The sequence below is a fragment of the Nocardia iowensis genome, from assembly GCF_019222765.1.
GTDB lineage: Bacteria > Actinomycetota > Actinomycetes > Mycobacteriales > Mycobacteriaceae > Nocardia > Nocardia iowensis.
The window spans coordinates 6477591-6535261 of the sequence record NZ_CP078145.1 but is presented as its reverse complement, the minus strand read 5'-3'; the positions used below and the strand labels follow the sequence as shown (position 1 = coordinate 6535261).

The window sequence follows — 57671 nt, the reverse complement described above, 5'->3', positions numbered from 1 at the left end:
CCGTGGCGCCGCGCGGTGACGACGGCTTCGTATCGGGAGTGGGCGTCGAGTTTGGTCATGGCGTTGCGAAGATAGCTTTTGACCGTCTCGGGTCGTAGCGAGAGGCGTTGGGCGGCTTCCTGATTCGTGCAACCCAGGGCGATTTGGGACAGCACGTCCAGTTCGCGGCGGGACAGTCGGGGTGCGTCGGGAGGTGAGTCGCCGACCATGACCCGAGTGAGGCGTTCGCATACGGTGTGCAGGCGACCGCGAAGCTCCTCGTCGTCGGCGGAGCGCGCCATGCCGCGCAGTTCGGCGTGGATGTCGCGGAGTTCCTCGGCGACGGCCGGCGCGGTGTCGGGGGAGGGGGTGGTCGTCTCGAGCAGGCGCAGGCGGCGGTCCACCTCGTCGCGGAGGGTGATTTCGGTGGCGAGGCGGCGACCGGCCCGGACGACCAGGTCGACCGTGCGATCACCGAGCGGGCTGGCGCCGCGGGTGGCGGCGTAGAGGACGGCGCGGGAGCGTTTGTCGACAATCACCGGCACGGCCGCGATCGAGCGGAGCCCTTCGCCGGATACCGGCCCGTCATAGTGGTGGGTGATGGTGGAGGTGTTGACGTAGTCGGCCACCGAGGCGGGACGGCCGGAGTCCATGACGCGGCCGCCGAGCCCCGAAGTACGCACTACGGACAGCCCACGCAGCCCGTTGGTGAGGGTGCCGACGAATTCCGACAGCAGCAGCGCGTCGCCGTGCACCTCGCCGCCGAACGCCACCGGCACCTCGGCCGCGCTTGCCACCCAACGGATTTCGGCGCGCAACGCATCGGCGTCCCGCGGGCGCAGCAGGGCGGTGTTTGACATGGAACTCACCCCTTTTCGGGGGTAGTAGCGGACTCGGTGTGACCCACATCCTATTGAACTAGAGCCCGGAGGGAGGCCTTCTTCACTCGTGCGCGACCGGAGCGAGTGCGGTACCTCTATTGGGTGTGCTGGATCACGATGAGGAGTGGCGAGATGGGCATCGATCTGACTTCGCGGGTGCACGAACTGCTGGACATGTACGACCGGACCGACGCCTCAGCCGCGGACTTGCTGTGCGATCGGCATCCGGCGGACGGAATCGCGTTCACCATCGTCGAGAGTGATCTGTCCTCGACCGATCTCACCTATGGTGAACTGCGGGAGCGCTCGACGCGATTCGCCGCTGGGCTGGCGGAACTCGGCATCCGGCAAGGTGATCGGGTCGCGACGTTGATGACGAAGTCGACGGACTTGGTGGTGGCGTTGCTGGGGATCTGGCGTTGCGGGGCGGTGCATGTTCCGTTGTTCACCGCATTCGCGCCGCCCGCCATCGCGTTCCGGCTGAAGGCGAGCGGCACCTCGATCGTCATCGCCGATGCCGACCAGGCGGCGAAGCTGGCGCCGGGGCCCGACATACCGGCCGACGCACCGTGGCAGATCATCGTCAGCGGTGACGCGCCCGCGGGCAGCCTCGGCATGGCGGACCTGCTCGGCGACAGCTCGAGCCAGCTGCCGGAACCCGTGGCGGTCGGCGGCGACGGACTGCTGGTGCAGCTGTTCACCAGTGGCACCACCGGAACTCCGAAGGGCGTGCCGATTCCGTTGCGCGCGCTGGCCTCCTTCCACGCGTATCAGGAATTCGCGCTGGATGTCCGCGAGGACGATGTCTTTTGGAATGTCGCGGACCCCGGCTGGGCGTACGGCCTGTATTACGCGATCCTCGCCCCGCTGGCCGCCGGTGTGCGCAGCATTCTGGCGAATGCCGGGTTCTCGCCCGCCCTCATCTGGCACGTGCTGGACCGCTTCAGTGTCACCAACTTGGCCGCCGCCCCGACCGTGTACCGCGCGCTGCGCACCGACACCATCGCGCCGCCGGTGCATGCCACGCTGCGGCGCGCCTCGTCGGCCGGGGAGCCGTTGACCCCCGAGGTCGTCGCGTGGTCGCTGGAGCATCTCGGTGTCGCGGTCCGCGACCACTATGGTCAGACCGAACACGGCATGGTCATCTGCCATTCCTGGCACGAGGCGCTGGACACCGAGGTGCCCGCGGGCTCGATGGGGCGGTCGCTGCCCGGCTGGTCGTGCGCGGTGTTGTCCGACGACGCCGACATCGTCGCCCCCGCCGGTGAGCTCGGTCGCGTCGCCATCGATACCGAGAACAGCCCGCTGCTGTGGTTCCTCGGCTACCTCGACGCCCCCGAACGCACTGCCCAGCGCTACACCCCGGACGGGCGTTGGTATATCACCGGCGATGCGGGCTCGCAGGACGAGGACGGCTTCTTCCACTTCTCCTCCCGCGACGACGACGTGATCATCATGGCCGGCTACCGCATCGGCCCGTTCGAGGTGGAAAGCGTGCTCGTGCTGCACGAGCAGGTCGCCGACGCGGCTGTGGTCGGCATGCCCGACGCACTGCGCGGCGAGGTCTTGGAGGCATTCGTGGTGTTGCGCAACGGTTATGTCGGCAGTGACGAACTCGCCGCCGAGCTGCAGGACCTGGTGAAGAAGAAGTTCGCCGCGCACGCCTACCCGCGCACCGTGCATTTCGTACCACGGCTGCCGAAGACGCCGAGCGGGAAAGTGCAGCGCTACCTGCTGCGCCAGCGGGGGACAGGTGATGCCGAGCCCGAGTTACGCGTCCGGCACCTCGGACACGCCCTTGCTCGGCGACACCATCGGCGGCAACCTCGACCGTACCGTCGCCACCTTCCCGGACCGGGAAGCGTTGGTGGACAAGCCCTCCGGGCGACGCTGGACCTATCGCGAGCTCGGCGCCGCGATCGATGCGCTGGCTACCGGCCTGGCCGCCCGCGGCATCGGAAAGGGCGACCGGGTCGGCGTCTGGGCGCCGAACTGCGCCGAATGGTTCTTCGTGCAGTACGCGACGGCCAAGATCGGCGCGATCCTGGTCAATATCAACCCGGCATACCGCACCAGCGAGCTGGAATACGTACTGCGCCAGGCGGGGGTGCGGATGCTGGTCTCGGCGCCGGAGTTCAAGACCTCGAACTACGTCGCGATGATCGAACAGGTTCGGGGGAACTGTCCGTCCCTCGAACAGGTGCTGGTGCTCGGCACGCCGGAATGGGATGAGCTGGCGCGCACGGCGATCGATGCGGATCGGTTGGCCGCGCTCGCGGCGGAACTGTCCATCGACGACCCGATCAACATCCAGTACACCTCGGGCACAACGGGTTTCCCCAAGGGAGCCACGCTGAGCCATCACAACATCTTGAACAACGGCTTCTTCGTCGGCGAGCTGTGCGGCTACACCGAACAGGACCGGATCTGCGTGCCGGTGCCGTTCTACCACTGCTTCGGGATGGTCATGGGCAACCTGGCCAGCACGAGTCACGGTGCGGCGGTGGTGATTCCGGCACCATCGTTCGATCCCTCGGCGACGCTGGCGGCCGTCGCGAGTGAACGCTGCACCTCGCTCTACGGTGTGCCGACCATGTTCATCGCGCTGCTGACCGAATTGGATTCCGCCACACCGGATCTGTCCAGCTTGCGCACCGGCATCATGGCGGGCTCGCCGTGCCCCGTCGAGGTCATGAAGCGGGTGATCGACCGGATGGGGATGCACGAGGTGTGCATCTGCTACGGCATGACCGAGACCTCGCCGGTGTCCACCCAGACCCGCCGCGACGACGGCATCGATCGGCGCACCGGCACGGTCGGCCGGGTAGGTCCGCATCTGGAAGTCAAAATCGTCGACCCCGCAACGGGTCTCACGGTACCGCGCGGCGAGCCGGGCGAACTGTGCACCCGCGGCTACTCGGTGATGCTCGGCTACTGGAATGACGTCGCCAAGTCCACCGAGGCCATCGACACCGCCCGCTGGATGCACACCGGCGACATCGGCGTGATGGACGACGACGGCTACCTGGCGATCACCGGTCGCATCAAGGACATGGTCATCCGTGGCGGCGAGAACATCTACCCGCGCGAGATCGAGGAGTTCCTGTACACCCACCCCGACATCCTGGATGCCCAGGTGATCGGCGTGCCCGACCCGAAATACGGCGAGGAGCTGATGGCGTGGGTCCGGATGCGGGACGGCGCAACACCTTTGGACGCCGCCGCCGTCCGCGAGTTCTGTACCGGCAAGCTGGCGCACTTCAAGATCCCGCGCTACGTGCACGTGGTGGAGGAGTTCCCGATGACGGTCACCGGCAAGATCCGCAAGGCGGAGATGCGCGAATTGTCGCGTGCGCTACTGGGTTCGGTGGACGAAACCTGACATCGCGCTGCTGGTGGAGATGTTAACGCCAGCGGTTGCCCCGACTACTGTGGTCATGTGACCTGTCGGCGAGCCACATATGGTGGAACAAGGTCATTTTCGGGGATTGACAAATCTGATATCGAGAGGTCTTACATGTCCATCGGTTCGTTATCACGTGTCCTATCTTGCGTTTTCGTCAGCGCCGCACCGCTGCTCTTGGTGGCACCGGCCGCCGACGCCGCGCCGGATAGCCCGTATAGCTGCTCGGGTGTTTATCTGACGAGCGATGGCTCCGCGGAAGTGGAGTCCTGCATTTACGCCGAAAACGGGGTGCCGAGAGCATTCGGCGGGATCACGTTCAAAAACGATTCCATCAATGAAAAGAACTGCACCATGGTCGTGACGGTCGTGGATAAAGACGCGTATGCCGACGGCGGAACCGATGAACACGTCGCGACCAGCGGTCCCTTCTCTTGCACGAACGGGAGATACCCCTCCCCGCCGTTGACCGTGGACCAGGCACTGGCCAAGCCCGGGCACCGGTATGTCAGTTTCACCGAGGTCACCAAGGACGGCAACGGGATCATCCGGATGTACAGCCCGGAACTGGTCTTGCAGTAGGTAACTGGGTATATGCGTCGAACCACCGGACCAGGCCGAGCACGCTCGGCCTGGTCCGGTGGTTCGTGCCGCAGGCCGGACCAGCGGTGATGCGGCACGCGCGACCCGGTTCGACTGGGTGCGAGCCCCTTGTCGGGCGGTCCCGGTAGTGTCTGCGGACGTGACGACAGCGCCCGAGACCGTAAGTGCAGAGTCCGACCCCGCCGTGCTCCCACCCACGACATCCCCCGGCGTCGCGAGCCAGGCCAGCGTGAACCGCCGCATCGCCGACGAGCTCGGGGTGCGGGAGAGCCAGGTACGCTCCACCGTCGAGCTGCTCGACGCGGGCTCGACCGTGCCGTTCATCGCGCGCTACCGCAAGGAGGTCACCGGCGGTCTCGACGACGCGCAGCTGCGCCTGCTCGACGAGCGTCTGCACTACATCCGCGAACTCGACGAGCGCCGTGGCGCGATCCTCGAATCAATCCGTGGCCAGGGCAAACTCGACGACGCACTGCACCAGCAGATCATGCTCGCCGAGACCAAGGCCCGGCTCGAGGACATCTACCTGCCGTACAAACCGAAGCGGCGCACCAAGGCGCAGATCGCGCGCGAGGCAGGCCACGAGCCGGTCGCCGACGCGCTCATCAACGACCCGACCACCGATCCCGCGCAGTACAACGCCGAGCAGCTCGACGGCGCGCGGTCGATCCTGGTCGAGCGGTTCGCCGAGGACGCCGACCTGGTCGGTGAGCTGCGCGAACTGATGTGGAACCGCGGGCAGATCAAGTCGACCGTGCGCGCGGGCAAGGAGGAGGCCGGCGCCAAGTTCGCCGACTACTTCGAGTTCAGCGAGCCGTTCACCAAACTGCCCTCGCACCGCATCCTCGCGTTGCTGCGCGGTGAGAAGGAAGAGGTGCTGTCGCTGCACCTCGAGCCGGACACTCAAGCTGAGTCTTCTGGTCGCTCCGCAGGCTCCGCTCCTGGCGAACCGGGCGAACGGACTATTTACGAAGGCCGCATCGCGATCAAGTTCGGCATCGCCGACAAGGGCCGCGCCGCCGACTCCTGGCTGCTGGACACCGTGCGCTGGGCCTGGCGGACCAAACTGCAAGTGAGCCTCGGCATCGACACCAGGATGCGGTTGCGGCAAGCGGCCGAGAAGGACGCCGTCGACGTGTTCGCGGCGAACCTGCGCGACCTGTTGCTCGCCGCGCCCGCGGGCACCCGCACCACGATGGGCCTCGACCCCGGCTACCGGACCGGCGTGAAGGTGGCTGTCGTCGACGCCACCGGCAAGGCGGTCGCCACCGAGGTGATCTATCCGCACAAGCCGCAGGGGCAGACCGAGAAGTCACTGGCCGTGCTCGGCGCGCTGGTCGCCCGGTTCGGCGTTGAGCTCATCGCCATCGGCAACGGTACCGCCTCGCGCGAGACCGATGCCCTTGCCGCCGAGCTGATCTCGCGGATTCCGGAGAACAAGCCGACCAAGATCGTGGTGTCCGAGGCGGGCGCCTCGGTGTACTCCGCCTCGGCCTACGCCACCCAGGAACTGCCCGATATGGACGTGTCGCTGCGCGGCGCGGTGTCGATCGCGCGACGGTTGCAGGATCCGCTCGCCGAGTTGGTGAAGATCGATCCGAAGTCGATCGGTGTCGGTCAGTACCAGCACGACGTATCCGAGACGCTGCTGGCGCGCTCGCTGGGCGCGGTGGTCGAGGACGCGGTGAATGCCGTCGGCGTCGACGTCAACACCGCCTCCGTGCCGCTGCTGTCGCGGGTGTCCGGTATCGCTGGTTCGGTAGCGGAAAGCATTGTGGCGCACCGGGATCAGAATGGGCCGTTCCGCAGTCGGACCGCGTTGCTCGAGGTGCCGCGGCTCGGCCCGAAGGCGTTCGAGCAGTGCGCGGGCTTCTTGCGGATCCGCGGCGGCGACGATCCGCTGGACACCTCCGCGGTGCACCCCGAGGCGTACCCGGTGGTCCGGCGGATCATGGAAAAGACCGGCCGCGACATCACCGAGGTCATCGGCAACACAACCGTGCTGCGCTCGCTGCGCGCCGACGAGTTCACCGACGAACGCTTCGGTCTACCGACCGTCACCGACATCATCAGCGAGCTCGAAAAGCCGGGCCGCGACCCGCGACCCGAGTTCAAGACCGCGGAATTCGCCGCGGGCGTGGAGAAGGTCGCCGATCTCGAGCCCGGCATGGTGCTCGAAGGGGTCGTCACGAATGTCGCGGCGTTCGGCGCGTTCGTCGACGTCGGCGTGCACCAGGATGGGCTCGTGCATGTGTCGGCGATGTCGCACAACTTCGTCAAGGATCCGCGCGAGGTGGTGAACACCGGTGACGTGGTCAAGGTGAAGGTGCTCGAGGTCGATGTCGCCCGGCAGCGCATCGGGTTGTCGCTGCGGCTGGACGACGAGCCGGGAGTCGCGGCCAAAGGTGAACGAGGCGAGAACCGGCAGCGTGGCCAAGGGGACCGCAAGGGTGGTGCGCCCGAGCGGCAGAATGGACAGGGCAAGAACCAACAGGGCCGCAATCAAGGACAGCGGAATCAGGGCCAGGCCCGTGGCGGTGGCAATCAGCGCCGCAACGCGCCCGCGCCGAGCGGTTCGATGGCGGATGCGCTGCGCCGGGCAGGTTTCGGACAGTAGGTCGGACGGAGGTTTCAGGCGGCCATGCGACGATGGCTCAGTGAGGATGTGATCGCGCAGGGCAGGCTCCCGCTGCTGTGCTTCCTTCTCGGGTTCATCGTCGGCTTCCTGTTGATCCGGCTCAGCGTCCGGCTGATCCGGAAACAGGTGCGCTGGTGGCCGGGCAACGTGCGGTCCGGCGGGGTGCACATCCACCACATGGTGTTCGGGGTGATCCTGCTACTGGCGTCCGGCGTCGGCATGGTCACCCTGTACCAAACCGCCGACACGACAACGGCCGCCGTGCTCGCCGCCGCCTTCGGTGTCGGCGCCGCGCTCACCCTCGACGAATTCGCGCTGATCTTCTATCTGCGCGACGTGTACTGGGAGGAGCAGGGGCGCACCTCGGTGGACGCGGTGTTCGTCGCCCTCGCGGTCACCGGGTTGCTGCTGCTGGGATTCCATCCGCTGTGGTTGTTGGACATCAATGACTTCCGTAGCGATCCGAGCGTCGAAGTCCGGGTCTTCGTGGTCGCCTTCGCGGTGGTGAACCTCGGGCTCGCGGCAATGGTCATCGCCAAGGGAAAGATCTGGACCGGCCTGTTCGGCATGTTCTTTCTGCCGCTGCTGGTGGTCGGTGCGCTGCGGTTGAGCAGGCCGGGCGCGCCGTGGGCCCGCTGGCGCTACGCCGACCGCCGCCGCCTCATGTACCGCGCCATCGTCCGCGAACGGCGCTACCGGCGGCCGGTCATCCGCGCCAAAATCTTCGTGCAGGACCTGGTCGCCGGCAAACCCGACGTCGAACACGTCCGGACCGCGGCCGAAGCCGAGCTCACCCGCACCGTCGTGCCCGCCCCACCGGCGCCCCACCGCCACCACCTCTCCCTGTTCTCCTCGGACCACGAGGCGGAGCCGGTGGAGCGTGCGCCGGACGTCGAGCCGGTGGTGCACGCGCCCGACCGCGACTGACCGAACCTGTCGGGGTTTTCGTCCTGATCGAGTCGAGCGGGCGAGTCGACCGCGGCGCGCGAGGGTCGGTTTGGCGGGCGTGAGTTGAGTCGCTGTGCGTGAGTTGGCCTGCCGCGCACGAGGGGTGGCTACCGGATTCGTGCGCGCGGGACACCGAGTACGCGCGGGCTAGCGACTCGGGTGTGTGGTCGGCAGAGGGAGGGCGGCTAGGCGGGTGGAGTCGGCGAGTAGATCGATGCCGGTGATCCTGTCGTCGGCGACGGTGAAGGCGATGACCGACATCGGGCTGCCGTCGGCTGTACTCAGCAGGCCCGCAACGCCATTGACCAAGGCGGGCACGACGTCGTACCGGTTGGCGAACTGGTGGAAGGTATCCAGCAGTCCGGCCACGACGGGTGCGCCCCGCATGATCTGGATGCCGCCGACGCCGCTGTCGGCGCGCAGCACCACGTCGGGGTCCAGGAGGGACAGCAGGGCATCGAAACTGCCGTCGCGGGCGGCGGCGAGGAAGGCGGCAACGGCTCGGCGCTGGCGGGGGAGGTCCGCGTCGAGGCGCGGCGTACCGCCCTGGACGCGGCGGCGCGCGCGGCTGGCGATCATCTTGGTCGCGGCGGACGACTTGCCGAGGATCGGCGCGATCTGGTCGAACGGCATGGCGAACATATCGTGCAGCACGAAGGCCAACCGCTCGGCCGGATTCAGCGAGTCGAGTACCACCAGCAGCGCCATGCCGATCGAATCTGCCAGCACCACTTGCTGTTCCGGCTCGGTGCCGTCATCCATAACCACCATCGGATCGGGCAGCTGCTCTTCGAACGAGTCCTCGCGTCGCGATCGGCGTGAGCGCAACAGATCCAGGCACACTCGGCTCACGGCGGTGGTCAGCCAGCCGCCGAGATTATCGATGCTGTCGTGATCGACGCGCGCCAGCCGCAGCCAGGCCTCCTGCACGGCGTCCTCGGCTTCGGCCAACGACCCGAGCATCCGGTAGGCCACCGCGATGAGATGCGCGCGATGCGCCTCGAACCGGTCGGCCAGGTATTCGTCCATGTGGGCTCCTTCGCATCGTCGTCCACAGTGATGACGACGCGCGGGCCCGGATCGTGACAACTCGCCGCTTGTTACCTTCGCCCGCCGCCATCCGTCAGACAGACAGCAACACCGACGGAAGGACGAAATCATGAACACCAGCACCAAGGACCTAGCGCTGCGCGCCGCCTATTTGGGCGCCACCGGGCTCGTGCTCACCGAATCGGTGGTGGGCTCCTACTGGGATGTCGCCCGGATCCCTTATGTCCGTGAGGTTTTCGATCGACTCGAATATCCGATGTATTTCGCGACGATGCTCGGCGTCGCCAAGGCAGCGGCGGTGGCCGCGATCGTCGTGCCCGGCCATCCGCGTGCCGAGGAATGGGCCTATGCCGGACTGACTTTCGTCTACGGCGGCGCGGCGGTGTCGCACATGGCGGTCGGTGACGAGCCGAAAACCTGGATCTCACCGCTGGTCTTCGCCGGTCTCAGCCTGGCGTCCTGGCGGCTGCGCCCACCCGCCGGTCGGCGCAATCCACTGACCTTGCTGCGTCGTTCAGCGCACGCCTGACATCCCGCAAAGGAGAACAACCATGAGCATCATCGAAGTACAGGGCACTGTCGCACCGGGATTCGAGGCGGTGCGTGCCGAATTCGCCGAGGTCGTAGCCGCGGAGAACGGCGAATCCGGGTCTCAGCTCGCCGCTTTCGTACACGGCAGACCGGTGGTCGACCTCTGGGCCGGCGCGCAGGTGACCGGCGATACGCTGACTGGTCTGCTCTCGTCGACCAAGGGCGCCGCGACGCTGGTCGTGGCCCTGCTGGTGCAGGACGGGATGCTCGACCTGGACCGCCCCGTTGCCGCCTACTGGCCGGAGTTCGCCGACGCGGGCAAGGTCACGATCACCCTGCGCCAGGTACTCACCAACGAATCCGGCGTGATCGGGGTCGACGGCGGCTTCACCCGCGCCGAACTCGCCGACGACCAGTTGATCGCGCAACGCGTCGCCGGTCAACGCCCCTTCTTCCGGCCGGGCGTGCTGCAGGGTTACGGCGGATTCGTCACCTTCGCCATCCTCGGCGAGGTGGTCCGCCGCCTCCTGGGCAGTTCGATCCAGGAGCTGTTCGAGCAACACGTAAGGGCCCCATACGATTTGGATCTCTATCTCGGATTGCCCGCAGCACTGGAGGATCGGTACCTGAAGGTGCTGCCGTGGTCGGCGACACCGGATATGCAGGCTGCGTTCGAGGCGAATTCACCTGGTCAGCAAAGCATTCCGGGCATTGCGTACAACCTCAACGCCACCGGATTCACGCCGGACGACGTGCTCGCCTTACCCAACAACGCGCAGTTGCGCGCCAACGGTCCCGCGTCGATGGGCGGGGTGGGCAGTGCGCGTGCCCTGGCGGCGATGTACGCGGCCGCCATTTCCGAAATCGACGGCAGGTCGCCACTGCTGAAACCCGACACCCTCGCCGCCTTCACCACCATCCAGACCGCCGGTCACGACCTGGTCCGCGGCGATCAGACGCCCTACCTGGTCGGCTTCGAAGCCAAGGGCCAGCAGTACCCGTTCCTCGGTGCCAATGCGTTCGGTCACACCGGGGCCGCCGGTTCCGACGGATTCGCCGACCCGCACAGCGGTCTGGCCTACGGCTACACCCGCCGCCGCGCCGCCTTCGCATTCAACGGCCCGGAAAACGAACGACTGGCCCGCGTCCTACACCACGCGACTCGAGCCATCCAGGGCGATGCGGCACATGCTTGACCAAACGGCCAGGTCGGGGAGTTCATGACGGAGTATCCGGCGCTGCTCGAGCGGTACAGTATGGACGGGAGAGCGCGCCGGAAGAGGCGAGTCGATCAGCATCCACCTGTTCGCGGTACCGGCGGCTCCGGCCTGATCCAGGGGGCCGATTTTTCCCGCGACCCGCTGATCTGGCACAATACTCAGGTTGCCCTGGGTGCTCGTGGACCAGGCGCATCCCCTTGAATCGGAGCATGAACCGGCCGAGCACGTGACGTGCCGCCAGGGTCCTCTGTTCGCGCGAACCCATAAGGATGGAAATGAACACCCTTGACTTCGTCGACGAGAAGTCGCTGCGCAGCGACGTCCCCGACTTCCGGCCGGGCGACACCCTCAATGTGCACGTAAAGGTCATCGAAGGCTCGAAGGAGCGCATCCAGGTCTTCAAGGGCGTCGTCATCCGACGCCAGGGCGGCGGCATCCGCGAGACCTTCACGGTCCGCAAGGTGTCGTTCGGTGTCGGCGTGGAGCGCACCTTCCCGGTGCACACCCCGAACATCGACCACATCGAGGTCGTCACCCGTGGTGACGTCCGCCGCGCCAAGCTGTACTACCTCCGCGATCTGCGTGGCAAGGCCGCCAAGATCAAGGAAAAGCGCTGAAGTAGCTTTTCGGCGCGATAGCGCGCCCGGTAGCCCGGTATCGGAACTCAGTTCCGGTGCCGGGCTACTGTTTTCGGTGTGACAGAACAGAGTGCGTCGCCGACCATGTCGGATGACGAGGGGGCAGGGCGTCGCCCGAAGAAGCAGCGGCCGTTCTGGCAGGAGCTGCCCGTCCTCATCGTGATCGCGGCGGTGATCGCCGCGCTGATGGTCAATTTCATCGGCCGCCCATATGTGATTCCGTCGCAGTCGATGGAGCCGACCCTGCACGGTTGTACTGGTTGCACAGGGGACCGCATCTATGTGCAGAAGCTGAGCTACTACTGGAGCGATCCGAAGCCGGGCGACGTGGTGGTATTCGTCGGCCCGCCCTCCTGGAACGACACCTACCGATCGAATCGGTCGAGCAATACCCTCGTGCGTGGGGTGCAGAACTTCTTCTCCTACTTCGGCCTGGTCCCGCCGGACGAGAACGATCTGGTGAAGCGAGTGATCGCGGTCGGCGGTCAGACCGTGGAGTGCTGTGATGCGCAGGGGCGGATCCTGGTGGACGGTAAACCCCTGGACGAGCCGTATGTGCAGAAGGACTACCCATGGGTGGCGGGGCAGAACGCCGCGTACCCCCGCGGCAGGGTCTTCGCTCCGATCAAGGTGCCTGCGGGCCATCTCTGGGTGATGGGGGACAACCGCAACGAGTCGCGGGATTCGCGCGCGCATACCAGCGACGAACTCCACGGAACCGTTCCTGTCGACAACGTTCGTGGCAAAGCGGTGTTCAAGATCTGGCCGCCGGGGCGGATGGGGCCGGTGCGCTCGCATGATCCGCAGTCGAATTAGTGTGACGCGGAACGCCCGGCATCGGACGAGACTCAGGCTGCCGGGCTAATCTGTTCGGCGTGGCAGACGAAAGTGGGTCGGTGTCGGTGTCCGATTCGGACGACGAGGGGTTCAAGCGACGTCGGGGACGCCGACGGAGCGAGAAGAAACAGCGCCCGTTCTGGCAGGAACTGCCGATCCTCATCGTGATCGCGGCGGTGATCGCCGCGCTGATGGTCACTTTCGTCGGGCGGCCGTACGTGATTCCCTCGCAGTCGATGGAAACCACGCTGCACGGCTGTGCCGGCTGCACCGGCGACCGCATCTACGTGCAGAAACTGAGCTACTACTGGGGCGATCCCGAGCCCGGCGACGTGGTGGTGTTCGTCGGCCCGCCGTCCTGGAACACGCACTACCAGTCGATTCGTTCGGACAACGCCGTCGTGCGCGGCGTGCAGAACTTCTTCTCCTTCTTCGGTCTGGTGCCGCCGGACGAGAACGATCTGGTGAAGCGGGTGATCGCGGTCGGCGGTCAGACCGTGGAATGCTGTGACACCCAAGGCCGGGTTCTGGTCGACGGCAAACCGCTGGACGAGCCGTACGCGCGCTACATCTTCCCGTACGTCCCCGGTCAGCCCTACGGTCCCAGCGGCGGACGCGAGTTCAAGCCGGTGAAGGTGCCCGAAGGGCATCTGTGGGTGATGGGCGACAACCGCAACGAGTCCGCCGATTCGCGCGCGCACATCAGCGACGAACTCCAGGGCACCGTCCCGGTGGACAACGTCCGCGGCAAGGCGGTGTTCAAGATCTGGCCGCCCAGTCGGATCGGTCCGGTGCGTTCGCAGAACGCCCAAGAGAACTGATCGTCAGCGGCCGCAGCATAATTGGACGGTGGGGCAAGGTCGAGTGGTACAGAGCAATGGGTGGCCGCCGCGCGTGGTGATGCGCAAGGCGGGTGGGTTGCGCACGCTCGAAGCGGCGTTGATCCGCAGCGGTCTAGGCCCCGTCGCCGGTGTCGATGAGGCCGGTCGCGGGCCGTGCGCGGGACCGCTGGTGGTGGCGGCCTGTCTGCTGGCGCCGAAGGCCTACGACAAGCTGGCCGGCCTCGACGACTCCAAGAAGCTCACCGAAGCCGTCCGTGAAGAGCTGTATCCGATCATCACGCGGCTGTCGCTGGCCTGGAAAGTAGTGGTCATCCCGGCCTGGGAGATCGATTCGATCGGCATCCATGTCGCCAATATCGAGGGCATGCGCCGCGCCGTCGCCGGGCTCGGACAGCCGCCCGGGTACGTGCTGACCGACGGATTCCGGGTGCCGGGCATCCCGGTGCCGTCGCTGCCGGTGATCGGCGGTGACGCGGCCGCGGCCTGCATCGCCGCCGCCAGCATCCTGGCGAAGGTCACCAGGGACCGGATGATGGTCGAGCTGGACCAGCGGTTCCCCGGCTACGGATTCGCGTCCCACAAGGGCTACAACACGCCCGACCATATCGCCGCCTTGCGTCGCCTCGGCCCCAGCGACGAGCACCGGCGCTCCTGGCGCCCGGTGCGCGAGCTGGCGGGCCTGCGGCCGGTCGCCACGGCGGCCGAGGAGGCCGACGCCATGCTCGCGGGCGAGGTCGACGCGATGCTGTCCGATGAGTTCGAAGTCGTGCGTCCGGATAGCCGAGTGGCTACCGGCGCTACCCATGCGCGATGATGTCAGCACACGACGCAGCGCGGCGAGAAGGAGGACGTCCCACCCGATGAGTGCCGAGGACCTCGAGAAGTACGAAACCGAGATGGAGCTCTCGCTGTACCGAGAGTACAAAGACATCGTCGGTCAGTTCTCGTACGTGGTGGAGACCGAGCGCCGCTTCTACCTGGCCAACTCCGTGGAACTGCGCCCGCAGAACGCCGACGGTGAGGTGTACTTCGAGGTTCGGATGAGCGATGCCTGGGTGTGGGACATGTACCGCCCGGCCCGCTTCGTCAAGCACGTCCGGGTGATCACCTTCAAGGACGTCAACATCGAAGAGCTGGAGAAGCCGGACCTGCGGCTGCCGGAGTAGTAGCACGGCATACCGACAATCCGGTGCCCTCCGGTAGCTGAGCACCGTGAGTTGTCCACAGGGTGCCGGTTATCAACAGGTTTTGTGTTTGCCCAGGTCAGCGCCCGAAGTCGCCGTGCGGTGCCGGGCACGCTGGCCGAGTGACAGACAAACAGGCGCTCGGCGCGCAAGGGGAAGAGCTGGCGGCACAGTTCCTGCAGGCCGCCGGGATGGAAATCGTCAGCAGAAACTGGCGATGCAGATACGGTGAACTGGACCTGATCGCCCGGGACGCCGAAGTCACCGCGTTCGTCGAGGTGAAGACCCGGTCGGGGCTCGGATTCGGCATACCGGCCGAAGCGGTCACCTTCACCAAACGCCAGCGCATACGGCGGCTCGCCCTGCTATGGCTGGCCGAGCAGGAGGGGCCGTGGCGGCACATCCGGTTCGATGTCGTCTCCGTGCTGCTGACCCGCGGACACAAGCCGGTCATCGACCATTTGAAGGCGGTGTTCTGATGGCGCTGGGCCGGGCCCATTCGGTCGCGGTCACCGGCGTCGACGGCCTGCTGGTCGAGATCGAGGCCGATATCGGGCAGGGCCTGCCCTCGGTGCACCTGGTCGGGTTGCCGGATACGGCGTTGCAGGAGTCGCGGGACCGGGTGCGGTCGGCGGTGGCGAACTCGGGGGAGAAGTGGCCCGACGGGCGGGTCATCCTGGCTCTCTCGCCTGCGACGTTGCCGAAGATCGGCAGTGTTTACGATCTGGCACTGGCCATCGCCGTGCTCGATGCGTCGGGGGCCGTGCCGTCGGAGCGTCTCGCGAAGACGGTGTTGCTCGGTGAACTCGCACTGGACGGACGGGTGCGGCGGGTGCGTGGCATCCTGCCCGCGGTGATCGCGGCGCGGAATGCCGGGTGGCCTGCGGTGGTGGTGCCCGAGGCGGCCATGGCCGAAGCCGGATTGGTCGACGGGGTAGAGGTTTTCGGGGCGGCGAGCCTGCGCATGGTGGTGGCCTGGTTGCGCGGTGAAGGCACGCTGCCGGAACCCAGCGGGCAGCTGCCCGATCCGGTGCGTTCGGGCGGTGACCTGAGCGAAGTGGTCGGGCAGGACGAAGCGCGCTGGGCGTTGGAGGTGGCTGCGGCCGGTGGGCACCATTTGTTACTGACCGGGCCGCCCGGCATCGGGAAAACTATGCTGGCGCAACGTCTTCCGGGTCTGCTGCCACCGCTTTCGGAGGCCGAATCGCTCGAGGTGACCGCCATCCACTCGATGGCCGGTGCGTTGTCCGGCGATCATCCGCTGATCACGATGCCGCCGTTCGTCGCGCCCCATCATTCGACATCGGTGACCGCGATGGTCGGCGGCGGTTCGGGCACCGCCCGGCCGGGCGCGGTGAGCCGGGCCCACCGTGGCGTGCTCTTCCTCGACGAATGTGCCGAGATCGGTAATAAGGTTTTGGAGGCGATGCGAACTCCGTTGGAAGAGGGCGAAGTTCGCATCGCCCGTCGTGACGGGGTAGCGAGGTATCCGGCGCGATTTCAACTCGTGCTCGCCGCCAATCCCTGTCCGTGCGCACCGGCTCGCGACGTCGACTGCATCTGCGCGCCGCTCGCACGTCGCCGCTATCTCGGGAAGTTGTCCGGGCCGCTGATGGATCGCATCGATATCTGGGTGCAGATGCGCGGCCAGTCGGGTGCCGCGTTCAGCACCGATGAGGCCGAAAGTAGTGCGGTGGTGCGGGAACGGGTCGCGGTGGCCAGGCAGGCGGCGGTGCGACGGTGGCAGGAGTTCGGGTGGCTGACGAATGCCGAAGTGCCCGGGCACGTTCTGCGCCAGCAATTCCGCCTACCGCACGAGGCGATCGCGCCGGTTGAGACCGCCCTCCGCCTCGGTCGCCTGTCCGCCCGCGGCGCCGACCGTGCCATCCGGGTCGCGTGGACTATTTCCGACCTTCGTGGTGCGGAACTGCCGACTGCTCAGGATGTGCTGGCGGCGTTGAACTTTCGACAGCGCGGTGCGCAATGAGAACGGGTGGGATCGTTGGGGTGGAGGAGGCAGCGAGCGGATCGGCATCGATCCCGCTGGGTGACGGCGAGGCCGTGGACTCCAGGGTGCTCGATGGCGGCGAGCTCGCGGTGGTGAACGCCGCGCCGTTCGATATCGACGCCTATGCGCGGCGGCTGGCGTGGGTGTACCTGTCCCGGGTGGTGGCGGGGCCGTGCGCGGCCTTGTCGGCGCTGATCGAGTCCGTCGGGGTGGTCGAGGCCGCGCGGGCCGTACGCGAGTGCGAGCTGCCGGAGTCGCTGCGCGGTCCGACCGAGCAGCGGCGCGAAACGGATTCGGCCGCACGGGATCTGGAGTTGATGGAGCGAATCGGCGGTCGCGTTGTGACACCCGACGATCCGGAGTGGCCCGCTTGGCGCCTCCTCGGCCTCACCCAACTCGATCCCAGTCGGGACCGCGACGGTGCCGTGCCGCTCGTGCTGTGGGTGCGCGGCCCGCGTTCGTTGCTGGAGTCGAGCGAACGCGCACTCGCGGTCGTCGGCGCGCGCTGCAGCAGCGGGTACGGAAACCAGGTCACCGGCGAGATCGTGGGCGATCTTGCCGCCAAAGGCTGGACCATCGTGTCCGGTGCCGCCTTCGGGATCGACGGGATGGCGCATCGCGCGGCACTGGCCGTCGGCGGGCCCACTATCGCGGTCCTCGCCTGCGGTGTCGACCGTCCGTATCCCGCGCAACACGATCGGCTTCTGGCCGAGATCGCCGAGACGGGTTTGGTGGTCAGCGAATATCCGCCGGGAACCACGGCGCACAAACACCAATTCCTCGCCCGAAACCGGCTCGTCGCCGCACTGGCCGACGGTGTCTTGGTCGTCGAGGCGGGCTTGCGGAGCGGTGCCCGCAACACGGTGAAATGGGCTCGCCGCCTCGGCCGTCCCGCCTTGGCTGTCCCCGGCCCGGTCACCTCGGCCGCCTCCGTCGGCTGCCACCGCATGATCCGCGAAGGCGAAGCACTCCTGGTCACCCGCGCCGAAGAGATCATCGACGAAGCGGGCCCACTCCGGTTGTCACTACCCGGCTCCACTACCGCGCCGACCGACCCCAACGAATCCCTCTCCGACGACGAATCTCTCGTCTACGCCACCCTCCCCGCGATCGGCTCCCGCTCCCCCCGCGAACTGGCCGAGCAATCCGGCCTGCCCCTCCCCGCAGTTCGGGCGGCATTGCCCGCCCTCGAGCTCGCGGAACTCGTCGGCGTGGGAGAAGGTGGTTGGTACCGAAAAGCGACCGCCCGCCGCCATCTGGAGGGCAAATGACCGGGCGCAAACCCCGCGACGGTCATAGACACGACACGACTGCGCCCAAGGTGTCGCCACTGTCGGATGCCGGGACCGTGTGCCGGAGCGATGCGGGTGTCGGAGACCGGGTGCTGTGTGCGTGCGCCGAGGTGGTGCGGATATCGGGTGTTGGCGACCGAATACCGCACTGTGCGTGCGCCGGTGTGATGTGGGTGCCGATGTTGGCAATCGGATACCGCACTGTGCGCGCCAGCGTGACGCCAGTATCGGGTGCCGGAGACCTGGATGTCGCCCTGTGCATGCGCGGGTGCCGCCACTATCGGGTTCGCCGACCGGATGGCGGGCGATGCTGTCCGGTGAGTTCGGCCCAGTCTGTGCCTCCGCGGGTTCGGCGCGGTGGCTTGCCAAGCGGGGCAACTGTCGGGACGGTGGTGTGATGGATGAGTTGCCCGAGGACTTGGAAGCGCTGCTGGCGGAGTACGGCAGGCATCTGCGGCTCGGGCGTAACCGGTCGGCGCACACGGTGCGCGCGTACCTGGGGGACGCGCGTTCGCTGCTTGCGCACCTGTACGCCCGGTCGGCGGATTCGGCGGTGCGCGAACTGGATCTGCTGCTGCTGCGATCTTGGCTCGCGCAGCAAGCGTCGGCGGGGGCGGCGCGCACCACCATGGCTCGGCGGGCCTCATCCGCACGGACTTTCACCGCGTGGCTCACCAAGACCGGACGGCTGGCTGTCGATCCCGGATTGCGGCTCGGCGCACCCAAGGCGCATCGCGTGCTGCCCGCCGTACTCGGCCGCCAGCAGGCACTCGGCGCCATGGACGCCGCGGAATCCGGTGCCGCACAGCATGACCCGATGGCCTTGCGCGACCGGCTGATCGTGGAGCTGTTGTACTCCACCGGAATTCGAGTCAGTGAGCTATGCGGTCTAGACATTGATGACGTCGACCGCGAACGCCGAGTGGTCCGGGTACTCGGTAAGGGAAACAAGGAACGTTCCGCACCCTTCGGCACCCCCGCCGACGAGGCGATCGGCAATTGGCTCCAGTACGGCCGCGCCGCCTTCGCAACAGTCGACTCCGGCCGAGCACTACTACTGGGCCGCCGCGGCAAACGCCTCGATCAACGCCAAGCCAGAACCGTTGTCCACGAAGTAGTCTCGTCCATCCCCGGCGCCCCCGACATGGGCCCGCACGGCCTACGCCACACCGCCGCCACCCACCTTCTGGAAGGCGGCGCCGACCTCCGCGTAGTCCAAGAACTCCTAGGCCACGCCAGCATGGCCACCACCCAGCTCTACACCCACGTCTCCATCGAACGCCTCAAAAAAGTCCACGACCAAGCCCACCCCCGCGCCTGACACTTGGCGTCGAAGGGCAGCGGTTTCGCCTGCCGCAACGCCCTGTGCTGCTGCAAGCTGGCTTACCGCCGCATGGCGCGTCCGTCGGCTCGATGGCGCACCTCTTTCGCCTGCCGCAATCGCGTCTGCTGTTGCGAGCTGACGCGCCCCGGTGGCTGACCATCGGCGGGCGATGGACCAGCAATTTCACCCAAATCAACCGCCGTCTGCTGGCTCCGAAGAGTCTCATCCCCGGGCCGGACGTGCCGCAATCTGTCGATGGTGCAGCGAGTTTGGACCGAGTCGGCCGCCCCTGAGCAGGCGAGGCGGGGCGGCCGACAGGTTTATTTATCGGACTACCCGATCTCCACCGGGGCTGCCTGTGGTTGGGCGGCGGCCAGTGTGCTGCGGCGGCGGAGAAGGGTCAGGCCGAGTACCGCGGCCGCGACACAGAAGCCCGCGCTGATCCATGAGCCGGTTGACATGGCGGCGGTGAAGGCTTCCTTGGCGGGCTCGGCGAAGCCGAGTTGGAAGGCGGCGCCGATAGATTCGCGGGCCGCCTCGGGGGTGTCGGCGGGCATGTGTTCGGTGAATACACCGGCGAGCACGCTGCCGAGGATGGCGATGCTGATGGCCATGCCGACCTGCTGCAGGGTGTCGTTCATGGCCGAGCCGACGCCTGCGTGCTCGAGCGGAATGGCGCTCATGATGGCGGCGTAGGCGGCGGGACCGGCCAAACCGCCGCCGATCCCCATCACCAGCATGCTGACCAGGACCCACAGGTACCCCGTGCCGACGGCGCCGACGGCGAGAATCGCGAACGCGGCCCCCATGACCAGCAGCCCCGAAACGATGAGCGTCTTGTTGCTGAGCTTCTTGCCCAATGTCGCGCCGAGCCCATTGCACACGGCGGCGGCCACGGCATAGGGCAGCAGCGCCAAACCGGCTTTCATCGGTCCGTATCCGAGCACGAACTGCAGATACTGGGTGAGCATCAGCATCACCGCGCCCATACCGAACACCATCAGCAACAGCGTCAACGCGGTGCCGGTGAAGTCGCGGTTGCGGAATACCGCGAGCGGCAGCATCGGGTGCTCCGACCGGCTCTCCCACACGACGAAGCCGATCGCCGTCACCACGGCAAGCACGATCATGCCGATATTCCACTCGCGCTCGATGATCACGTAGACCGTCGAGACGAGCGCCACGATGGACAGCAGCACTCCGATCAGGTCGACCGGGCGCTGCTGACCGGTGGACTCCGGCATCAACACGAGCGCCGCGACGATCGCGAGTACCGCAACCGGAATGTTGAGCAGGAATACCGAGCCCCACCAATAGTGCTGCAGCAGAAAGCCGCCCAGCGTCGGCCCAGCGACGATGCCGACCATCGAGACGGTGGACCAGGCGGCCATCGCCTTGCGTCTTTCGTCCTCGGCGAAGGTGGTCATCAGAATCGACAGGGTCGACGGCATCAGCAACGATCCGCCGACACCCATGGCCACCCGCGCGGCAACGACCTGCCACGGTTCGGTGGCGAGCACCGCGGCCAGCGAGGCCACGCCGAAGACGGCAAGGCCGATGATGAGCATCCGCCGCCTGCCGAACCGGTCGGACAGGCTGCCAGCGGTGAGCAGCAGTCCGGCGAAGACCAGGACGTATCCGTCCAAGATCCATTGCACATCCGACGGTGTGGCGTTCAGTTCCCGAATCAGCGACGGGATAGCGAGATTGAGCACAGTGCCGTCGATCATCAGCACCAGCAAGGACAGACAGAGGACCCCCAGAATCCACCAACGACGGGGGTCTCGTACAACGTTCGATTCCACTCGCACAGCGTACGATGCACTCGAACAGTGTGCTAGTGAATATAGGATTAGCGGGTGACGAAGCAGTTCACCTCGGTATGGACCCGCGAACCCCGTCAGCCGAAGACGGCGGGGTTACGCCTCGATCAGATCGTCGGCGCCGCCGTCGAGCTCCTCGACGCCGAGGGTCTCGAGTCGTTGAGCATGCGCAAGCTCGGCGCGAAACTCGGCGCGGGCGCCACCAGCCTCTACTGGTATGTCGCCAACAAGGACGAATTGCTGGAATGTGTCCTCGACGAGTTCTGGGGCATGGTGGAGGTCCCCGAACCCGAGCAGTCGCCGTGGCGCGAAGTGCTGTCGACCTTCGCCTACAACTTCCGGGCCGAGCTCCGCGCCCACCCGTGGGCGGCCGCCCTGATCGGTCAGTTGCCGAGCATGGGTCCGAACGCACTGCGGCTCACCGACCGTCTCCGTCGCACATATGTCGGCGCGGGCTTCCGCGGTGTGGACCTTTACCTCGCCAGTGGCACGGTGATGTCGTACGTGCTCGGAGTCGTGGTTCCGGAGATCGCCTGGGCCAAGGCATACGGCGACGTCGGTGTGGACAGGGACACCATCGTGCAGCTGATGGACCAGGTGGCTGCGGACTATCCCGAGATGCGGGCGGACTATCGCGAGGTAGCGCCGACCAATCCCGATGTGGCCCGGGCGATGGCCTTCGATTTCGGACTCCTGTGCATCCTCGACGGCCTCGAACACCGTCCCCGCGGCGTCCCCGAGGGATAACCGGCGCCGCTTGCGGGGCGTGCGGGACATGACAGTGGCGCTACTCGCGAAACTTCGCAGCCATGTCCCGTTGATCATGGGTAGGTGGGTGCGTTGGTGCGCTCTGAATCTGGTACGTGTTCATGGGTAATCCGGATAATCTAGGTCGAACTATGCTGCTAATCTAGAACGAGTTCTAATTGGCTGCCCGACCCTTCGGGCTCCGGAGATGCTTCCGCAACGTCCGGCGGAGGCGTGAAGGAAGGCGTTCGAGTGAGCACCCACACCGTTCTCGGTCAGGAAGTTCGCATGCCGGTACGTATCCGGCTCGCGCACGCCTTCATGGCGAGCTATCTGGTGCCCGCCGACGTCGCGCAGCAGGTGATCGACTACTCCGGGCTGCGCGTCATGCGACTGCCGGGTGGTCGCGCGATGTGTTCGCTCGTTTTCGTCGAGTACGTCGACGGTGACCTGGGCCCGTACAACGAGTTCGGCGTCTCGTTCATGGTCCGGCACCACACCGCCGATCCCGCTGTCCGGTTCGGCGACCTTCGCGCCTTGGCGACGAACGGGGCGGGGGTGTTCATCCATCGGCTGCCGGTCGACGGTGATTTCACGCTCGCGGCCGGACGCGGAATCTGGGGTTTCCCCAAGGAACTCGCCGATTTCAGCGTCCGCCACGACGCGGGCACCCGGCATGGCGAACTGCGCCAACACGGCAGGCTCGTCATCGATCTGACTGTCCGCCAGGGCATTCCCACGCCGCAACGCCGAAACACCGCCTCCTCGTTCGACGCGTACTCGCACATCGACGGCGTCACTCGATGCACGCCATGGCGCATGGAGCCGTCCGGCATGCGCGCCCGCCCTGGCGGCGCCACGCTCACCCTCGGCGACCACCCCATCGCCGACGAACTGAGATCACTGCGCCTACCCCGACGCGCCATCATGACCTCGACCATCGCCCGATTGGCGATGACCTTCGAGGACGCCGTCCCGGTGTAACCAACCAGCCACTCACCAAGGCCGACTCGGCTTCCCTCTAGCCCAGCCGCTTTCATCATGATCAACGGCACCGGGTTGCGGCATTTCGCGAATAGCGGCCTCCACCAGGTGCCGTTGACCTCGAAACTCGAGGTGACCAGGGCGAACAGGTTGTGGTGCGATCGAGTAACCGCATGGTCACGGCCTTGCGCGGTGCGTGGACGGCCTTCGGGAGGCCGGTTAGTCTGGCGTAGCGGATCGTTTGCTCGCGACACGAAAACCAATCTGTGTGGGAGAGGTGCCCGTGAATTCCGACAACCAGCGCGCAGTGCTGGATTCAGGCGCAAGCCTGGCGGAATCACGTGGAGTGGTCTCCGAGATGTGGGGGAAGTTCCGTGCGATGCACGGTCCACGACACATTGTGGACGGAGCGGCACCGGCCATCGGGTTTCTGATCGGCTATTCCGTGGCAGGCGCCGAGGTCGGTGTTTTTCTCGCCATCCTGATCGCCGTCGTGCTCGCCGCGGTGCGGTTGACGCAAGGCGATTCGGTGCGGGTGGTGGCGGTCGCGGTGCTGGTGATTCTGGTGTTTTCGCTGTTCGTCGAGATCACCGGGGAGGGGCGCGGTTTCTATCTGCCGGAAGTGGCGTTCAGCGTCGTGATGACCGTGCTGTTCGGCGCGACACTGATTACCGGAAAGCCGCTCAGCTACCCGGTGAGCCGAAAGATTCGGCTCGAACCGACCGAGCCCGCCGATCCTGCGGCCCGGTTGCGGCTGCATCGCCGAATCACCTTCGTCTGGTTCGTGTTCTGGGCGGTGCACGTGGCGGTGATGGTTCCGCTGTACGTGGCCGACAAGGTCGTCCTCCTCGGCACTTTCGCACTGGTCTTCGGCAAACCCGCGCTGGTGGTCATGCTCGCGTTGACCTGGCTGTGGGTGCGCCGCAAGACCGCGGCCGGAGTTGATGCGGCATGACGCTCCCGAGCCCCGACGCCGAGTCGGAGGACGGGGAGGAAGACGTCGACTACCGGTTCACCCTCGCCAATGAGCGCACGTTCTTGGCGTGGATGCGGACCTCGCTCGGCTTGCTCGCGGGCGGTGTCGCGGTGCACACGTTGGTGCAGCCGTTCCGGTTGGGCGGCGCGCGGCGCGCGATCGCACTGAGTTGCCTGGTGCTCGCGGTGATCATCGCGGTGGGTGGGTACGCGCATTGGCGGCGGATCGGTGTGGCGATGCGGCAGGGGCGCCCGTTGCCCGACACGGTGATGGTGCCGATCCTGTCGGCGGGTATTGCTGTCGTGTCGGTGTTGGCGGGTGTGGCGGTGTTGCTGCGATGAACCGTGCCGGACTCGCCGCGGAGCGCACCGCCTTGGCGTGGCGGCGGACGGCGGTGGCCGCCATGATCACCGGCGCGCTGTTCTTGAACCACGGCGTGACCAGTGGTTGGCGTCCCGCGGCGATCGCACCGGTGGGTGCGGCGGTCGCCATGGCCGCGCTGGCTGCCATGAGTTACCTGCGCAACCGCAGCTTGCACGAGGGGCGCTACGGCCACGGCAGACGCGTCGTAGCCGCGGCGACCGCGGTGGTGGTGGCTGTCGCCGGTCTCGCGGCGGCGATCGAGTTCACCGACCCGTGGCCCTAGATCGTCCACCGGCACAGCGCTTTTGCATCGACCTCAAGGAGGATGAGATGAGTGAACGAAGTGAGCGAATCGCGTGCCAGCGCGGCGTGCGTATGCGGGAGCTGAGTGTTAGCGAGGTGCGGGCATGAGTGAGCGAATCGGGTGCCAGCGTGCCGTGCGTATGCGGGAGCTGAGCGTCAGCGAGGTGCAGGCATGAGCACAGCGACCGAGCCGAGCGATTACATCGTCGCGGAGCAGCAGCGTGCGGCCGCCGCGATGCCGTTCGCCGACACCGTCGATCTCGCGGACGCTGATCGCGGGTTCATTGCCGCACTGGAGCCCGGCGTGGTCACCGCCGCCGACGGAACGGTGGTGTGGGACAACGACTCCTACGACTTCCTGCGCGAATCCTGTCCCGCCTCGGTCAATCCGAGTCTGTGGCGGCAGGCGGGGCTGGTCATCAAGCAAGGGCTGTTCGAGGTCACCGAGGGGATCTATCAGATCCGCGGGCTCGATCTGTCCAATATGACGCTCGTTGAAGGCAAAACCGGTGTGCTCGTAATAGATCCGCTGATCTCCGCGGAGACCGCGGCTGCGGGGCTCGCCCTGTATCGGGAACACCGCGGCGATCGCCCGGTCACCGGTCTTATCTACACGCACTCGCACGTCGACCATTTCGGCGGTGCACTGGGGGTGACCACCACCGAAGATGTTGCGGCTGGGCGCTGTCCGGTGCTTGCCCCGGCCGGATTTCTGGAAGATGCGGTGGCCGAGAACGTTTACGCGGGAACCGCGATGGCGCGCCGGGCCGGTTACATGTACGGCGCGGTGCTGCCGCGCGGGCCGCTCGGCGCGGTAGGCGCCGGACTCGGACAGACCACCTCGGTCGGCACGGTGACGCTGATCCCGCCGACCGTCGACATCACCACGACCGGGCAGGAGGAGACGATCGACGGGATCAGGATCGTCTTCCAGATCACCCCCGGCACCGAAGCGCCCGCCGAGATGAACTTCTACTTCCCGGACCACCGGGCCCTGTGCATGGCCGAAAACGCCACGCACACATTGCATAACCTGCTCACCCTGCGCGGCGCACTGGTGCGTGACCCGCACGTCTGGGCGAAGTACCTGACCGAGGCGATCAACCTGTTCGCCCGCGAGTCCGATGTGGTGTTCGCCTCCCACCACTGGCCCACTTGGGGCACCGAGCGGTTGGTGGAATTCCTTGCGCTGCAACGAGATCTATATGGATACCTGAACGACCAGACGTTGCGCCTGCTCAACCAGGGTTACGTCGGAACCGAGATCGCCGAAATGCTCACGCTGCCACCAGCTGTCGAGGGTGCTTGGCACACGCACGGGTATTACGGGTCGGTCAGCCACAACGTCAAGGCCATCTACCAGCGGTACATGGGCTGGTTCGACGGCAACCCGGCGCATTTGTGGGAGCATCCACCGGTCGAATCCGCCATTCGGCACGTGGAATTCATGGGCGGCGCCGAGGAGGTGCTGCGCAAGGCGCAGGAATCCTACGACGCCGGCGACTATCGGTGGGTGGCCCAGGTGGTCAACTACGTGATCTTCGCCGATCCGACCAATGATGCGGCGAAAGCATTGCAGGCCAGCACCTTCGAACAACTCGGCTACGGCGCGGAGAACGCCACCTGGCGCAACTTCTACCTCAGCGGCGCCTATGAATTGCGCTACGGCTCGTTCGGCACGCCCACCAAGGCCAATGCGCCCACCATGCTCGCCGCGCTGACCGTGGACCAGATTTTCGACGCCATGGCGTTGCGGGTCGATGGGCCGAAGGCGTGGAATCAGCGGGTTGTCGCGGACTGGCAGATCAGCGACGAGAATCGCGTGCACCGGCTGGAACTCCGCAACGGACGGCTGACTCATTACGACCAGCCCGCCGAGGTGACCCTGCCGGAGCCGGACGCCACCTTCACGCTGACCAAGGCAACGCTCATCCGTGTGCTGCTGGTGGGCGAAGACTTCGGTGTCGCGGCCGCCGCCGGTGACATCCTCATCGAAGGTGACGTCACGAAGCTGGCCGAACTCGTCGGCGTATTCGATGCGCCGGACCCGGATTTCACCATCGTCACGCCGCGCGGCACCATCGGCTAGTCCGGTCATGCGAAAACAGTTCGACTCCGAAACCGGACTCTCTTTACGGTGGTGATCATGTCAACCGAACCGTCGACCGATCGGCCCCCACTGCGTGAGCGCATGCGCGCCGCACTATCCGTGGCGATGAAGTCCCGCGACCGCCAGGCCATCACCGCCCTGCGGTCCACCTTGGGCGCCATCGACAACGCGGAAGCCGTGGATGTCGGCGAGCAGCGCGCAGGTGCGGTGGAAACCAGTGCGGTCGGCCTGGGCGTCGCCGAGGTCGCCCGCCGTGAGCTCACCGAAGACGACATCGAACAAATCGTTCGCGCCGAGATCGCAGACCGCAGCATCACCGCCGACGAGTACGACCGTCTCGGCCGCGCCGCGCAAGCGGAGGACCTGCGCGTACAGGCCAAAGCACTGGACGACCTGCTCTAGCCCGCGCTCGACCGAAATCGAATCCCTCCCGAGGGTGACGCTGAGCCGCTGTCCAGACTGCTCACTGCCCTCGGTCACCGCACCAGCGTCGAGCCCGCCGCGCCGCGCGGTTCCTGTTGCGCCGCGCGCTAATTCACTAGCAGTTCGTACGCGGCCACACAATTGGCGCGCGGCAGCCCTCAGCCGTGCGCTAGGTGCCTTGGGCTGGCGGCATGACGGTCGGTATTCGGTCACCAACTCTTGGGCGGCTGGCGTACTCCGTTTCAGGCTGAAGTGGAGAGGGCTTTGATGTACCTTCCCGCGACGTAGCGCTGCACGAGGCGGGCCACCGGGCCGCCGAGGCGGGCGTACCAGGCCGCTGGTCGCGAGAACGCGATGACCAGGCCGTAGACGGCGTCGTCGGCTGGGTCGTATTCAACGGCGAACAGCTCCTCGCCGATTTCCGGGTGGCCCGGCAGCGTGCCGTAGGCGAAGCCGCGCTGATTCGGTGCGGACAGTACGTACACCACCCGGCACGGTGCGGTCACTCCCAACGGTCCGATGCCGAGTCGCACTGTCAGCTGGGTGCCTGGCTCGGCCTTCGGGGTGGACGCCTCATGAAAGACGCCCGCCCCCTTCTGCATCCGATAGTCGAGGATCTCCGCACCCGCGTGCTCGAACAGCGCGCGTCCCTCACCGATCCGGCGGCGTAGCCGGAAATGGTGGTAGCCCGCTGGCAGCTCACTGCTCGTGGCACCAACTTCGGGATAGGTGAACGGCGGCTGCCCAGACGCATGCTCCATCACTTGATCTTCGTCCTCCCGCGTCAGAATTGGGAAGCATTCGGCAGCGTATGTTCCGACACGCCGAGCGCCCACGCTCACGACGGCGCAACCGGTTTCAGACGCAGGGGAGTGAGGTGCAGCAGCCTGAGCGGATCCAGGTATTCGCGGCGGCGCCGGCCACCGCCCTCGCTGCGTAGGCCCCAGTGCAGACAGCTTCCGCAACCTTCGTGCCCGGCCTCCAACGTGCCGATCCTGGAACCTCGCCCGACCCGGCGCCCCACCGAGACCTCGGGGCGCACCGGCTCGTACGTAGTCCGCAGTCCACCTGGATGATCGATCGACACCACCGGCTTGTCGGCGACCGTCCCGGCGAACACCACGATCCCGTCCCCGGCCGCCAGCACCGCCTGCCCAGGCGTGCCAGCCAGATCGACCCCACGATGTCCCGGCAGCCAGTTCTGCGCGGGCTTGTCGAACCGCCGCACCACGGTCGGCCGCGGCTGTAGTGGCCAGCCGTACCGCCCGCTGGGTGCGGCAGTCGCGGTCTGCTCCACGCACGTGAGCACAACCAGTACGAGCCCAAGCAGGACCGGCATGAAGCGGCGCGGAAGCGCACGGCTGCTCGACCGCACGCGACATCACGCGGTCACCGATGGCAGCGACAGCGGAGCAGGTGAGATCAGCCCACAAAACTCCGAATCGCTCGGTGACATGAAAAACGGCGCCGGGCCCACGTATTCACAAAACTCCGGATCGAGCGGAGTCATCGGAAACAAGGACTCGCCCGCCCCGAACCCCACCCCACCCAGCAGATCCAGACCGCGCCTGAGCAACCCACCGTCCCCCTCCCCGGTCGGCGACAAACGCAGCGGTGCCGGACGAACGAGCCCACAAAACGAACCAGTACACGCCCCGACCACACCTTCAGCATTCGACACTGGTCCCACGGCCCCAGCGCTCCACGCACGTGGTCTGACCGCGACTGGGTAGGTGCTCGATGCAGGTGGCACGGCTTCGGTGTTCGACGTCGGTGGCCCACTAGGCACGGCTTCGGCGTTCGACGGAAGCGGTCCGCGTGCTGCGGCGTCGGTGCTCCGCACGGCTGGCACAGCGGCAGCGTTCGACTCTAGTGGCCCGCCCGCCGCGGCTTCGGCGCTCCACGCAGGCGGCACGGTCCCACCACTCCACCTCGGCGGCTCGCCCGCCACGGCCCCAGCGCTCCACACCACTGGCTCACCCATCGCATACGGCCCAGCGCCAACAGGCGCCGCCGTCACCAAGGCGAGCGTGAAGAACAACGGAATGACCAGCGTCATCATCGAGGAAATCGGATTCGGAGGCATGGGTCAAAGCCTCATCCGACCCACTCGATCGCGGTACCCCCACTCTCCGGATTGTGGACAACTTTCTCGACTGTGGACACCCTCCGTTCCACCTACGGCCATCACCACCACGTACCCCCTGACAGGCCGATTTAGAAGCTGGGCCGCCAACCCCGTAGACTGATCGAGCGGTCTGTGCCTGCATAGACCGACTTCGCGCGCCACCCCGTGCTTGTTCGCAACGGCGCTGTTCGAATCGAGCTCACTGATCAGTGGGTTCGCGACAGTGCCAGTGCGGAGCAGGGAGTCGTCGGCTGGTCCCCACCCTCGCGGTCGGGTCCGACGGTTCGGAGGCGCCAGGGCAACGAATCACCGATTCGCTGCGTCAACCGGCAAACGAAAGAGAGATACGGGAGCTATGGCTGTCGTAACAATGAAGCAGCTGCTGGACAGCGGCGCGCACTTCGGACACCAGACACGGCGCTGGAACCCGAAGATGAAGCGGTTCATCTTCACCGACCGCAACGGCATCTACATCATCGACCTGCAGCAGACGCTGACCTACATCGACAAGGCCTACGAGTTCGTCAAGGAGACCGTCGCCCACGGTGGCACCGTTCTCTTCGTCGGCACCAAGAAGCAGGCCCAGGAGTCGATCGCGGCCGAGGCGACTCGCGTCGGGATGCCCTACGTCAACCAGCGCTGGCTGGGTGGCATGCTCACCAACTTCTCCACCGTGCACAAGCGTCTGCAGCGCCTCAAGGAGCTCGAGGCGATGGAGCAGACCGGTGGTTTCGAGGGTCGCACCAAGAAGGAAATCCTCATGCTCACGCGTGAGATGAACAAGCTCGAGCGCACCCTCGGCGGTATCCGCGACATGGCCAAGGTGCCTTCGGCCATCTGGGTCGTCGACACCAACAAGGAGCACATCGCCGTCGGCGAGGCGCGCAAGCTGAACATCCCGGTCATCGCGATCCTGGACACCAACTGCGACCCCGACCTGGTCGACTACCCGATTCCGGGTAACGACGACGCGATCCGTTCCGCCGCACTGCTGACCAAGGTCGTCGCCTCCGCGGTGGCCGAGGGCGTGCAGGCGCGGGCCGGTCTGTCCGCCGGTGACGACAAGCCGGAATCGGGCGCGGGCGAGCCGCTGGCCGAGTGGGAGCAGGAGCTGCTCGCGCAGGCCGCACCCGCCGCCGACGCGCCGGCCGAGGCTGGTGCCGAAGCCCCCGCCGAGGCTGCTCCGGCCGAGGCCGCTGCCGAGGCTCCGGTGGAGTCCCCGGCCGAGGCCTGAGTCTCGTAACCCGCTGTTCCAGCGGTGATCATGATCGCGTGCGATCGTGATCACCGCTGCCCAGTACTTCCAGAACTTTCTCCGAAGGAGGCTCGCCACAGATGGCGAACTACACCGCTGCCGATGTGAAGCGGCTCCGGGAGCTCACCGGCTCCGGGATGATGGACTGCAAGAACGCGCTGGCCGAGACCGATGGCGACTTCGACAAGGCTGTTGAGATCCTGCGCATCAAGGGCGCGAAGGATGTCGGCAAGCGTGCCGAGCGGACCACCGCCGAGGGCCTGGTCACCGCCAAGGGTGGCGTCATGCTCGAGATCAACTCCGAGACCGACTTCGTCGCCAAGAACGCGGAGTTCCAGGCGCTGGCCGAGCAGATCGTGGCTGCCGCCGCGACCGCAAAGCCCGCCGACCTGGACGCGCTCAAGGCACTCGGCCTCGGTGGCCAGACCGCCGACGAGGCCGTGCAGGCGCTCGCCGCCAAGATCGGCGAGAAGCTCGAGCTGCGTCGCGTGGTCTCGTTCGACGGCCCGGTCGCCACCTACCTGCACAAGCGTGCCTCCGATCTGCCGCCCGCTGTCGGCGTGCTGATCGAGTACCAGGGCGAGGGTGACGCGGCGGCCGAGGCCGCCCGTGCCGCCGCCATGCAGGTTGCCGCGCTCAAGGCGAAGTACGTGACCCGCGACGAGGTTCCGGCCGAGATCGTGGAGAACGAGCGCCGCATCGCCGAGCAGACCGCTCGCGAAGAGGGCAAGCCGGAGGCCGCGCTGCCGAAGATCACCGAGGGCCGCGTCAACGGCTTCTTCAAGGACGTCGTGCTGCTGGAGCAGTCGTCGGTCACCGATTCGAAGAAGACCGTCAAGGCCCTGCTGGACGAGGCCGGGGTCACCGTGACCCGCTTCGCCCGCTTCGAGGTCGGCGCCAGCTGATCAGGCCCCGCGCGAGCATCCCGGCGAACGCCGGGACCGAGCCGCGGGACAGATCCAGCCGCCGCACAGCACCATAGCGAGCAGGCCCCCCGTCGACCGATATGCCGGTTGACGGGGGGTCTTCTTATGCCGCCGAACACACATAGGGCAGGATAGGGGCCGCTCCGTGTTGAGGAGCCTTTCCGAGCTGCCGAATTCTTTGACGCACTTGCCTGCCGAGAACAACGTTGACCGCCGAAGGAGAAGAACACCCATGACGGACCCGGGGACCGATCGCCCAGGATATCGCCGGGTGCTTCTCAAATTGGGTGGCGAGATGTTCGGCGGCGGCCGGGTCGGCCTCGACCCGGACGTGGTGGAAACGGTCGCCGAGCAGATCGCCGAGGTTGTCGCGACCGGCGTGCAGGTGGCCGTGGTGATCGGCGGCGGCAACTTTTTCCGCGGCGCCGAGCTGGAGGAGCGCGGCATGGAACGCGCCCGCTCGGACTACATGGGCATGCTCGGCACCGTGATGAACAGCCTTGCGCTGCAAGACTTTCTGCAGAAGCAGGGGATCGAGACCCGGGTGCAGACCGCGATCACCATGGGCCAGGTCGCCGAGCCCTACCTCCCCTTGCGCGCCAAGCGGCACCTGGAGAAGGGCCGCGTGGTGATCTTCGGTGCCGGCATGGGCATGCCGTACTTCTCCACCGACACCACCGCCGCGCAGCGCGCCCTGGAGATCGGCGCCGAGGTGGTGCTGATGGCCAAGGCCGTCGACGGGGTGTTCACCGCCGACCCCAAGGTCGACGACGACGCCACCATGTACTCCGAGATCACCCACAAAGAGGTCATCGAACAAGGCCTCAAGGTCGCCGACGCGACGGCCTTCAGCCTCTGTATGGACAACCAGATGCCGATGCTGGTGTTCAATTTGTTGACCAAGGGCAATATCGCCCGAGCGGTCGCCGGTGAGAAGATCGGCACATTGGTTCGGTCCTGACCCCGCGACCCGCGGATCATGACGATGACGATGCTGTGGAGGAAACGGTCGTGATTGAAGAAGCGCTCTTCGACGCCGAGGAGAAGATGGAAAAGGCTGTCACGGTAGCGAAGGACGACCTTGCGGGCATCCGCACCGGACGCGCCAACCCGGGCATGTTCTCCCGGATCGTTGTCGACTACTACGGATCGCCGACTCCGATCACCCAGATGTCCAGCATCACGGTGCCGGAACCGCGGATGGTCGTGATCAAGCCGTACGAGCAGGCCCAGCTCGGCCCGATCGAAACCGCGATCCGCAACTCCGATCTCGGTGTCAACCCCACCAACAATGGTGACATCATTCGGATTTCGGTACCGCAGCTGACCGAGGAGCGACGCCGCGAATTGGTCAAGCAGGCCAAGGGCAAGGGGGAGGACGCGAAGGTGTCGATCCGCAATGTCCGCCGCAAAGCCATGGACGAACTGTCGCGCATCCAGAAGGATGGCGAGGCGGGCGAGGACGAGGTCGGGCGTGCCGAAAAGGACCTCGACAAGACCACCGCCAAATATGTCGGCCAGATCGACGAACTGGTCAAGCACAAGGAAGCTGAACTGCTCGAGGTGTGATGCCGGCGGCGTGAGCGACTTGCCCGGAGGCGGTAGCTTGCGTAACCACGACGGGCACCGGGAATGCCGCTATTGGAACACCGCAGGCCCGCCCGGGCGGGGGACGAACGGAACGACGAGTTGAGCGACGGGACAATCGTGGCCGAGAACGCCGCCGCGACCGGTGCGGCTGAGGAGCCGAGGCCGGTGAACGGCACAGCTGATGCGAGGCAGGAGCACGTGAGCGATGCGGGAGCGTCGGGTTACGAGCCCTTAGCCTCGGCTGCGGCGTCCGGTCACGACGCTCCGGCCGCTGGTCACGATGGTCCGGCCGTTGGTCGCGATGCTCCGGCCGTTGGTCGCGAGGCTCCAGCCGTTGGTCGCGAGGCATCGGCCGGTGCTCACGATGTTCCGGCCGTTGGTCAGGGCGCTCCCGCGGCTGACCACGATGCCCCTGCCCCTGGTGACGGTGCTCGCACAGTCGGTGCCCCGGCGGCTGCAGACGATGCCGCCTGGGCTCTCGCTGCCGCGGACGCACCGGAGGGCGCCCCTGCTGAGCCCACCCCGACGGACCCTTCGGTCTCGAGCCCCGACGTGGTGACCGCCGCCGCTCCCACGTCCGGTTCGCGGGCGGGCCGCAACCTGCCCGCCGCACTCGCCGTCGGTTTCGGTCTCGGCCTCTCGCTCATCGCCATCCTGCTGTTCGTGCCGAAGGTGTTCATCGGCGTCGCCGGTGTCGCTGTCGGCGTGGCCACCTGGGAGGTCGCCAAGCGACTGCGCGAAGCCGACGTCCTGGTGCCGCGCATCCCGCTCATCGTCGGCGGCCAGGCCGTGTTCTGGCTCGGCTGGCCCTACGGCGCCAGCGGTGTCGCGGGCGCCTTCGCCGCCACCGCGCTCACCTGCATGGTGTGGCGACTGTTCGACCACGGCTTGCAGACCGCACCGCGAAACTTCCTGCGCGACACCGCCATAGCCATCTTCACACTGGCCTGGATCCCGCTGCTCGCCTCGTTCGCGACGCTGCTGCTGCTCGAGCCCGACGGCAATCTGCGGGTGCTGACCTTCATGATCCTGGTGGTCTGCTCCGACGTCGGCGGTTACGTCGCCGGGGTGCTGTTCGGCAAGCATCCGATGGTGCCGTCGATCAGCCCGAAGAAGTCCTGGGAGGGGTTCGGCGGCTCGCTGGTCTTCAGCGTCATCGGCGGCCTGCTCACGGTCACCCTGCTGCTGGAAGCCAACTCGATGATCGGCGTCGTCCTCGGCGTCGGCCTCGTTCTGGTCGCCACCTGCGGCGATCTGATCGAATCGCAGATCAAACGGGAACTCGGCATCAAGGACATGGGCACCCTGCTGCCAGGCCACGGCGGCATCATGGACCGCCTCGACTCCATGCTCCCCTCGGCCTTCGTCTCCTGGCTGGTGCTTTCCACCCTGCTCTGAGGTCTTGCCCCGCGCGGATGGGATTGTTAGTCCTCGCGTCCCGACGCCGGTCTACTCCGGCGAGCCGCGAGCACTACTTCTTCGCGAAGCGGCGCAGTTGCAGGATGCGAAGACCGCCGACCAGGGCCATTACCAGCGCACCGCCGATGACCGACAGCAGCACGGCAACGCCGAGCGGCAACGAGAAGTGCCAGCCGAACAGGCCGACATCGACCCTGTCGAGGTTCTGCAGGATGAAGACCAGCAGCACCACCAGAATCAACGCACCCGCGACCAATCCGACCCAGGTCGTGCCGGTACGTGAGGACAATGATTGGCGGTGCTTTGCCGGGGCGGTGGTCGGTGGGGTGGTCGCCGGAGGCGGGGCTGTCGGGGGAGTGGGCGCCGTGCGCTCGTCCGTCAGGTCGGGATCCGGTTCCGGCTGGTATTCAGGATTGGTGGACATGAGTCGATCATTGCCGACCGCTATCACGGACACACGCATTTCCCGGCAATGAACCGGGCATGTCGGACGTGCTTCGCGCGGGCGAGTGTGCGGGCCGTTCGCCCAGATGGGAGAATGGAGAAATTATGACCGTCTCCCTGCCCCTCGTGTTCGATGCTCCGCGCCGTGGCATGCCGCCGCGGCACCTCGCCGACCTCGACGCCGAGGGCAGGCGGGCGGCCATCGAGGAGTTGGGACTGCCGAAGTTCCGCGCGGACCAGATCGCGCGGCAATACTACGGCCGGTTGCAAGCCGATCCAGAGCAGATGACGGACCTGCCCGCGCCGGTGCGCGAGAAGATCGGCGAGGCGCTGTTTCCGCCGCTGATGTCGGTGGTCAAGCACGTCGCCTGTGACGGGGGCGAGACGCGAAAGACGTTGTGGCGCGCGGGAGACGGCACGCTCCTGGAGAGCGTTCTCATGCGCTACCCCGACCGCGCCACCCTCTGCATCTCCAGCCAAGCGGGCTGCGGCATGGCCTGCCCCTTTTGCGCGACCGGCCAGGGCGGTCTGAACCGCAACCTGTCCACCGCCGAAATCGTCGACCAGGTCCGCGCCGCCGCGGCCGCCATGCGCGACGGCGAAGTCGCGGGTGGTCCGGGCCGCCTGTCCAACATCGTCTTCATGGGCATGGGCGAACCTTTGGCCAACTACAAGCGAGTCGTCGCCGCGGTCCGCCGCATCACCGCACCGCCGCCGGATGGCTTCGGGATCTCCCAGCGCAACGTGGTCGTCTCCACCGTCGGCCTGGCCCCCGCTATCCGCAAACTGGCCGATGAAGACCTCTCGGTCACTCTCGCGGTCTCCTTGCACACTCCTGACGACGAACTTCGCGACACTCTCGTCCCGGTGAACAGCCGCTGGCCGATCTCCGAAGTCCTCGACGCTGCGCGCTACTACGCCGACAAGAGCGGCCGCCGAGTCTCCATCGAATACGCGCTGATCCGCGACATCAACGACCAGCCGTGGCGTGCGGACATGTTGGGGCAGAAGTTGCACAAGGCGCTGGGCTCGCGCGTGCACGTCAATGTGATCCCGCTGAACCCGACCCCGGGCAGCAAGTGGGATGCCAGTCCGAAACCTGTTGAGGCCGAGTTCGTTCGGCGCGTAAATGCCCAGGGCGTGCCTTGCACGGTGCGTGATACCCGAGGCCAGGAAATTGCCGCGGCCTGCGGGCAGTTGGCTGCCGAAGGGTAGTCAGAGGGCGATGATTCCGCCCGGTCGGTCCTCAGGTCCGTTCGGCCATGATGTCCCCGACAAGGGGTGTTAGCCGCATCTGCCTGGCGGACTCGGCGTCTCCCAGCTCTATGGTCCCGTGCGGTCGGCATGGCCTGCACCGTCAGCAAACGTGCCGACGAAGCCCTCGCGGGAGTTTGGCGCCCCGTCTCTCGGCAGTACCGGAAAGTGCTCGGACGTTGTTGATCTGCAGTATCTTTCACTGAAGAGGGTGTCCGCGACAGCATTCACTCGGTAAGGCGGGTGCGGGTCCGCAGAGTGCTACACGGAAGCGTTGTTGCGGATTCGGCAATGGGAGTGTCGGGGAGGAGTTCGCCATGGCTGGCGCAACGTGGCCCGTGGGCACACTGATGGATCGGCTGACCGTAGAATCCGGCCGTGACCTGCTCGGATTGGCGAGACCGCAGCGGTTTCCGGTGGGCACCGTCTTAATCAGTCAGGGTGACCTGCGAAACCATGTTTTGTTGCTGCGTTCTCATGATCCGGCACGATCGGCTTGCGTGAAGATCACCGCTGCTTCTCGCAGCGGCCAGCAGGGTCTGCTCGGTATCAGAGTCAGCGGCGACGTGGTCGGTGAACTCGCGGCACTGCGTGGCACGCCACGCATGGCGACAGTGACTACGTGCACAGACACGGTGGTGCACACCATCACGCAACGCGACTTCCTCGATTTTCTCAACAGCCGCGCCGACGGGTGGGAGACGCTGTGCCGAATGATCGCGGATCGACTGGACTGGGCAAACCGCCGCCGCCTCGACTTTGCCGGATATGAGGTACCGATCCGATTGGCCAGGGTGCTGCTCGAGCTCGCGGAACAGTACGGCAGGGCGGTGGCGGGTGGATACGAACTCGGCGTTCGGCTTTCGCAGACGGAACTCGGCGCGCTCATCGGGGCACGCGAGGACACCATCAGTTCAGCTTTACGGCAGTTACGTGCACAGGGACTGGTAACCACGGCGTACCGCGCCGTCACCATTACCGACTTCGAGCGTTTGCAGGTTCTCGCCGACGAATTCTGAACTTCTCAGCAGAGTCCTGATTTATCCGGGGTCTCGGTATACGAACCATGTCACGCTCGAACTGCTCATGCGAGTGCCGCTGTGCGGAACAGCCTTCCGCGCATCGGTTGAGGAAAGGACGGCGGTCTTGGCCAGGAATACGGAGTTCAGTCTGCGAGTACTGCTTTCAGTGGACGCGGTCGGTTACGGGACCGGCGACGACCAGCGCCATCGCGCGATCCAGACCGGTCTGCTTGCTGTGCTGGACCATGCGGCTGCCCAGGCGGGACTCGATCGGTCCGCATGGGCGAAGCAACAGGCGGGGGACGGGGAACTGGCGATTCTGCCTGCCGACCAGTCCGATCGAGAACCTGTAGTCGTCGATGACTTTGTCCGGGAGTTGAGCGTAGCGCTCGCCCGGCACAACGAAGATCTGAAGGACGAGGCGCGACTGCGCTTGCGCCTCGCAATACATTTCGGTGCCGTGGCACCCGGAGCCAACGGGTACGTGGGGAAGGGGGTCGTTACTGTTTCCCGCTTGGTCGAGTGCACTCAGATCAAGAATGCGCTGCGTATGATGCACACAGCGAACTTGGCGGTGATTCTCTCTGCACAGGTGTTCAACGACGTGGTTGTGCCGCGATACACCGCACTCCCCAGGACAGCGTTTCGCGAAGTGCCGGTCCGGCACAAGGAGTTCGCCGAACCGGCGTACCTACTCCTGCCTGGATATGACATAGCAGCGCTCGAGCTCCCGGCGACGGAGGGCGGTGAGCCCTCTGGTGCCGCTGAAACCCAGGCCGACACAGGTTCTTCCGAGCCCGGGCCATCGAATGGTGGCCGACAAGCCACCGTGTCGACGACGGTTAACGGCAATGTCACGATGCCGCACGGCGTGATCGGCATGGTATGGAACGCGTGATGGCCGACTCCGATGAAAAAGTTCCGGAAGCCGCTCCGGGCCCGTCGCAGCGTGACCAGTCTGCCGGTGCCGAGAGCCCGCAGCCTGCGGTGAAAGAGGCGAACAACGAGGCACCCGCCGAGCCGTCACCCACACTCGAAGCGCCCGAATCAGCTGCGACGAGTTCGGGGCCCGACGGCACCGGTGACGAGCCACCGCAGCATGATTCGAATCGCAGTTCGGAAAAGCGCACGGTCTACTTCAACCAGTACTTCAACGGCACGGTTCAGGCGTCCGATTCTCGGTTCGGCATCTCGGACGCGCCAGCCGCCCCAAGGCCATTGACTGGCAAGCTCATTAGCTCAGATATCGAAGATCTGGCCTTGGGGTATGTCCGGCCCAAAGCATTCGACGTTGCGTTCGAGGCACTACAGCGGATTCACACCGTCGTGCTCGAAGGCCCTTCCGGCATCGGGAAGCGGGCCGGCGCGACGATGCTGTTGCGTGAGCTGGCAAGCGGTCCTTTGATTGCGCTACCGCCGACGATGTCGGTGAAGCAGCTTGCTACCCATGACTACGAGGAGGGCCGGGGATACCTGGTCACCGATAGCGAACACACCGGCCGTCGGTTGGACTCCGAGCACGAATGGCATGCCGTCCGCGATCAGGTTTGTGATGGTGGCGCCTGGTTGGTGGTCACCGGACCGGTGACTAGCGGACGAGACTCCGAGTTCGTCCCCAGAATCGGTTGGCAGCGCCCGGATACGCGTGCTGTTCTCCGGGCTTGGCTGGGGTCGAGTGACATCACCGATGCCGAATTCGATGTGAAGATCGCAGAGATCGAGTCGCGGGTTCCTTCGGAGTTCGCATTCTCGGACCTGCGGCAGATCGTGGCGCTGAGCGGAGATGGGGCCGAGCCGACGGCGCTGAGCCAGGTGTTCGACGAAGGTGCCCATCAACGGGTAATCGAATGGTTCGATGCGCTCGGTCACGCCTCGCGACGAAATCTGTTGACTGTCACTGTCGCTGCATTTCTGGGCCGTTGCGGTCAGCGCACATTCGAATCGTGCTTAGTCGAGTTGGAGGAGCGGTTCGCGGACGCCGAGGCGGCATCGGATGATAGGCCCGAGTCGTCCTCGCAGCGCACGGACTCACCTCCTCAACGCACCGATACGATCCCGGAACTTCGCAGCGCCATGCTCGATGACAAAGGCCTATTGCATCTCTCGGTCGAATCAGGCGTCACACCGAGGACTTTTGTTGACTTTCGAGAAGGCAGGTACCGCGAGCATGTCATCGCCGAGTTATGGCGACGATTGGATGTCACCTTCTGGAACACGGTGCGTGATTGGTTGTGCCATACCCTTTCTGGCTCCTCCGATGGTGAGGCGACCCTACACGAGCGCGAGATAGCGCAAGCCTTACTGATGCTCGCAAGCATCTCGTTCGACGAGGTCGCTGATGCCTATTTGGAACCTTGGTCACGCGGCGAGCATGGCTTGTCCTGCCGGGATATGGCGATCTTCCTGCTCTGGGATATGTGTGCGGGCACGGTATTAGCGCCTGCCGCACTGCAGATCGCGGTGCGCTGGGCCGAATCGGGCACTGCTCTTCAGAAGTGGACCGCCGCGTTTGCATTGAGCGGTGTTCTCGGAGTCAGCTACCCCGAAGAAGCGACTCGACAGTTGTGGCGCTTGATCGTTCGAAGCGGCAGCCGAGATGCGGTAGAACGATGCCAGGTGATGGCAGAACTGTTCGCGCGGTTGGCAACGCGGTCCCCGCAGGCGGACACCGTTCTCGTCTTTCTCGAAGACAAGTACCGCGATACGCGGCTTGGCCCGAGGAGTCGGTTGTTAGTTGAATGCGCGATAGCCGAGACGCTTGCGGTCCGAGACGGAGTCACGGAGCGATCGGCTGTATTCGGCCATCTGAACAGCACCCCGAGTGGCCTGGATCCAGTCGTTCGACTTTGGGCTATCACTCTGCGCGGCAGTATGTTTCGGAAGGGCGCGCTCGATGCGCTGCTCAATGGTCTCCACGATCTCACCGAGATCTGCGCGGAGCCGGAGCAAACCACCCGAGCCCTGGCTACCGAGTTCGCTCGGATACTGCCGTCGCGTGAATGCCGAATGCTTGCACACAACCTCGCGATTCGCCACCGGCAGCGAGTGGCCGTGGCATCGAAGCGGCGGGCCGTCCGGCATATCACGGTGTCCGCGAAGGTGGCTCAGCGCGAGACTCGTGTCGATGAGCTGGTGCGAATCATGTTGGCATCATTGGTAACTGACCACGTGGATTGAGGAAATGAGATGCGATATCCGATTCTCGACCAACGGCACCTCGACATTGTTCCCCGGCGAGCATTGCGCCGAAGGGTGCGCGAAACGAAGGACCTACCGAGACCGAACGCGCACCAGGTACTGGTCTATCGAGCCAACGGTGAGTTCTTTGTCGACAAAGGGCGGATGAAGGCATCGGATAGTCGAATCGTGGCGGCGTCGCACGTCAGCCTCGTCGATGTCAGCCTGCATGCCCCGGTTGTCGTCGAGATCGTGGCACCGGCAGCCGACGCAACGACATTCACCGCCCAGGTCACCTATGAGTGCACGGTCACGGATCCGATACTGGTCGTGCAGCACGGCCGAGCCGATGCCCGCTCCTTCCTGGAGGGACATCTCCGTGCCGATCAGCGGTTCTTCGAGCTCGCTCATGGCCATACCTTCGCCGAGATCAATATGGTGCGGCGGAAACTCAATGCGTGGCTCCTGGGTGACGCCCTGCAGAACCCACCTGTTGAACCGGGCATGGAGATCAGGGTGTCGAGTGTCGAAGTACTGATGCCCTCAGAATTGACGGTCTTCGAGCGCCAACGACGAGAAATGTGGCAGTCGACGTTCCTGGCGGCAGAACGTGCCAGCCTTGCCGCCTCGCTGGCAAGCGCGCTCGAAGCTCATGGCCTGGAGAGGCGGGAGTTGCTCCAGCAACGCGAGCATAAACTGTCGGCCGGACTGAGGAGCTCTCACCTGGACGAGGTCGAGAAACATCTCGAAAAGCTGGGAGCGAGCCCCCAATCCGCCTTCTATTTGGCATATATCCGCGGCGAACTGACAACGGAAGAGCTCGCGAACCGGTTGCAGGACGACGCGGACTGGGCCGATATGAGTCGACGGGAAGCAGCGAAACACGCGGTGACCGAATACGTCAGCGTGCTGAAGGAGTGGTTCAGCCGAGGTGGAGCCGACTATGTGAACGTCGATCCGGACAAGCTGGACGGCCTGATCAACCGACTGATCGACGACACAACGGCAGCGATTCAGGTGCTTCCGTTCAACGAGCAGCTGGAGGAGATCCAGGCGGGACAGTCGGATGACGGCGACGAAGCGGACTGAAATCGACGAAGGAATAGGGGAGTTCGATGCGAAGAACAGCGTCCCATCGATGGCGTACCACACTGCGGTGGATGAGCGGAGGCCGAGACGGTCTCGAGAATTCCTGGAAGACACTGGACTTGGTGCTCCTACTGATCAAGCATGCCGAAACCAAAGCTATAGCTACGCTGGCCGCAGCCGGAGTGCTGGGCCAGATACTCTTCGTCCTGGTCCAACCACGTGCCGGAAAGACCACAACTGTAGTGCTCGTTATCGCCTGCGTCAGTGCGCTATTCGTCACCGGGGCTGGTGTCTGTGCGGCGTGCGTGCTGTGGCCGCGGTTGAAGTCCGGCGACGCTGCGCTCAATCTGCTCTACTTCGGAAGTTTCGCGGCGGACCGTGGTCTCACCCGCGACCGTTACGTCCGAGCGGTAACGGAGCTGAGTTGGCGACCAGACGATTTCATCGAGCAACTGGTGGAACAGGTCTGGGTTAACGCGGAAGTGGCACGGCGCAAGTATCGGTTCGCCAACCGCGCTGTTGGTTGTCTGCTTATCGCGTTACCGGGTTTGGCAGTGACGGCGCTCCTCTCGGTGCTGCTGGCGCAGCCATAGCGGTGCTCCGCCAGGTGGTCTTGGGAGGGCGGAGACGATTACTACTCCGCCGTTACGAGGTAGTCATGTTGCCGCCGCGGCGAATCGAATGGTTCTTGAAGCAGTTGCGCCGAGGAAGCCGTCCGGCTGCACTCGGCGATGCCGAACGATGGAGGCGGCGGGTAGTGGACGTGAGTCCTGGTGCCGGCCGGCAAACGAACGTGGGTGAAGATGTCCGCTGACAACGGCGACTCCCGGCAGGGCGATTCGTGGCTGCGTAGAGTCGGGGTGCTGCTCAGATTGATCGCACCGCAACGGAATTCCTTGGTGGGCGCAACGGTGCTGCTGCTGGTGGGTACCGGACTTTCGCTGGCGCAACCGCTGCTGGCCGGACAGGTCATTCGGGACGCGGTCGCGGGCGAGGCGATCATGTGGTCCCTGACGGCATTGGTGGGGGCCTATCTCCTGCATGCGGTCACCGATACCGGCGGACTCTATATCCTCGAGCGATCCAGTGAATCCGTGCTCCTATCTGTGCGCAATCGCTTGGCCGGGCATCTGCTGCGGTTGAGAATTCCCACACTCGAGTCGCTCAGAGTCGGAGACTTGATCTCACGCGTCACGCTCGATTCGACGGTGATCCGAAACGCGGTCGGGGGCAGTCTGGTTCAGATATTGACCGGCGCGATCACGCTCATCGGCACCGTCGCGGTGATGATCTATCTCGATTGGCTGTTGTTCACGATCGTTTTCGTTACCGTCGGTGTTGCCGCGGGTGCGATGTTGCTGGTGATGACGCGGATCGAGGCTGCTTCGACTCAATTGCAAGAGAGTGTCGGTGCGCTTTCCGCGGACATCGAACGCGCACTTACCGGAGTGCGTACGGTCAAAGTGAACAATGCCGAGGACCGTGAGCACGAGCACTTGACCGAGTTGGCCGGTGCGGCATTCTCCGCAGGCGTGCGTGCCGCCAGATTGAAGGCATTGGGAACTCCGGCAATGCATCTGGCGGTGACCGGCTCGTTCGTTGTTTCCCTGCTGGTCGGTGGCGTCCGGGTGGCAAATCAGCAGATGGAGTTGAGCAGCCTGGTGTCGATGATGCTGCTCGCGCTGAACCTGTTGATCCCGGTCGGTGATCTCTTCAATGGGTCTGTCGGGTTACAGAAGGCGCTGGGTGCGCTCAGCCGGATCGAGTCGACATTGGCATTGCCGGCCGAGGACGTCGACCACATCGAGCACAGCGACGTCGAACCGGTTAGTAGATCAACTGACAAGTTCGCGGGAAACGGGCATGCTGCGCTCGAGTTCCGGGACGTGCATTTCTCGTACGACGAGCGACCAATTCTCCAGGGCGTGACTTTTTCGGTTCCATCGCACGGGCATATCGCCTTGGTCGGGCATTCGGGTGCCGGAAAGTCCACGGTGTTCTCATTGGTCAGCAGATTTTACAACCCGAACGAAGGCGACATCCTCTTGGGCGGTCGGTCGTACGCCGATCGGTCACGCCGGGCATGGCGCTCGGAAATCAGCTTGCTGGAACAGAACGCACCACTGTTGTTCGGCAGTCTTCGAGACAATTTGACGTACCGGCAGCCGGGCCTCGCCGATGATGACCTGCACCGCGCAATACAGCTCGCCGGTCTGGCCGATCTTGTCGCACGACTGCCTCGCGGACTCGACACCTCAGTGGGCGAACACGGCGTTCTGCTCTCAGGTGGTGAGCGGCAACGTGTGGCGCTGGCGCGTGCGTTGATCCGCCGTCCCGTGCTGATGATGCTGGATGAACCCACGGCGATGCTGGACGCCGAGACCGAGAAGGCATTGAACGTGACCATCCAAGCGGTGCGAAAAGAGTGCGCCCTGTTGGTAATTGCCCATCGCCTGTCCACAATCCGCGAAGCCGATACCGTCATCTTTCTCAAGGACGGACAAATCATCGACACTGGCCCACACGACGAGTTGGTCGCCAGAAACGTGGACTACCAGCAACTTGTCGGGGCAAAGGTGTGACGCACGATTCGCGCAGGTGCGGCCGAGGCGGGGGTGTGCCTGGTCCGGCGGGCAGCGCGATGATCATGGCCTGAAGTGGATTTCGCTGTGGCGCGGCGGGGCTGTGGTTGCGTAGCGGACCTGCTGGTTCCCTGGTCGGGTGCGTTGCCATTGGCTGAACCGCTGGACCAGCACGGCGATGGATAGGGTGCCGGTAAGTAGGGCCAGCGGTTCGCCGATGCATTTTCGTTTGCCGGTGCCGAAGGGTAGGCGGGCGGGCCCGAGTGCGATGAACAGCTGGTCGCCGGGATGTAGTGGGCGGCCGGCCAGTGCGGTGTCGATCGCTGCGTGGCGGAAGATGAGTGGGAACGATGGTCGCTGTGCGACTACATCGGCGAAAAATGAGGTGAGTAGCGGCAATCGGGGGAGGTCGGCTGGGGTGGGCGCGCGGCTGCCCAGCACGTCTTCGATTTCGGTACGCAATTCGGCCAGCTCGGCGGGATTGTCGGCCAGTCGCACGCAGGCCCACGCCTGCGCGCATGCCGTGCTGTCGAAACCCGCCAGCAGGTGGCTTACTACCTGATCGCGTATGCGCTGAGCCGGAAGTTTCGGACGCACCTGCAACAGCTGCCCGAGCAGGTCGCCGTCGCAGGTGTCCAAGGCGCGTCGCCGGTCGATGATGGAGTGGACTTCGGTATCCATGGCCGCGATGGCGCGCCGGTACTTGCCGCCGCCGATTCGGAACCATTGCTTGCGTTGGCTGTCGAAGATCGGCTGGGCCAGCCGCACCAGTGCCGCGCAGTCGACGGCCTGTCCGAATAGATGTAGTGCCAGCAGTTCCACGTTGAGTAGCTTGAATTCGGTGAACACGTCGACGGCTCGGTCCGGGTTCCAGCCGTCGATTCGATCGAGCAATCGGCGGACACTTTCGTGTGCGAGGGGTGTCAGTTTGCTTGCCGTGAACGCGGGATTCGTGTGCTCGCGCAAGATCCGCCACGTTTGCGGATCGTTGACCACGAACAAACCCTCGTCGCCGGTGGCATTGCGGATGATCCGATAGATCGAGCCACCCTTGTCGAATTCCGCTGCGCTGGTACGCAGCACACGATCGATGAGGTCGCTATCGGTGATCAGCCAAAACCGGCCCGGCAGTGGGACACGGACCCGCATGATCCCGCCATTGCGTTGCGCCCGCGCGATGAGTGCGGACGGAATGTCATGATCGACAATCGCCCGCTGCCAACCGATTTCAGCGCGAACTTCGCCGGGCATACCTAATCCTAGACCCGATGCACCGCATCTCAGATCAACAGCGCTGAGTGTGGTCGGCCCACGGCTACGGTGCGGGAATTCTCCCTGTCCAGAGACGCCTGGAGGCGTCAGCGCATTCCGGCGAGACGAGCCTCAGCTGGTTCACCGGTAGGCGTGTGCGTCTACGACTCGTTTCACCTTTTCCAGGGCTTCACGCAGGGTATCCAGGTCTGTCGAACCGAGAGCCAGCCGGATCGCGTGCGGCACATGGGCAGACGTGGCGAACGGTTCTGCCGTGGACACCGATACGTGTTCGCGTAGGAGCTCTGCCGCTATCTGGTCGGCTCGCACGTCTTCGGGGAGCGGAAGCCAGAGGAAGTATGACGACGGATGGCTGACCTGCGGTAACCCCGCAAGTGCTGCGCGGGCAATCGCCTGCCTGGTCAGTGCGTCCTCGCGCTTTTGCGCCTCCAGCCGGGTGACGGTGCCGTCATCGAGCCACCGGCACGCGATCGCTGTCATCACCGCGGGTGTGTTCCAGGTGGTGGCGCGGATCGTGCGTTCGATCGCGGGCACCAAAGAGGTTGGGGCAGCGATGAAGCCGAAGCGCAGACCGGTCGCGACGTTCTTGGAAAGCCCGGAAACGTACACGGTTCTCTCCGGTGCGAGCGCCGCCAGCGGGAGCGGTGGCTGCTCAGCCAGGAACGCGTACGCGGCATCCTCGATGACGAGGAGTTCGTATCGGCGCGCGATCTCGACCAACTGTTCACGGTGCCGCGCTGTCGTGACCCATCCCAACGGGTTGTGCAGCGTCGGCATCGCATACACGGCACGGACCCGCCGCGTCGCGCACAGTTGCTCGAGGGCGTCGAGATCGGACGCGTGGCCCGCTGCGGGAAGCGGTGCCAGCTCCAGATGCAGCGCGTGGGCGAGCACCTTGAAGCCCGGATAGGTCAGGGCATCGGCCGCCACGACGTCTCCGGGCTGCAGCGTCGCCATGGCCGTGGCGGCCAATCCGTGCTGAGCCCCACTGACGATCAAGACCTGATCGCCGTCGACCGGCACACCGCGCTCCGCCAGATGCCGAGCCACCGTGCTCCGCTCATGCGGGCGCCCACCGTGGGGCTGGTACCGCAACAGGGCCTCGACGTCACCTGAAGACGCGAGCTGACGCAATGCCCGACGCAGCATGTCGGCCTGACCGGGCAGCGCAGGGTAGTTGAAGTTGAGATCCACCGTGTCCACCGCGGCCGCAGGCTGGTCGATGCCGTGGCTGGGCGGCAGCGTCGTCTCCCGAACGAAGGTGCCTCGGCCGGGCTCCCCACTCACCAGGCCCATGGCTGCCAACTCGGCGTAGATCCGCGACGCCGTGACCAGAGCTATTCCTTCGCTGGCCGCGAGTTGGCGATGAGTCGGCAACCGCGTGCCCGACGGCAACCGACCCGCCCGGATATCGGACGCCAACGCGTCCACCACACCCTTGTATCGAGAGAACGCCACGCGCCGATTGTATGCATGACAATTCTTTGATTGTATCGGATCGGGGATCATAGAGTGCCTGGCATCAACCGTGAAAGGCGTTGCCATGCATATAGCTATCCTCACCTTCGAGGGCTACAACGAACTCGACTCCCTCATCGCGCTCGGTGTGCTCAACCGGATCAAGAAGCCGGATTGGCGGGTGTCGATTGCCAGTCCTACCCAGCGCGTCCGTTCGATGAACGGTGTGGTGATCGAGTCGATGGCCACGCTCGAAGAAGCCAACGTTGCGGACGCGGTCCTCGTGGGCAGCGGCATGCAGACCCGCGAAGTCGTTGCGGACCAGGCGCTGATGGCGCGGCTGCGGCTCGACCCGTCTCGGCAGCTGCTGGCCGGACAATGTTCCGGGACATTGGTGCTGGCCGAACTCGGATTGCTCGACGGTGTTCCCGCATGTACCGATCTCACGACCAAACCCTGGGTCCAGGCCGCCGGTGTCGATGTGCTCAATCAACCCTTCTTCGCCAAGGGTAACGTCGCCACGGCCGGTGGCTGTCTCGCATCGCCCTACCTTGCGGCTTGGATGATCGCTCGCCTGGAAAGTGTCGAAGCGGCCCAAGACGCATTGCATTACGTCGCTCCGGTTGGGGAGAAGGAAGATTACGTAGCGCGAGTGATGCGCAACATCACTCCTTACCTGCACGAGGAACTGGCCGCCGTGTCAGTGGGACGAGCCAATTGACCTGGCGCGCACTGACATCGAGTAGCTACGCAGCCTGACGGCCTGTCGCGACGAGCAGCAGGTCGGTCACAGACCCGTGGATCTCCTCGGGTCCGTCTCCGTAGGTCCAGTCCGTGTCGGTCGCGGTCAACCGGGCACCGCGCAACCGTTTCCGCGCACCATAGAACCGGCTGGCGACTACGTGATCGAGCGCGGCGGCGACCCGCTCGGTAGGGGTCTGCCAATTTCGTTCGAGTGGGCGGGCGATGTCCTGCCCGTGCACGATGATGTCGACCAACGGATCCACCGGTGCCGCACCGGGCGCCCGCCGAGCCGAGCTCGCGCATGCACGCAACTGCGCGATCAGTTCGGTGGGCGTGTGGCCTTTCCACTGAGCGGCCGCCTTGGTGACCAGGCGTGAATGTTGTTGATGGAGCAAGGTTCTCAGGTCATATGGTCGAAATCCCCACGCACCCAGCCGATATAGCGGTCGGCAGAGCGACGGACGGTGGCGCGGGCGTCGCCGTCGATGATTTTGCCGAAATTGTCGTAGAGGCGGTCGAACTCGAACTCTTCGACGGCACGGGTGACGCGCTCCACCACGGCGGGCGACAGCGGGATGCGGTTGGGGTAGCTGCGCATGAAGGTGACCGATTTGCGGTCCGGGTTGGCGTGGATGGTGTCCGCGCTGAACAGCACTCCCTTGCCCCCGGCCCCGGCTGCCCAGTGGGCCACCGCACTGCCCGGAAAGTGTCCGCCCAACTGGCGCAGGGTGATGCCCGGTAGCAGATCGAGCTGACCGGACCATGGGCGAATCACCGGGTCGGGCCGGGCGATCCACTCGAAGTCAGGTTCGGCGACAAGCACCGGCACGCCGCCCAACGCCCGGCTCCACTCCACCTGCACGCCGTAATGGTGCGGGTGGCTCGGCACGATGGCGACGACTTCGCCGAGTTCGAGGACCCGGCGCGCGGCGTCCTCGTCGACATAGCCGGTCAGGTCCCACAGCAGATTTCCCGCCGGGGTGCGCAGCAGATGCGATTCCTGTCCGATGCCGAACTGCGGCTCGACCGTCAAGCCGAACAGATCCGGCTCCAGCTCACGCACCGCAACCTTGTGACCTGCCGCGGCAAGCTCGTCGAGAGTGGTCCACTGCTGCCCCTCGGCGGGCACCCACTGTCGTTCGTCCGCACAGATACGACAGGTCTGCGCCGCATCATCGTGCTCGACCGCACAGGTCCGACAGATCTTCCACATAGTCACCTCGCGCTGCTAGCTACACCCATCCACGTTTGTACACGCAGGACCAACCCACCGCAGCCAAACCTCCAGCGCGGAAACCACGGCTCTCATCAGGCGTGGCACTAGCGTTTCACAGAGCCTTCGCACACCCCTCGCAAGGGCAGTTCACCCTGTGAAGAGTGCAGGGCCTCTCTGAGATCGGCGGCGCGGTTCGATCAGATCGATAGGGGACTACTCAGACGGGGACGCCGCCGTAGGTTCTGCGGTATTTGGCTTCCAGGAAGGACAAGGCGCCGAAGGCCATCAGGCCCAAGGCGATCAGGATGAGAAGCCATGGGCCGAAGGGGTTTCCGGCGAAATCGTGCAGGACCGCATCGATGCCCTTGGCGTCGGCGGGGTCGTAGTTCAGCGCCGCTACGACGGCGGCGAGTCCGATGCCGATGACTATCGCACCTCGCGCGACGTAGCCGATGCGGCCCAGCCAGATCACGGCCCCACGTGAGCCGCGGGTCATCCAGCCCATTCGAAGATCATCGACGAATTCGAGTCTGAGGCCTCGTATCGTCTGCCAGATTCCGAAGGCGAGGATGGCGAGGCCGATCAGCAGAACGACCACCTGTCCGCCGTCCCAGCTCAATATGCGGGCGGTCAGATCGCGCGCGATGGCGTCACTCGGCTTCGGTGTCCGGCCGTGCACCACGTAGCGCAGGGTGCCCAAAAATGCTAGCGCATAGACGATTCCGGACACGATGGCGTAGGCCCGGTGCCCGCCCGAATACGTTCGCCGAGCACTGGCCACCTGGGTCACTCGCCACACCACCAAGGCGGCGAAGCCGAATAGCAGGATCCACAGCAGCAGATATCCCAGCGGTTTGCTCGCGATCGCCGCGAGTGCCCCGCCGCCGTCCGGTTCGTGCTCGGCCGTGCCGACCGCCAGCATGAACGCGATGATGCCGAGCACGATGTAGGCGATACCGCGCGCGATGAATCCGAATCGCGCGGCCGCCTCCAACCCGCCCGAACTCGTGGACCTGCGCTGCCGCCAGTCACCGGACCGTCGACCCCAGCGCCGATATCCGCCGGACCGTCCCCGGCCGCGCCGCACGGTGCCGACCCGACCACGTCGCCGATAACTGCTCGCACTTCGGAATATGCTCATGGTTCCTCACTTCTTCACCGGCCGTAATGCCCACTTCCCGGCGGTTGACACGGTGCGTGCGATTTCGTCATGCGGCCAGACCCGGTGCGGGCCGCGCGGAGTCGGTGCGCGCGGCCCGAGAAGTGCTCTTGCGGTGCGGGTTCAGTCAGCCGATTGGTAGTCGTGGGGATCTGCCGCGAAGGTCTTCTGCATCTTTCGCGAGATCCATTGTCCGGCAGTGGCAACACCGAAGTGGTCCTGAGCGCCCCGGTCCGCGAAGGCCCCGATCGGGTCGATGGCCGCATCGTGGTTGGGTAGATAGAAGAACGGAATCGACAAGCGGGACGACGCGTTTCCGCGTTCCGGGTTGACCACTCGATGCATGGTCGACACCCATCGACCCGCGGTCCACAGCGACATCAGGTCGCCGATGTTCACGATGAAGCCGCCGGGATTCGCGGGGACGTCACGCCATTGACCGCCGCCGTCGCGCACCTGGAGACCGCCGATGTCGGTGTCCTGGTAGAGGATGGTCAGACTGCCCCAATCGGTGTGTTCGCCGCGCCGCAGCTGTCCCGGCAGCGGCGCTTCTCGTTGCGGGAAGTAGTAGTTGACCGCCACCGAGGAGACATGGCGGTCGAAGAGGTCGTCGAAGAAGTTTTCCTCGAGGTTGAGTGCCAGCGCGAACAAGCGCATGAGGTCGCCCGCCAATTGCGTCAGTGCCGCGAGGTATTCGCGCCAGGTGTCCGCGAAGTCGGCGGGCACCGTCGGCCAGACGTTCGCCAATTTCCAGGAGGCCCAGTCGTCGCCGAGTCCGGCGCGTTCCTGATCGCTCAAATCGCCGGTCACGTGCGCCGAGAACACCTCACACAGGTCCGGCGGTGTCTGCTTGTCCAAACTATGAGCGGTCGACCCGCCGAGGCGCCGGAACCCGGACACGCCCGGCCGGTGGGCGACGGAGTCTTTCGCCGTGTCGGGCAACGTGAAGAATTCCCGGTTCGTCGCGCACATGCGGTCGATGAGTTCCCTCGGCACCCCGTGACCCACGATGGTGAAGAACCCCGAAGTCGCGCACGCATGTCCGATCGCCTCGGCGATAGTTCTACGCCCCGCGGCACTGTGCCGGTCCGACAGGTCGATCACCGGCACGAACCCCTCGACCACCGTCACGTTCTTCTGATTACTCAAAGCCGTTGTCCTCTCGCGAAATACGGGCAGGTAGGCGTCGAGTATCCGAAGTTCGACCGTGAACAGCCGCCGGATAACCGAGCTGTCGAAAAATCCCTCCAGTCATTGGCGGCCAGGCGCGAAGAAGTTCCATCCCGGAGACCCTGGGGTGCACGGATCGTGCACATGGGCCATCCATGCTGGATCTCTCCACAGGATCTCCACGTTTGCGACCTCGGACCTGCACAACCGGTGGCTAGGTTGGCCGCCAAGAGTTCAGGAAGGGCAGGGCGGCGAGCTGATGGGCATGGAGGCCAGCGTGCAGGAATCGAGCGAGTTCTCGCGATGGACAACGGAATTCGAAGCGAAAGTGCTCGCGCGAGCCTCGGCGGGCGATCCCGACTGGAGCCGAGGGGCGGTTCTCGATCCGGCTGTCGCTCGCAGTGTGCAGCGGTTCCAGGTCGGTGAGAGCGGGGACGGGGCGAATTTGATCGCCAAGGCCGAAGCCGCGGGCGACCCGGTGTATGCCGCCGCGGTGCGCCTATTCGTGGCGGAGGAAGTCAATCACGCTCGGATGTTGGCGCTGCTCCTGAATGCCGGTGAGTGGCCGACCATTTCCGGTCATTGGAGCGACGCGGTCTTCGTCCGGCTCCGCCGCGCGCTCGGTTTGCGGCTGGAGTTGATGGTGCTGATGGTCGCCGAGGTGGTCGCGCTGCGCTATTACCGTGCGCTGCGCGACGGCACCGACGACGTGTTGACCAGCCAGGTTGCCGGGTTGATCCTGAACGACGAATTGCGGCACGTCCCGTTCCACTGCCAACGGCTGCGTGCCGCGTTCGCGCCGACCGCACGCCCGGCGCGGCTGGTGCCGGTGTTGCTGTGGTGGCTCGTGCTGGTCGGTGCCGCGGTGGTTGTCGCCATCGACCACGGGTCGGCGTTACGTCGATCGGGCGTCACCCGAACCGGTTTCGTCCTCGACGTGATTGCTTTGTTCAAAGGGATTGTGCCGACGGCTGTTTCGACGGTTACGAGCGGTGGATCTGTGCGATCGGTGCTGGGCTTGTCGAAGTAGCGAGACGGGCCGCCGCAACGCGCCGAGCACTCAGCGAAAATCGTCTGACTGAGTGTCGGCGCGTCGTCGGCGACCCGTGCGGAACTCGCCTATCTGTTGGCCGCCAACGCGATCAGGTCACTCACCGCACCCGGTATGGAGACCGCGACCGCATGCGAGGCCGACACCTCGACGGTGTGGGCGGCCGCACGGTCCGCCATGAACCGTTGTGCCGCGACGGGGATGTTCTTGTCCTCGGTGGTGAGCAGGGCGAAGGCGGGGATCGTCCGCCATGCCGCCGCGGCGGCCGGTTCCTGCAATCCGGCCAGAGCGACAGGCCGCTGGGTGGCGGCCATCAGTTCGGCGATTTCGGCGGGGACGTCGGCGGCGAACTGCGCCGGGAATTCCTCCTGGCGGATATAAAGTTCGGTGCCCGTGTTCGCGTCGGCGAGCGGGTACAGCGCCGGACGGGTAGTTGGTCCGAGCGTGGAACCGGGGAACTTGTCTGTCAACTCCAGCGCACTTTCGCCCTCGGCGGGTATGAAGGCGGCGATATAGACGAGCGCTGTCACGTTCGTCTTCGCGGCGGCCGCGACGGTGATGACGCTGCCACCGTAGGAATGACCGACCAGGACGCACGGGCCATCGATGGTATCGAGGACCGAGCCGATGTAGGCGGCGTCGTTGGCGAGGCCGCGCAACGGATTAGCCGCAGCGATAACGGAATATCCTTGTGCGCGAAGCTTTTCGATGACGCCGTTCCAGCTGGAGGAATCGGCGAACGCGCCGTGGACGAGCACGATGGTGGGCGCAATGGTGGATTCGGTACTCACGAATACCTACTTTCGGTTCGAGTTAGCGGGCTCTGATCACGCGATATGTAAGGCACCCCGGAGCACCGCAACGGCCTGTGCCACAGCAGCTTTGGCGGCATGCGTGTCGTGCATCGAATTGACCATCACGAAGTCGTGGATGATCCCCCCGTAACGTGCCTGGATCACGGGAACGCCCGCGGCACGCAGCTTGCCCGCGAATGCCTCACCCTCATCCCGCAGCACATCGGCTTCGCCCGTGATCACCAGCGCGGGCGGCAGCCCGGACAACTGCTCGGTGGTGGCCCGCAGCGGCGAAGCGGTGATCTGCGCGCGGTCTTCCTCACTCGTGGTGTACTGATCCCAAAACCATTGCATGCCTGCGCGAGTCAGGAAGTACCCCGTGGCGAACTGCTGGTATGAGCCGGTGTCGAAGTTGGCGTCGGTCACCGGATAGAACAGCACCTGCTGCGCGAACGAGACGTCACCGCGCTCCTTGGCCATCAGGGTGAGCGCGATGGCCATGTTGCCGCCGACCGAATCACCCGCGACCGCAATGCGCGACGGATCGAGCCCCTTCTCCGCGCCATCGGTGGTAACCCACTGGGCGACACGGTAGGACTGCTCGTTGGCCACCGGGTAACGCACCTCCGGCGATCGGTCGTACTCGGGGAACACGACCGCCGCGTGCACGCCCACGGCGAGGTCGCGCACCAGCCGATCGTGTGTGTGCGCATCGCCGAAAACCCAACCGGCACCGTGGGTATAGACGATGATGGGCAGGACCTCGGTGGCGCCCTGTGGCTTGACGATCCGGGCCCGCACCGAGCCGGTCGGGCCGCCCTCGATGGTGACCCACTCTTCGTCGATCTCCGGCTTGTAGGTCGGCGAATCCTGCACCGAATCCACCGCCTTGCGGCCCTCTTCCGGCGGCAATTGGTAGAGGAACGGTGGTTGCGAGGTCGCGTCGACGAACTCCTGTGCCGCCTGCTCCAGTGCGATTCCCAGCGGGTTTCCGGTCATCGTCGTTCCTTCCGATAGGGGGTAGATGTAGTGGGGTTCAGCTTGTTTCGAGGGATCAGGACAGCTCCGCGACGGCGTCGGTGATGACGGCGACCACCTCGTCGGGATGGGTTTGCATGACCAGGTGCGGTGCGTCGATCTCGACTACCGACCGCAGCCCCGCGCGCTGGTAACCGAACCGTTCGACTTCCGGATTGATGGTGCGGTCGGCACTCGACACAATTCCCCAGCCGGGCTTGGTCTTCCACGCCGCCGCGGCGGCGGGCTCGTTGAACGCGATCGCCGACAGTGGCCGCTGGGAGACCGCGAGCACTCGAGCCTTGGCGATATCGAGGCCCGCCGCGAAGACCTCGGGGAAGGCGTCGATATCGACGGAGACATCGGTTCCGTGCTCGCCGCTACCGATCGGATACGGCGTGTAGACGAGGTTGGCCGCAAGGTCGGAGTCCGCGAACCCGCCTTGCAGTTCACCCAGACTCTCGCCCTCGTCCAGGGCATAGCCCGAAACGAAGACCAGGCCGACGACGTTGTCGGCGACCCCGGCGACGGTGATCACCGCGCCGCCGTAGGAATGCCCGGCCAGCAGCACCGGTCCATCGATCTGCTCGACGAACGACCGGATATAGGCCGCGTCCGCGGTCAGGCTGCGGTTGGACACCGGCGGTGCGACGACGCGGTGCCCGCGGGCGAGTAGCCGCTCGGTGACCGGGTGCCAGCTGGCGGCATCGGCGAAAGCGCCGTGTACGAGAACAATGGTGGTCGCTGCGGACATGGTGTTCCTTCCTCGATCGCTCGGATCGATGTGAATGGGCACTTCGCCGTGAATGGCGCTGCGCCGCACTCAGTTTCCGGCTAGCAACCCTTGCGGCGCCCCTCTCCATGGGCCGCAAAAGCCCCTGATCAGGACACGGCGGCCGCGACCGATTCGAGGGCGGCGGTCGAGCCGGTGGACCGGAAACGCTGCTGGTACTTGCGCGGCGAAATGCCGAGCCTCGCCACGAACGCCCGGCGGAGCGCTTCGCTGCTGCCGAATCCGGCGACCATCGCGGCCTCGGTGACGCTGTGCCCCGCGTGCAACATGTCCCTGGCGACCCCGAAACGGATGAACGCGACATACTCGGCGGGCGAACGTTCGAGCTCCGCGCGAAACAGCCTGGTCAGATGCCGGACGCTGACCCGGGCATGGTCGGCCAAGGTCTGAACCGTATGCGGGAACGCCGGATCCGCGCAGATCAGGTCGACAACCTTGCGGACGAGCGGGCTGCGCGGCGCCGGTCCGCTCAGCGACGCCGAGAACTGAGATTGCCCACCCGCACGCTGCATGTAGACCACCAGCAACTGCGCGACCCGGCGGGCGACGTCGGCGCCGTAGTCCTCCTCGACGAGTGCCAGCGCCAGATCGACACCCGCCGCGACACCGGCCGAGCTGTACAGGTTTCCGTCGCGCACGAAGATCGCGTCCGGTTCCACCACCACCGAGGGGTAGCGCCGCGCCAGGTCGGCGGCGAATTTCCAGTGCGTGGTCGCGCGTCTGCCGTCGAAGAGGCCGAGGTCGGCGAGGGCGAACGCGCCACTGCAAATCGACGCCAAACGGCGGGTATTCCACGACAGATGCCGCACCGCGGCGATCAACTCGGGTGTCACGAACTTTGTCGGTGGCAGTTCGCTGCCGGGGATCACGACCGTGTCGAAACGCCCCGCGTCGGCGGCCGCGGCGCTCACTTCGATCCGCGCGCCGATCGAGGTCTGCACGTTCTCGCCGTCGGCCGAGAGCAGGACCACCTCGTAACCGGGCACCGTCTGGTTGGCCTCCACGAACACTTCTGCCGGGCCGACGAAGTCCAGCATCTTGACGCCGTCGAACACCAGAATGCCCACCCGTCGGCGGGGCTGCTCAGCGAAGTTAGGGGCCATGTCAACCATTATTGTGGAGGCGTGCCTCCAGAACAAGCGCTGTGGGCGATATCGCAGGTCGATTGGTACGGTGAGCCCATGGGACGGCCACGACAGTTCGACGAATCGGACCTGCTCGACGCCGCCACCGAGCTGTTCTGGTCGCAGGGTTTCGACGACACGTCCGTGGAGGACGTCTCGCGCAGGACCGGCGTCGGCAACGGCAGTATCTACGCCGCCTACGGCAACAAGCGGGGCTTGTTCCTCGCGGCATTCGAACGCTACTGCGAGCGCCGCGCCCGCTTCGTGCGCGAGGTGATCGGGTCCGCGCCCGGCTCGGCGCGTGCCGCCGTGCGCACGCTCTTTCAGGCGATCATCGATGACTGTGCCGCGCAACCGGATCGGCGCGGCTGCCTGATGCTCAATAGCATTGCCCAGCTGAGCGGCCGGATCCCCGAGGTTGTCAGCATCGGCGCCAGGACCACCACGGCCATGGAAGAAGGGGTTGCCGAAAGGTTGTCTGCCGCGGCCCGCCTCGACAACGGCGACATCGACGAGGCTGTTCTCTCGGCGCACAGCGCGAACGTCGTGATGGTGGCGCAGGGCCTGATTCAACTGAGCCGCTTGGGAATACCGCGGCAACGGTTACGCGAGATCGCCGATGTGTCGAGCCAGGCAGTGCCTTCGACTTGGGCTGATCTAGCCGTTCGCTGACCGTCGTCTGCCCGGCGCACGAAAGGTGGATCTCGTAGACGAGACCCACCTTTCGGGTTCGCGGAGTGCTACTTCACCGTGATGTCATCCGCGTTGTACGGCCCTTGGGAGAACCAGCCGTGCACCCAGACCGTGACCTTCGTGGTCGAGGCGCCGGTGGTGAATTTGGTCGAAAGTTGTTGATACGCACCGCCGGTTCCCGCGGTCCAGTTCGACGTGTCGCTGGTGCCGGAGCCGGTGACGCCGAGGTAGACGTACTTGCCGTTCACCCACGCCGACAAGGTGTAGGTGCGGCCTGGTTCGACGGTTATCGCCTGGGAGCATTGGGCGTTGTCGCTACTGCTCGGCGCGCCGGCCAAGGCGTTCTTGCCGCCGTGTACCGGGGTGCTGACGATCGAGCCGAGGTTGTTCGTGCAGGTCCAGGGGGACAGTGCACCGCTCTCGAAATCTCCGTTGATCACACCGGTGCCGCTGGGTGGAGTCGTGGTGGTCGGTGTGGTTGTGGGTGGCGTGGTGGTCGGGGTGGTCGTGGGTGGAGTTGTGGTCGGAGTAGTCGTGGGTGGAGTCGTAGTTGGCGTGGTCGTAGGAGTTGTCGTCGGCGGCGTGCAGTTGGAAGCCGAGCCGTCGACCGCCTTGACGAGGTGATGGAACAGCGTCGACGCCGGGTCCAAGTTCTCCAGCGAGTACATCATCGCCCCGCCGAGACCCTTGCAATGCAGGTAGTCCACCTTGGCCTGGATGGATTGCTTCGAGTCGCCGCCCCACCAGTTCGTGCCGTCGTAGAAGTAGGCGGCCTGCGCTACGGGATCGAAGAACGTTCTGGACGGATTGTCTACGAGGCCGAGGAGTTCCTTGTACATCCGGATGCCGGGGACGTTTCCGGAGTACGGGCCGCCCGCCGCCGGACCTGACGCGGGTTGGAACAAACCATTGCTATTGCCCGCGGGCACGCCCGTCCAGCCACGGTAGTAGAACGGGAATCCGACAGTCAGCTTTTTCGCCGGGAACCCGCCCGGGATGCCGTACGAGCTGTCGCCCTTGATCCACGCGTTGATCGCCGCATCGATGTTGTACTTTCCGTTACCCGGCGGGACCGGAGTCATCGGGTCGTCCGGCCGACTGTAAATGGGGTCCTGAAAGTTGGTCGGGCCCTTGGCGTCCCACGCACCGTGCATGTCGTAGGTCATGACATTGACGAGGTCGAGGTA

54 protein-coding genes and 1 pseudogene (2 of these 55 cut by a window edge) are annotated in these 57671 nt (G+C 65.6%); 38 read left to right on the top strand and 17 right to left on the bottom strand.

The features are described 5' to 3' along the window. On the bottom strand, positions 1-839 hold the 5' portion of the coding sequence (locus tag KV110_RS30155; RefSeq protein WP_218470576.1) for a helix-turn-helix transcriptional regulator. Its footprint begins 13 nt before the window's first position; 839 of the gene's 852 nt are visible here — the first part of the coding sequence; it begins with the start codon at positions 837-839; its stop codon lies beyond the left edge, outside the window. 153 nt (positions 840-992) lie between these two features. On the opposite strand from KV110_RS30155, the pseudogene KV110_RS30150 reads away from it, so the two are divergent. The 5 genes and pseudogenes from KV110_RS30150 to KV110_RS30130 form a co-directional block, all read left to right on the top strand. After that, positions 993-2606: pseudogene (locus KV110_RS30150) on the top strand (AMP-binding protein); the annotation flags it as partial. A 10-nt stretch (positions 2607-2616) separates the two neighbouring features. Further along, positions 2617-4242, top strand: a complete 1626-nt coding sequence (locus KV110_RS30145) for an AMP-binding protein (RefSeq protein WP_218470575.1) — start codon at positions 2617-2619, stop codon at positions 4240-4242. A 135-nt stretch (positions 4243-4377) separates the two neighbouring features. After that, positions 4378-4845, top strand: a complete 468-nt coding sequence (locus KV110_RS30140) for a hypothetical protein (protein ID WP_218470574.1) — start codon at positions 4378-4380, stop codon at positions 4843-4845. Between the two features lie 205 nt (positions 4846-5050). Next, the gene (locus tag KV110_RS30135; protein ID WP_218479088.1) at positions 5051-7483 is read left to right on the top strand and encodes a Tex family protein; all 2433 of its coding nucleotides are present in this window, start codon (positions 5051-5053) and stop codon (positions 7481-7483) included. Positions 7484-7507: 24 nt separating this feature from the next. Beyond that, positions 7508-8431, top strand: a complete 924-nt coding sequence (locus KV110_RS30130; RefSeq protein ID WP_218470573.1) for a hypothetical protein — start codon at positions 7508-7510, stop codon at positions 8429-8431. 168 nt (positions 8432-8599) lie between these two features. Here the strand turns inward: KV110_RS30130 and KV110_RS30125 are convergent, their stop codons facing one another. Further along, the gene (locus tag KV110_RS30125; protein ID WP_218470572.1) at positions 8600-9481 is read right to left on the bottom strand and encodes a sigma-70 family RNA polymerase sigma factor; all 882 of its coding nucleotides are present in this window, start codon (positions 9479-9481) and stop codon (positions 8600-8602) included. Positions 9482-9611: 130 nt separating this feature from the next. Here KV110_RS30125 and KV110_RS30120 point away from each other — a divergent pair, with 130 nt between their 5' ends. The 11 genes from KV110_RS30120 (at position 9612) to KV110_RS30070 (ending at position 19375) form a co-directional block, all read left to right on the top strand. After that, positions 9612-10031: a DoxX family protein gene (locus tag KV110_RS30120; protein WP_218470571.1), complete on the top strand. Its 420-nt coding sequence runs from the start codon at positions 9612-9614 to the stop codon at positions 10029-10031. 22 nt (positions 10032-10053) lie between these two features. Continuing rightward, positions 10054-11229 carry a serine hydrolase domain-containing protein gene (locus KV110_RS30115; protein WP_218470570.1) on the top strand — a complete coding sequence of 392 codons (1176 nt, stop codon included), beginning with the start codon at positions 10054-10056 and terminating at the stop codon, positions 11227-11229. Positions 11230-11528: 299 nt separating this feature from the next. Continuing rightward, complete coding sequence (rplS, locus tag KV110_RS30110; RefSeq protein WP_029893064.1) at positions 11529-11870, top strand: 50S ribosomal protein L19; 342 nt, start codon at positions 11529-11531, stop codon at positions 11868-11870. Positions 11871-11975: 105 nt separating this feature from the next. Beyond that, the gene (lepB, locus tag KV110_RS30105) at positions 11976-12707 is read left to right on the top strand and encodes a signal peptidase I (protein ID WP_218479086.1); all 732 of its coding nucleotides are present in this window, start codon (positions 11976-11978) and stop codon (positions 12705-12707) included. A 59-nt stretch (positions 12708-12766) separates the two neighbouring features. Next, a complete protein-coding gene (gene lepB / locus KV110_RS30100; RefSeq protein ID WP_393538085.1) occupies positions 12767-13549 on the top strand; it encodes a signal peptidase I in 783 nt (260 codons plus the stop codon). Positions 13550-13592: 43 nt separating this feature from the next. Continuing rightward, positions 13593-14384: a ribonuclease HII gene (locus KV110_RS30095; RefSeq protein WP_393538264.1), complete on the top strand. Its 792-nt coding sequence runs from the start codon at positions 13593-13595 to the stop codon at positions 14382-14384. A gap of 46 nt (positions 14385-14430) precedes the next feature. After that, entirely contained in the window at positions 14431-14736 is a 306-nt protein-coding gene (locus KV110_RS30090) for a DUF2469 domain-containing protein (protein WP_011210678.1), read from the top strand. A gap of 140 nt (positions 14737-14876) precedes the next feature. Next, a complete protein-coding gene (locus KV110_RS30085) occupies positions 14877-15233 on the top strand; it encodes a YraN family protein (RefSeq protein ID WP_218470569.1) in 357 nt (118 codons plus the stop codon). After that, positions 15233-16741 carry a YifB family Mg chelatase-like AAA ATPase gene (locus KV110_RS30080; RefSeq protein ID WP_218470568.1) on the top strand — a complete coding sequence of 503 codons (1509 nt, stop codon included), beginning with the start codon at positions 15233-15235 and terminating at the stop codon, positions 16739-16741. Before KV110_RS30085 ends, KV110_RS30080 begins: the two co-directional genes overlap by 1 nt. Before the next feature lie 155 nt (positions 16742-16896). After that, entirely contained in the window at positions 16897-18033 is a 1137-nt protein-coding gene (gene dprA / locus KV110_RS30075; protein WP_393538267.1) for a DNA-processing protein DprA, read from the top strand. Between the two features lie 418 nt (positions 18034-18451). Continuing rightward, positions 18452-19375, top strand: a complete 924-nt coding sequence (locus KV110_RS30070) for a tyrosine recombinase XerC (protein ID WP_218470566.1) — start codon at positions 18452-18454, stop codon at positions 19373-19375. A 335-nt stretch (positions 19376-19710) separates the two neighbouring features. Here the strand turns inward: KV110_RS30070 and KV110_RS30065 are convergent, their stop codons facing one another. Beyond that, positions 19711-21183 carry an MFS transporter gene (locus tag KV110_RS30065; protein ID WP_246634078.1) on the bottom strand — a complete coding sequence of 491 codons (1473 nt, stop codon included), beginning with the start codon at positions 21181-21183 and terminating at the stop codon, positions 19711-19713. A gap of 54 nt (positions 21184-21237) precedes the next feature. On the opposite strand from KV110_RS30065, the gene KV110_RS30060 reads away from it, so the two are divergent. The 7 genes from KV110_RS30060 (at position 21238) to KV110_RS30030 (ending at position 27086) form a co-directional block, all read left to right on the top strand. After that, a complete protein-coding gene (locus tag KV110_RS30060) occupies positions 21238-21948 on the top strand; it encodes a TetR/AcrR family transcriptional regulator (RefSeq protein ID WP_218470565.1) in 711 nt (236 codons plus the stop codon). Between the two features lie 252 nt (positions 21949-22200). Then, a complete protein-coding gene (locus KV110_RS30055) occupies positions 22201-22932 on the top strand; it encodes an acetoacetate decarboxylase family protein (RefSeq protein ID WP_218470564.1) in 732 nt (243 codons plus the stop codon). A 283-nt stretch (positions 22933-23215) separates the two neighbouring features. Further along, on the top strand, positions 23216-23887 hold the full coding sequence (locus tag KV110_RS30050; RefSeq protein WP_218470563.1) for a DUF3159 domain-containing protein: 672 nt from the start codon (positions 23216-23218) through the stop codon (positions 23885-23887). Continuing rightward, the gene (locus KV110_RS30045) at positions 23884-24249 is read left to right on the top strand and encodes a YidH family protein (RefSeq protein ID WP_218470562.1); all 366 of its coding nucleotides are present in this window, start codon (positions 23884-23886) and stop codon (positions 24247-24249) included. Before KV110_RS30050 ends, KV110_RS30045 begins: the two co-directional genes overlap by 4 nt. Next, a complete protein-coding gene (locus KV110_RS30040; RefSeq protein WP_218470561.1) occupies positions 24246-24554 on the top strand; it encodes a DUF202 domain-containing protein in 309 nt (102 codons plus the stop codon). Before KV110_RS30045 ends, KV110_RS30040 begins: the two co-directional genes overlap by 4 nt. Positions 24555-24746: 192 nt before the next feature. Beyond that, a complete protein-coding gene (locus KV110_RS30035; RefSeq protein ID WP_218470560.1) occupies positions 24747-26663 on the top strand; it encodes an alkyl/aryl-sulfatase in 1917 nt (638 codons plus the stop codon). A gap of 57 nt (positions 26664-26720) precedes the next feature. Then, positions 26721-27086, top strand: coding sequence for a GatB/YqeY domain-containing protein (locus KV110_RS30030; RefSeq protein ID WP_246634077.1), 366 nt, complete (start codon positions 26721-26723; stop codon positions 27084-27086). A 263-nt stretch (positions 27087-27349) separates the two neighbouring features. Here KV110_RS30030 and KV110_RS30025 read toward each other — a convergent pair whose 3' ends face one another. After that, positions 27350-27868, bottom strand: a complete 519-nt coding sequence (locus tag KV110_RS30025) for a DUF1990 domain-containing protein (protein ID WP_218470558.1) — start codon at positions 27866-27868, stop codon at positions 27350-27352. A gap of 77 nt (positions 27869-27945) precedes the next feature. Next, positions 27946-28446 carry a M23 family metallopeptidase gene (locus KV110_RS30020; protein ID WP_218470557.1) on the bottom strand — a complete coding sequence of 167 codons (501 nt, stop codon included), beginning with the start codon at positions 28444-28446 and terminating at the stop codon, positions 27946-27948. Between the two features lie 1144 nt (positions 28447-29590). Here KV110_RS30020 and rpsB point away from each other — a divergent pair. The 5 genes from rpsB (at position 29591) to KV110_RS29995 (ending at position 34404) form a co-directional block, all read left to right on the top strand. Further along, positions 29591-30469 carry a 30S ribosomal protein S2 gene (gene rpsB / locus KV110_RS30015; RefSeq protein ID WP_218470556.1) on the top strand — a complete coding sequence of 293 codons (879 nt, stop codon included), beginning with the start codon at positions 29591-29593 and terminating at the stop codon, positions 30467-30469. Positions 30470-30570: 101 nt separating this feature from the next. Continuing rightward, a complete protein-coding gene (tsf, locus tag KV110_RS30010; protein WP_218470555.1) occupies positions 30571-31395 on the top strand; it encodes a translation elongation factor Ts in 825 nt (274 codons plus the stop codon). A 253-nt stretch (positions 31396-31648) separates the two neighbouring features. After that, complete coding sequence (gene pyrH / locus KV110_RS30005; RefSeq protein ID WP_218470554.1) at positions 31649-32377, top strand: UMP kinase; 729 nt, start codon at positions 31649-31651, stop codon at positions 32375-32377. 50 nt (positions 32378-32427) lie between these two features. Next, positions 32428-32985, top strand: coding sequence for a ribosome recycling factor (frr, locus tag KV110_RS30000; RefSeq protein WP_069161862.1), 558 nt, complete (start codon positions 32428-32430; stop codon positions 32983-32985). Positions 32986-33558: 573 nt separating this feature from the next. Continuing rightward, the gene (locus tag KV110_RS29995) at positions 33559-34404 is read left to right on the top strand and encodes a phosphatidate cytidylyltransferase (protein WP_218470553.1); all 846 of its coding nucleotides are present in this window, start codon (positions 33559-33561) and stop codon (positions 34402-34404) included. Positions 34405-34477: 73 nt separating this feature from the next. Here KV110_RS29995 and KV110_RS29990 read toward each other — a convergent pair whose 3' ends face one another. Beyond that, the gene (locus KV110_RS29990) at positions 34478-34849 is read right to left on the bottom strand and encodes a LapA family protein (protein ID WP_218470552.1); all 372 of its coding nucleotides are present in this window, start codon (positions 34847-34849) and stop codon (positions 34478-34480) included. A 125-nt stretch (positions 34850-34974) separates the two neighbouring features. Here KV110_RS29990 and rlmN point away from each other — a divergent pair, with 125 nt between their 5' ends. From rlmN to KV110_RS29955, 7 genes are all read left to right on the top strand, one after another. Next, entirely contained in the window at positions 34975-36084 is a 1110-nt protein-coding gene (gene rlmN / locus KV110_RS29985) for a dual-specificity RNA methyltransferase RlmN (protein WP_218470551.1), read from the top strand. 356 nt (positions 36085-36440) lie between these two features. Next, positions 36441-37142: a Crp/Fnr family transcriptional regulator gene (locus KV110_RS29980; protein ID WP_218470550.1), complete on the top strand. Its 702-nt coding sequence runs from the start codon at positions 36441-36443 to the stop codon at positions 37140-37142. A 67-nt stretch (positions 37143-37209) separates the two neighbouring features. Next, the gene (locus KV110_RS29975) at positions 37210-38043 is read left to right on the top strand and encodes a hypothetical protein (protein WP_218470549.1); all 834 of its coding nucleotides are present in this window, start codon (positions 37210-37212) and stop codon (positions 38041-38043) included. After that, complete coding sequence (locus KV110_RS29970; RefSeq protein WP_218470548.1) at positions 38043-40322, top strand: hypothetical protein; 2280 nt, start codon at positions 38043-38045, stop codon at positions 40320-40322. Before KV110_RS29975 ends, KV110_RS29970 begins: the two co-directional genes overlap by 1 nt. Positions 40323-40511: 189 nt before the next feature. Continuing rightward, positions 40512-41411, top strand: coding sequence for a hypothetical protein (locus tag KV110_RS29965; protein ID WP_218470547.1), 900 nt, complete (start codon positions 40512-40514; stop codon positions 41409-41411). Between the two features lie 71 nt (positions 41412-41482). Further along, on the top strand, positions 41483-42004 hold the full coding sequence (locus tag KV110_RS29960) for a Pycsar system effector family protein (protein ID WP_218470546.1): 522 nt from the start codon (positions 41483-41485) through the stop codon (positions 42002-42004). Between the two features lie 180 nt (positions 42005-42184). Beyond that, positions 42185-43993 (top strand): ABC transporter ATP-binding protein, encoded by a 1809-nt coding sequence (locus KV110_RS29955; RefSeq protein ID WP_218470545.1) that lies wholly within the window; start codon positions 42185-42187, stop codon positions 43991-43993. Between the two features lie 63 nt (positions 43994-44056). Here KV110_RS29955 and KV110_RS29950 read toward each other — a convergent pair whose 3' ends face one another. Beyond that, positions 44057-45244 (bottom strand): cytochrome P450, encoded by a 1188-nt coding sequence (locus KV110_RS29950; protein ID WP_218470544.1) that lies wholly within the window; start codon positions 45242-45244, stop codon positions 44057-44059. A gap of 141 nt (positions 45245-45385) precedes the next feature. Next, positions 45386-46723 (bottom strand): aminotransferase-like domain-containing protein, encoded by a 1338-nt coding sequence (locus tag KV110_RS29945; RefSeq protein ID WP_218470543.1) that lies wholly within the window; start codon positions 46721-46723, stop codon positions 45386-45388. 85 nt (positions 46724-46808) lie between these two features. Between KV110_RS29945 and KV110_RS29940 the strand changes: the two genes are divergently transcribed. After that, complete coding sequence (locus tag KV110_RS29940; RefSeq protein WP_218470542.1) at positions 46809-47444, top strand: DJ-1/PfpI family protein; 636 nt, start codon at positions 46809-46811, stop codon at positions 47442-47444. Positions 47445-47469: 25 nt separating this feature from the next. Here the strand turns inward: KV110_RS29940 and KV110_RS29935 are convergent, their stop codons facing one another. The 4 genes from KV110_RS29935 to KV110_RS29920 all read right to left on the bottom strand — a co-directional run bounded on the left by KV110_RS29935 (position 47470) and on the right by KV110_RS29920 (position 50991). Then, complete coding sequence (locus tag KV110_RS29935) at positions 47470-47862, bottom strand: maleylpyruvate isomerase family mycothiol-dependent enzyme (protein ID WP_246634075.1); 393 nt, start codon at positions 47860-47862, stop codon at positions 47470-47472. Positions 47863-47867: 5 nt separating this feature from the next. After that, positions 47868-48680 (bottom strand): MBL fold metallo-hydrolase, encoded by an 813-nt coding sequence (locus KV110_RS29930; protein ID WP_218470541.1) that lies wholly within the window; start codon positions 48678-48680, stop codon positions 47868-47870. A 220-nt stretch (positions 48681-48900) separates the two neighbouring features. Continuing rightward, positions 48901-49824, bottom strand: coding sequence for a DUF1206 domain-containing protein (locus tag KV110_RS29925; RefSeq protein WP_246634074.1), 924 nt, complete (start codon positions 49822-49824; stop codon positions 48901-48903). 141 nt (positions 49825-49965) lie between these two features. Then, entirely contained in the window at positions 49966-50991 is a 1026-nt protein-coding gene (locus KV110_RS29920) for an isopenicillin N synthase family dioxygenase (RefSeq protein WP_218470540.1), read from the bottom strand. 298 nt (positions 50992-51289) lie between these two features. On the opposite strand from KV110_RS29920, the gene KV110_RS29915 reads away from it, so the two are divergent. Next, positions 51290-52042 (top strand): ferritin-like domain-containing protein, encoded by a 753-nt coding sequence (locus KV110_RS29915; protein WP_246634073.1) that lies wholly within the window; start codon positions 51290-51292, stop codon positions 52040-52042. Between the two features lie 89 nt (positions 52043-52131). Here KV110_RS29915 and KV110_RS29910 read toward each other — a convergent pair whose 3' ends face one another. From KV110_RS29910 to KV110_RS29895, 4 genes are all read right to left on the bottom strand, one after another. Then, the gene (locus tag KV110_RS29910; RefSeq protein WP_246634072.1) at positions 52132-52854 is read right to left on the bottom strand and encodes an alpha/beta fold hydrolase; all 723 of its coding nucleotides are present in this window, start codon (positions 52852-52854) and stop codon (positions 52132-52134) included. Between the two features lie 36 nt (positions 52855-52890). Continuing rightward, positions 52891-53856, bottom strand: coding sequence for an alpha/beta hydrolase (locus KV110_RS29905; protein WP_218470538.1), 966 nt, complete (start codon positions 53854-53856; stop codon positions 52891-52893). Between the two features lie 55 nt (positions 53857-53911). Next, positions 53912-54628 (bottom strand): alpha/beta fold hydrolase, encoded by a 717-nt coding sequence (locus KV110_RS29900; protein WP_218470537.1) that lies wholly within the window; start codon positions 54626-54628, stop codon positions 53912-53914. A gap of 128 nt (positions 54629-54756) precedes the next feature. Beyond that, positions 54757-55770, bottom strand: coding sequence for a GlxA family transcriptional regulator (locus KV110_RS29895; protein ID WP_218470536.1), 1014 nt, complete (start codon positions 55768-55770; stop codon positions 54757-54759). A gap of 78 nt (positions 55771-55848) precedes the next feature. On the opposite strand from KV110_RS29895, the gene KV110_RS29890 reads away from it, so the two are divergent. Further along, on the top strand, positions 55849-56463 hold the full coding sequence (locus KV110_RS29890) for a TetR/AcrR family transcriptional regulator (RefSeq protein ID WP_218470535.1): 615 nt from the start codon (positions 55849-55851) through the stop codon (positions 56461-56463). Positions 56464-56531: 68 nt separating this feature from the next. On the opposite strand, the gene KV110_RS29885 is transcribed toward KV110_RS29890, so the two are convergent. Beyond that, positions 56532-57671: the 3' portion of a glycosyl hydrolase family 18 protein gene (locus KV110_RS29885; protein ID WP_218470534.1), read on the bottom strand. Its footprint extends 855 nt past the window's final position; the window shows 1140 of its 1995 coding nt (coding positions 856-1995); the start codon falls outside the window, past its right edge — the gene reads right to left on this strand; the stop codon is at positions 56532-56534.

What these genes read in the sequence shown, in the direction of transcription:
- KV110_RS30080 (WP_218470568.1), top strand. Translation starts at nt 15,233, where the DNA reads ATGGCGCTGGGCCGGGCCCATTCGGTCGCGGTCACCGGCGTCGACGGC.
- KV110_RS30045 (WP_218470562.1), top strand. Translation starts at nt 23,884, where the DNA reads ATGACGCTCCCGAGCCCCGACGCCGAGTCGGAGGACGGGGAGGAAGAC.
- lepB (WP_218479086.1), top strand. Translation starts at nt 11,976, where the DNA reads ATGTCGGATGACGAGGGGGCAGGGCGTCGCCCGAAGAAGCAGCGGCCG.
- KV110_RS30040 (WP_218470561.1), top strand. Translation starts at nt 24,246, where the DNA reads ATGAACCGTGCCGGACTCGCCGCGGAGCGCACCGCCTTGGCGTGGCGG.
- KV110_RS29990 (WP_218470552.1), bottom strand. Translation starts at nt 34,849, where the DNA reads ATGTCCACCAATCCTGAATACCAGCCGGAACCGGATCCCGACCTGACG.
- tsf (WP_218470555.1), top strand. Translation starts at nt 30,571, where the DNA reads ATGGCGAACTACACCGCTGCCGATGTGAAGCGGCTCCGGGAGCTCACC.
- KV110_RS30030 (WP_246634077.1), top strand. Translation starts at nt 26,721, where the DNA reads ATGTCAACCGAACCGTCGACCGATCGGCCCCCACTGCGTGAGCGCATG.
- rpsB (WP_218470556.1), top strand. Translation starts at nt 29,591, where the DNA reads ATGGCTGTCGTAACAATGAAGCAGCTGCTGGACAGCGGCGCGCACTTC.
- KV110_RS30035 (WP_218470560.1), top strand. Translation starts at nt 24,747, where the DNA reads ATGAGCACAGCGACCGAGCCGAGCGATTACATCGTCGCGGAGCAGCAG.
- KV110_RS29950 (WP_218470544.1), bottom strand. Translation starts at nt 45,244, where the DNA reads ATGCCCGGCGAAGTTCGCGCTGAAATCGGTTGGCAGCGGGCGATTGTC.
- KV110_RS29890 (WP_218470535.1), top strand. Translation starts at nt 55,849, where the DNA reads ATGGGACGGCCACGACAGTTCGACGAATCGGACCTGCTCGACGCCGCC.
- KV110_RS29930 (WP_218470541.1), bottom strand. Translation starts at nt 48,680, where the DNA reads ATGTGGAAGATCTGTCGGACCTGTGCGGTCGAGCACGATGATGCGGCG.
- KV110_RS30130 (WP_218470573.1), top strand. Translation starts at nt 7,508, where the DNA reads ATGCGACGATGGCTCAGTGAGGATGTGATCGCGCAGGGCAGGCTCCCG.
- KV110_RS29970 (WP_218470548.1), top strand. Translation starts at nt 38,043, where the DNA reads ATGGCCGACTCCGATGAAAAAGTTCCGGAAGCCGCTCCGGGCCCGTCG.
- KV110_RS30145 (WP_218470575.1), top strand. Translation starts at nt 2,617, where the DNA reads ATGCCGAGCCCGAGTTACGCGTCCGGCACCTCGGACACGCCCTTGCTC.
- KV110_RS30125 (WP_218470572.1), bottom strand. Translation starts at nt 9,481, where the DNA reads ATGGACGAATACCTGGCCGACCGGTTCGAGGCGCATCGCGCGCATCTC.
- KV110_RS30140 (WP_218470574.1), top strand. Translation starts at nt 4,378, where the DNA reads ATGTCCATCGGTTCGTTATCACGTGTCCTATCTTGCGTTTTCGTCAGC.
- KV110_RS29895 (WP_218470536.1), bottom strand. Translation starts at nt 55,770, where the DNA reads ATGGCCCCTAACTTCGCTGAGCAGCCCCGCCGACGGGTGGGCATTCTG.
- KV110_RS29980 (WP_218470550.1), top strand. Translation starts at nt 36,441, where the DNA reads ATGGCTGGCGCAACGTGGCCCGTGGGCACACTGATGGATCGGCTGACC.
- KV110_RS29900 (WP_218470537.1), bottom strand. Translation starts at nt 54,628, where the DNA reads ATGTCCGCAGCGACCACCATTGTTCTCGTACACGGCGCTTTCGCCGAT.
- KV110_RS30090 (WP_011210678.1), top strand. Translation starts at nt 14,431, where the DNA reads ATGAGTGCCGAGGACCTCGAGAAGTACGAAACCGAGATGGAGCTCTCG.
- KV110_RS29975 (WP_218470549.1), top strand. Translation starts at nt 37,210, where the DNA reads ATGCGAGTGCCGCTGTGCGGAACAGCCTTCCGCGCATCGGTTGAGGAA.
- rlmN (WP_218470551.1), top strand. Translation starts at nt 34,975, where the DNA reads ATGACCGTCTCCCTGCCCCTCGTGTTCGATGCTCCGCGCCGTGGCATG.
- KV110_RS29940 (WP_218470542.1), top strand. Translation starts at nt 46,809, where the DNA reads ATGCATATAGCTATCCTCACCTTCGAGGGCTACAACGAACTCGACTCC.
- rplS (WP_029893064.1), top strand. Translation starts at nt 11,529, where the DNA reads ATGAACACCCTTGACTTCGTCGACGAGAAGTCGCTGCGCAGCGACGTC.
- KV110_RS30120 (WP_218470571.1), top strand. Translation starts at nt 9,612, where the DNA reads ATGAACACCAGCACCAAGGACCTAGCGCTGCGCGCCGCCTATTTGGGC.
- KV110_RS30020 (WP_218470557.1), bottom strand. Translation starts at nt 28,446, where the DNA reads ATGCCGGTCCTGCTTGGGCTCGTACTGGTTGTGCTCACGTGCGTGGAG.
- KV110_RS29925 (WP_246634074.1), bottom strand. Translation starts at nt 49,824, where the DNA reads ATGAGCATATTCCGAAGTGCGAGCAGTTATCGGCGACGTGGTCGGGTC.
- KV110_RS29960 (WP_218470546.1), top strand. Translation starts at nt 41,483, where the DNA reads ATGAGCGGAGGCCGAGACGGTCTCGAGAATTCCTGGAAGACACTGGAC.
- KV110_RS29905 (WP_218470538.1), bottom strand. Translation starts at nt 53,856, where the DNA reads ATGACCGGAAACCCGCTGGGAATCGCACTGGAGCAGGCGGCACAGGAG.
- pyrH (WP_218470554.1), top strand. Translation starts at nt 31,649, where the DNA reads ATGACGGACCCGGGGACCGATCGCCCAGGATATCGCCGGGTGCTTCTC.
- KV110_RS30070 (WP_218470566.1), top strand. Translation starts at nt 18,452, where the DNA reads ATGGATGAGTTGCCCGAGGACTTGGAAGCGCTGCTGGCGGAGTACGGC.
- KV110_RS30025 (WP_218470558.1), bottom strand. Translation starts at nt 27,868, where the DNA reads ATGGAGCATGCGTCTGGGCAGCCGCCGTTCACCTATCCCGAAGTTGGT.
- KV110_RS30115 (WP_218470570.1), top strand. Translation starts at nt 10,054, where the DNA reads ATGAGCATCATCGAAGTACAGGGCACTGTCGCACCGGGATTCGAGGCG.